The organism is Bartonella japonica, assembly GCF_040545385.1.
Taxonomy (GTDB): domain Bacteria; phylum Pseudomonadota; class Alphaproteobacteria; order Rhizobiales; family Rhizobiaceae; genus Bartonella; species Bartonella japonica.
The window spans coordinates 230,686-288,356 of the sequence record NZ_JBEPLT010000001.1 but is presented as its reverse complement, the minus strand read 5'-3'; the positions used below and the strand labels follow the sequence as shown (position 1 = coordinate 288,356).

The window sequence follows — 57,671 nt, the reverse complement described above, 5'->3', positions numbered from 1 at the left end:
TGTAATTCCGCCACAACAATCCCAATCAAGATAAGCAGTCCTCCCAATAAAGCTAAAGGAGATAAACGTTCACCAGCCAAACGCCCAACAATTCCCGCCCATACCGGTTCACCCGCGTAAATGAGTGTTGCTCGCGTAGGAGAAATAGACTTTTGTGCCCAATTCATTGCCAATTGAATGATAGCGCTCATGAGTGCTAATCCAATACCAACACTTAGCCATATCCATGAAAATTCAGGAATACCCTCACCCATCAAAGGCATACAAAAAAATGAAAAAAGACCACCAAACAATAACTGTATAATTGTTATACGCCGACTATCAACTTTGCTGGCAAAAATTCCAATCAATATAACTTCTCCAGCAATTGCTAAAGCTCCCAACAAAGTCAAAATTTCACCTTTGGAAAAATCAAACTCTCCTACCTTTTGTCCAGAAATAAGAATAAGCCCAATAAAAGCAAAAATAATACCAATACAACAAGCTAAACGCGGTGGTTTTTTAAAAACAATCCATTGCAATATAGGTACCATCGGAACATAAAGCGCTGTGATAAAAGCGGACTGACTGCTCATAACCGTTTGAAGCCCTGCAGCTTGCAAAGAATATCCCAAAAACATTGATAAACCAATGGTCATCCCAGCAAAAATTTCATAAAAAGTTATACCTTTCATAGAACGCCAAAAAATTGTTCCACATATCAACGATGCAACAATGAAACGAAATCCAACAAAAAAAAGAGGACCACTATAATGTACTGCGATATGAATCACTAAAAATGTAATGCCCCACAATATTGTTGCAAAAAATAATGCCAATTCAGGCTTGTTTGATAAAGGATGTTTCAACCGTTTTATCATAAAAGGTCTTCCCTCAAATTTATCCACACATCTTACGAAACAATAAGCGTTCCTGCTCTCTGTTCAGTAAACAGTTCTAGCAAAACAGAATGAGGTGTTTTGCCGTTTAAAATAACAACACCTTCCACACCATTTTGAAGAGCCTTTATACAAGTCTCTACTTTTGGAATCATACCGCCTGAAATTGTTCCATCCTTGATAAGAGTTTCAACTTCAGAAATTGCTAATTCCTTTAAAAATTTACCATTTTTATCTAATACCCCCGGAACATCAGTTAAAAACAAAAGCCGTTTGGCTTTTAATGCTCCAGCAATGGCTCCAGCAAAAATATCAGCATTAATATTATAAGTTTTGCCATCACGACCTGGAGCGATAGGAGCAAGAACTGGAATTATTTCAGAATATGCTAGAAGGTCCAATAATGTACGGTCAACTTCAACAGGTTCACCAACAAATCCTAAGTCTAAAACACGCTCAATATGCGAATCAGGATCCATGACAGTTTTATAAACCTTCTTGGCAAAAACCATATTACCATCCTTGCCGCATAACCCCACTGCCCACTTACCCTCAGCGTTTATGAGAGCAACAATTTCTTTATTTATGGAACCAACCAAAACCATTTCAACCACTTCAACAATTCGTTCATCGGTTACGCGTAAACCTTTCTCAAATCGTGACTCAATCCCCATTTTCATCAAAACTTCAGCAATTTTAGGCCCCCCACCATGAACAACAATAGGATTAATTCCTGACTGCTTCAGCAAAGCAATATCACGCGCAAACGCACGCCCCACAGCAGCATCACCCATCGCATGACCGCCATATTTTACAACGACCGTTTCGTTTTCATATTTTTGCATATAAGGTAAAGCAGACGATAAAAATGCTGCTTGTTTTTCAAAAATATCTGCGGCACCATTTTTAGCATCATCCATAAAAAGGTCTCCTCATCACTTTTTACCATCTCTTAATAGAATTTAAGAAATGTGAAAACAAATTTTACTCTATCCGTCCTTCTGAAAATCGCCAATCTTTTTAAAATCACGACAAAAATAACAACAAGATAAAAAATGCAGCTTTCTTAAAAAAGACTAACCAGTGAAAAATTGAATAAAATAGATTTATAATAATTATTTTCTTATGGCTTTATGTATACAATTTAGAAAAGTTTTTAAGCTACACTTCACATTCAACGCGTTCATCACCCTTAAAAGTAAAATCATTAACAATGAATATGAGGATGTACAACTATTGATTTTATAAAATGAAAACAAAATTTTAATCATGAAATAAACTACTATATTGCCAATACAAGAAATGACTAAACCGTAAATATCTTTTATTTAAGCTAAAGCTTTGACTTTAAAACACGCCTTTTTCACATTTTTCCATTCGCTATTTAGCTTAAATCGCTCTATAAGATCTATTTTTATTTTATAATGTCTGTTGATTAACACTCATGAGGCAAGAGGGTGTAAAATACTTTTTCAACCTAATAACTCGGATAACAAATAAGTTACATTACGCTCTTTGTTACAATCTCATCGTAAAAATGCAATTCATTCCACGATCTGAGAATGCTTTTTGAAAATCTGGTAATAGCTATCTTACTAACTCTCCTCTTCAAAAACAGCCCTATGAAAAAGTTCAAACCTATTGTGATTTAAATTTAAAAATACAATACCTTATTCAAAGCCTTTATCGTCCTTTTGCAAAACAATAGCTTTATTATAATTGCGCCTTTAATGAGAGAAATTTTCAAATGCCGCGTATATTTCCGATGGAGAAAGCCGTTGAAAATAGAGTAATGCAAATTACAAAAGTAAGAGAAAGAATTTGCTTTTCTGTATCGATGACTAAGAATTTACCTAATCTCCACGCAATAGATACAAATCAGTGCTTTCTAAAATATATTTACGAAAATGTTAAATCTAAAAAAAATAATCACCAATCCTATTTATTTATACATTCTACAAAAAAGCAAAAATACCAGTTTACAGGAATGTGATGCCATTACAGATGGTGGATTAACACATTTAAAACGGGCTTATCCGAATGATAACTATCACTAAAGATGATTGGTTTTATCATATTTATAAAATTGTGCATTCGGAAGATTATCGTATCCGTTAAGCTGATAATCTCACTAAAGAGTTATCTCGCATTTCTTGTATAAAAACTGCTGAAAATTTTTGGAAATTCGTTAATGCAGGACATAAATTGGATCTCTTGCATGTCAATTATGAAATCGTAGAACCTTATCCAGTTCCTTTGAGAAAGGTAGTACAAAGCTTACTAATATCCCTGATCCTGAGAAATTCTATTATGTTACTGAAATGAAATTCGCAAAAACGGGTAAAGAAAGAAACAAGTCTACAGTTATTTTACAACAGCAATATTCATCATGACAGACCTCCTTCTTGAAACCATAAAGATAATATCGTTAATGAGAAAACCACCCTTGAATGGGTTATAAGGCATTAATGCGTTAAGACAGATAAAACGAGTGGGATACAGTTAATTGGAATACTGTTAATATAATAATGCCAATCTGCTATGCTGTTGAAATATTGGCAACCCTGCTTATCCATTGGAATTGTTTCAAAGAGTTATTATGGTAAGTTTAGAAACAATAAAAATCATTAAGAGCCTACCAAAATTGGAAATTAAAAAAAACTGAATAGACCTATAAAGCATGCTCACATGGTGAGCATACTCACTTACAAAGTTTTTTGACTAATGCTTTAAATTTGCAATCTATAGAAAATGTGCAAACCCCCTGCTTAACAGAATACGAATTAAGGCACTATAAAACTACTCTTTTAAAATTTTTATATGATGCAAACGGCACCTTTTGTTTAACTATCTCCTACAAATAAGCAAACTTAAATTATACTTCTCAAACCAAACCCAAACTGATTTATAAAGCTCATTTCAACATTGTTGTTCACAAATCATGTTTTTTCATCAATCTTGACAGCTAATCACTAATTTTGACCGGAAATATTCTCAAAAAACTCTTTCATACGTGAAAAAAAACCGTGAGACTGTGGTGAATTTTCATGATTTGAAAGCTTCTCAAATTTTTGTAACAATTCACGTTGCTCTTGCGTTAATTTCTGCGGTGTTTCAATGGTTATATGGATATAAAGATCACCCCTTGCTTGCTGACGCCGTAATATAGACATGCCTTTGCCCTTCAGACGGAATTGACGTCCATTTTGTGTACCTTCTGGAATCCTAATACGTGCTTTGACACCATCAAGGTCAGAAACCTCAAACTCTCCTCCTAAAGCAGCCGTAACCATCGAAATAGGGACACGACAATGAAGATCTGCTCCCTCTCGTTGAAAAAACTGATGCGGTTTAATGGAAAGAAAAATATAAAGATCGCCGTTTGGACCACCACGAATGCCTGCATCTCCCTCACCAGAAAGACGAATACGTGTACCATCTTCAATACCAGCTGGAATATTGACGCTCAATGAGCGGTTTTTCTCTACCCGCCTTGTTCCCTGACATTTTGGACATGGATCCGTAATAATTTCGCCACATCCATGACATAAAGGGCATGTTCGCTCAATGGAAAAGAAACCTTGTGCAGCACGCACACGACCAACACCATGACACGTTCCACAAACTTGTGGTTTAGAACCTTTTTTCGCACCTGATCCTTCACAAGCATCACAAGAAACAGAACCCATAATATTAATTTGTGCAGTTTTTCCTGAAAATGCCTCTTCCAAAGTCACTTCCATATTATAACTCAGATCAGCACCACGCTCGCGTCCATCATTGCGCTTACGATGGCTCCCTCCCATCATTTCACCAAAAAAGTCTTCAAAAATATCGGCAAATCCACCACTTGCAGCAAAACCACTAAAGGGATTTCCCTCTCGGCCATTATTTTCAAAAGCCGCATGACCAAATCGATCATAAGCAGCACGCTTTTGAGGATCTTTAAGAACCTCATAAGCTTCGCCAATTTCTTTAAATTTTCGCTCTGCTTCTTTATCCCCCGCGTTGCGATCAGGATGATACTGCATTGCCAACTTACGAAAAGCAGACTTCAACTTCTTATCATCACATTCGCGAGTTACGCCAAGAATTTCATAATAATCAACCTTCATCATGTATTCCTGATATTTTTATCATCCATTTTAATGGATAAAATTTACTTTCAATTTATATTTTTAGTAACAAAGTTGCAACTCATCTCAAATAACAAAGCCCAGCCTTATATTTCAAAGGCCGGGTTTGTTTATTAATCAATACATCTGTCTACACTATTTTTTCTTATCATCAATTTCTTCAAAATCAGCATCAACAACATCATCGGTCTTTGTGTCTGTTTCAGAATCAGCTGATGTTGCCTGCGAAGCTTCATACATAGCCTGCCCAAGCTTCATACTGGCTTCTGCTAGTTTCTGCATTTTAGCTGTTACTTCTTCAGTATCGGTACCATCAAGTGCAGTTTTCAAATCAGATATTGCAGTTTCAATCTGTTCTTTCTCTTCAGAAGAAACCTTATCACCATATTCTGCAAGCGACTTTTCCGTTGAGTGAATAAGAGCTTCTGCTTGGTTTTTAGCTTCAATACCTTCGCGGCGTTTTTTGTCTTCAGCTGCGTGCTCTTCGGCATCTTTTACCATTTTTTCAATGTCGGCATCACTCAAACCACCTGATGCTTGAATACGAATTTGATGTTCTTTACCAGTTCCCTTATCCTTTGCCGAAACATTTACAATACCATTCGCATCAATATCAAAAGTTACTTCAATCTGAGGTATACCACGCGGTGCCGGTGGAATACCGACAAGATCAAACTGAGCTAATAACTTATTATCATTAGCCATTTCGCGTTCACCTTGGAAAACACGAATAGTCACAGCACTCTGATTATCATCAGCAGTCGAAAAAACCTGCGATTTTTTGGTCGGTATAGTGGTATTGCGTTCAATGAGACGTGTAAAAACTCCACCCAATGTTTCAATACCCAAAGAGAGAGGTGTTACATCTAAAAGCAATACATCTTTTACATCGCCTTGTAATACCCCCCCTTGAATGGCTGCACCCATTGCCACAACTTCATCAGGATTAACGCCTTTGTGTGGATCCTTACCAAAGAAGCTTTGCACAACTTCTTGTATCTTGGGCATACGCGTCATGCCACCCACTAAAACAACTTCGTCAATCTCACCAGCTTTCAGTCCTGCATCCTTCAATGCTGCTTTACAAGGCTCTATCGTGCGTTGAACCAAATCATCAACTAGAGATTCAAATTTTGCCCGAGTTAACTTCATTGTTAAGTGCTTGGGACCAGATTGATCCGCTGTGATAAATGGTAAATTGATTTCAGTCTGTTGTGAAGAAGAAAGTTCAATCTTTGCCTTTTCCGCTGCTTCTTTTAAACGCTGCAACGCTAGTTTATCATTTTTCAGGTCAATCCCTTGCTCTTTTTTGAACTCATCAGCAAAATAACCGACCAAGCGCATATCAAAATCTTCACCACCTAAAAAAGTATCTCCATTGGTCGACTTAACTTCAAAAACGCCATCGCCAATTTCAAGAACAGAAATATCAAATGTACCACCACCAAGGTCGTAAACAGCAATCGTTTTTCCATCTTTTTTGTCTAAACCATACGCTAAAGCAGCAGCTGTTGGTTCATTGATAATCCGTAAAACCTCAAGCCCAGCAATTTTACCCGCATCTTTGGTAGCTTGACGTTGTGCATCATTGAAATAAGCAGGAACAGTAATAACCGCTTGCTCAACCTTTTCACCAAGATAAGATTCAGCAGTTTCTTTCATTTTTTGCAAAATCATAGCTGATATTTGTGAAGGAGAATATTTCTTACCCGCTTCTTCAACCCACGCATCACCATTATCACCCTTAATAATTTTGTAAGGTACAAGTGCTTTATCTTTTTCAACCATAGGGTCATCAAAACGGCGCCCTATCAGACGTTTAACTGCAAAAACCGTTCCTTCAGGATTCGTAACTGCTTGCCGTTTAGCAGGCTGCCCAACAAGCCGCTCTCCCCCATCAGTAAAGGCAACAACAGAAGGTGTCGTCCGTGCTCCTTCTGAATTTTCAATAACCTTTGCATTTTTGCCATCCATAACAGCAACACAAGAGTTAGTTGTCCCCAAATCAATACCAATTACTTTTGCCATATTATAATCTCCATTCAGCAAGCTACCTCAACCTTCATCAAGCATCTTTCTAAGACAGCTCCTTTATAACACATAAAGCCTGCATACCACTTCAAGTTACACAAATAATAAACTACAAGTCACAACAAGCCCTTCTGCTTCGTATATAAGAACAGGCTCTTATTGCTACAAGAGAATAATGAGAGAAACATCTCAAAATAAAATTTTTCTTTAAAAATGAGACATCTTACTTATACGTAAATACCATATCTATCAAAGATACTAACCCTATAGTATCTTTTTTACGATTCTCATAAATATATTAATTATAAAATTGAAAAAATAAGGATAATAATTGCGCACTTCTCCTTCATTTCTCAAATCTTTAATTTCTCAGAATCACCCGAAATTCTCGTTTAAAATATCGCTCAGACACACATCACCTAATTAAAATGAATATAACAGCCTTTCTTAAATTTAACCTCTTATAATGACTAGCATAAGCTTTATGCAATCAATAGTCATGTTTCTTATATCACCTAACTTATGTAGTTAAACCTTATAGTGCCATATGCTCACATTTGTAAGAACATTCTATGTTCATCAATTCTCAACAGTTTTTCTTCCAGCCATCTGCTCACTCACTACTGTTTAAAAGCCACGCTTAAAATACACCTGAACATGATATTCTCAATGACTTGAAAATTTTTTAAATTCACAAATAGATTAAGGATACCCTCTTTATTTTTACATGCACTATCACTTTGAATCTTATCGCTTTTCTCCAAAAATTATGAAACCCATGATTTTTGTGCTCACATTTAAATTCATGATGACTCTTAAACTCATGATGACTCTAAAATTCTCTCTTTTATTTTAAACAAAAACTCTGTTAAAAGTGAGAAAATATATTCATAAAGTGAAATATAAAGAAGGAGGGTAAATCAATGATAATATTTATCACAGAAAAGATAAAAAAGCTCGTATCTAACTACACAGCTCATATACAATATCCATTTAAAAAGATTATCTTAAATGTCGTATGGACTCTTCTTTTCGCTTTTATAGCCCTGCCCTCAGCCGCTCACCAATATAAAGTCGGAGATATAGAAATTCTTCATCCTTGGACGCGTGCAACACCTACAGGTATAAAAGTTGGCAGCGGTTATCTTTACATCATTAATCACGGTAATACTCCAGATCGTTTGGTGTCTGTCTCAGCAAAAGGAGTAAAAACAACAGAAATCCACTCTATGGCAGTCGTTAATGATATTATGAAGATGGAACACATGCGCCATGGCATTGAAATTCCAGGGAATGGTGAAATCACCCTTAAGCCCGGTAGCCACCATATTATGTTCATGGGGCTTTCAAAACCATTCAAAGCAGGTGACAAAGTCACCGCAAAATTAACATTTGAAAAAGCAGGAACTATTGATGTTGATTTCTCTATAAACGCTATGGTGGAAAAATCACCTTCCAACCCATCTTCTGCTCACTAAGTTCTTTTCTTACTGTTTAGTGCATAATAGCAAAAAGTGTGGAAAAACTTTTCCACACTTTTCATTTTTGTTTAACACCGCAAAAAATACCGTAAAAAATTTAATCTTTTGTCCAAATCAAGTGTGGTTAATTTCAGGAATACGCAATACCTGTCCAGGATAGATTTTGTCGGGAGATTTTAGCATCGGTTTGTTGGCTTCAAAAATGAGTGTATTTTTATCGCCTTGTCCTTTTCCATACATTTCTTCAGCAATTTTCCAAAGATTGTCACCAGATTTAACCTCATAAAAGCGAGAAGCTTTTGTAGGAACGGTGTCTGTAATTTTTAATTGATCAATATCAACGGAAGAAATCCCCTGCGAATTGCCAACAACTAAAAGCGCTTTTTCAAGTGTCTCTCTATCCGGAACTTCACCACTTAAAACAGCTTTACCATTTTCAACCCGAATATTTACTTTTTCAGTACCAAGTTGAAAGTTATCAAATGCAGCCTTAAAATCTTTTTCTTCTGGTGTATGATCCCCAATACCAAGCTTTTCACCAACCGTTTTCATAAAACTAAAAAATCCCATTATGACCTCCTTTTATGCAGCGAGAGCAATTTTTCTTGCGTATATGTCACTACACCCTTTATCTTTGCTCTTAAAACAGATAGGCGAATTTTCTAAACTTCAACAATCAAAAATCAATCTGTTCAATTCTGAAACAAAAACAACAAGAAACTTTGACAAAAAATATGTTTATAAAAGTTTTCTCTTAAGTGAATGGATCTTAATGCGCACAAAAACATTATTAAATTGCAAAGATAAAACAAGCTTTTACCGTAAAGATAAAAAGGTTTTTTCTTTGCTACAATTTGTATCATATTTGTTTTGCAAAAAAAATGCGAACTCCCATATAAATAGAGTGGGTAATTTGCTACCATGGCAATAGAAAGGTCTGAGAAACCATGAAAGATACTCCAACAATCACACAAACGATTGTACTTGTCGATGATGACCGTAATATTTTGACATCTTTATCTTTTGCACTTGAAACAGAAGGGTATCGAGTTGAAAGTTATACAGATGGAGCATCTGCACTCAAAGGTCTAACACTCCATCCTCCACACTTAGCTATTTTCGATATTAAAATGCCCAGAATGGATGGGATGGAACTTTTACGCAGACTGCGTCAAAAGTCTGATATTCCTGTTATTTTTCTTACCTCTAAAGATGACGAAATTGATGAACTGTTTGGTCTCAAAATGGGAGCTGATGATTTTATTACAAAACCTTTCTCTCAGCGTCTCCTCATCGAACGTGTAAAAGCTATCTTGCGCCGTTCCAATGCGCGTAACCAACCTCTTGCAACAGGAACCTCTCCCACTTCTTCTTTCAAACGTGGAGATCTTGTTATGGATCAAGAGCGTCACACCTGTACATGGAAAGATAAACCTGTTATTTTAACTGTTACAGAGTTTTTGATTCTACAAACTCTAGCCCAAAGACCGGGAGTCGTAAAAAGTCGTGATGCTTTGATGGATGCTGCTTATAGTGATCAAGTCTATGTAGATGACCGCACCATTGATAGTCACATTAAACGTTTGTGTAAAAAGTTTAAACAAGTGGATGATGATTTTGCAATGATTGAAACACTTTATGGTGTAGGTTATCGTTTCCATGAGGTATGAAACTAGTTTGTCGCGACAATTTGAACGGCGATCAAATCAATGACAAAAAACACTCAACTGGAAACTCTACAAGAAGCAGCACAAAATGGTATCACTCCCACATCATTTCCTATGCTTTCTCGTTCACGTCTTCGGATACAGCGTCTTTTCAGGCAATTGCTTTTTTCCAGTCTTACACGTCGTATTGTCATATTAAATGTTGCTGCTCTTGCTATTTTAGTAACAGGTATTTTATACCTTAACCAATTTCGTGATGGGTTGATTGAAGCAAAAATTAAAAGTTTATGCACTCAAGGAAAAATTATTGCTGGAGCCATTGCTGCTTCCGCGACTGTGGATACGAATTCTATTCTTATTGATCCCCAAAAACTTCTAGAATTACAAGCTGGAGAAAGCGTTACACCTGCACCTCAATCAACAGATTCTTGGGATTTTCCTATTAATCCTGAACAGGTTGCTCCTCTTTTACGTCGGCTTATCACACCCAAAACAACAAGAGCACGTATTTATGATCGCGATGCAACTTTACTTCTTGATTCGCGGGTTCTTTATTCTAGCGGTGAAGTTTTTAGCTATAATTTACCCCCACTAAAAACTGAACAAACCATGTGGGAACGTTTTACTTCATGGTTTTCAAGCATATTTTATGGTGGTGGTCTTGCTATTGATAGAGAACAAGCAAAAAACAGTAATATTGCTTACCCAGAAGTGTACAGAGCATTAAATGGATCTCTTGCAACTGCCAAACGACGCAATAGACAAGGACAATTAATCGTTTCTGTTGCTGTGCCCGTTCAACGTTATCGTGCAGTGGTGGGAGCACTCCTTCTTTCAACGACTGGTTCAGATATTGATGACATTGTAAAAGGTGAAAGACTGGTCATTTTTAAAGTTTTTGCCGTGGTTGGAACTGTACTTTTAGTGCTTTCCATATTTTTAGCCCACACAATTGCTCATCCTTTGAGCAAATTGTCTGCCTCTGCCAACCGTGTACGCAATGGAAATAATAAGCGCGTAGAAATTCCTGATTTTTCAATGCGTGAAGATGAAATTGGTCATCTTTCGACCTCTATTCGTGATATGACCAATGCACTTTATATGCGCATTGAAGCCATTGAACGTTTTGCTGCTGATGTAAGTCACGAATTAAAAAATCCTCTAACCTCACTGCGAAGTGCTGTTGAAACACTTCCACTCGCTAAAAATGAAGAAGCTCAGGAACAATTGTATGAAATTATTCAACATGATGTCCGTCGTCTTGACCGATTGATTACCGATATTTCTGATGCCTCACGGCTCGATGCAGAGCTTGCCCGTGAAACTGCACAAATCGTTGATATGACACCACTTTTGGAAAGTCTTGTTCATGCCGCTCAAGAAGTATACCGTAATACGCAAGCCATTGATATAAGTCTTCATATCATTCCACGGCCCCATGGAAAAGCCTATCTTGTATTGGGACATGAGCTTCGTTTGGGACAAGTTATTTCCAATCTTATTGAAAATGCACGCTCCTTCATCCCCCATGATAATGGAAAAATTCATATCACTATGAAAAGTCATGCTTCAACTCTGATCTTAACCGTTGAAGACAATGGTCCTGGTATTCGTTCAGAAAATATTGAACACATTTTTGAACGCTTCTATACTGATCGACCAAACGAAGATGCTTTTGGACAAAATTCAGGACTCGGACTTTCTATTAGTCGGCAGATCATCGAAGCTCATAATGGAACAATTACTGCCGAAAATATTATTGACCCTGAACTTGAAAACAGTAAAACTGGTGCGCGTTTTATTATTATGCTTCCCTTCGCTAAATAAACCTTTTACCCAAAGCAAAAGGCATGAAAACAAAAAATAAAATATTACACGCAAATTGCCTTCAAATAGGGGGGAAGGGACTGTTGATTATAGGCCCTTCTGGTTCAGGAAAATCAACCCTTACCCTTGCTTTACTTGACCGTGCCGAGTGGTCAAAACGTGAAGCAAAACTTATTAGTGACGATTATACAATGCTCTGTATAGAAAATGGAAAACTTCACGGATATACTCCAGAAGGTTTAGATGGAGGTATCGAGATTCGCGGTGTGGGACTATATATGATAGGGTTTGAAAAACATACAATCATCGATTGCGTTATTACACTTGGCTCTGAATATGAACGTTTTTCCACAGGACAAACTTTTCAGTTTGCAGATATACACATCCCTCTTTTAAAACTCCCTAGCCTTCGTGAAGCCGATTGTACAGCCATTTGTCAGGCTATTGAAGCATTCTTTTTTAGAAAAATATGGCGCAAATCTGTTTAATTTTTTTCTAAAGATAAAAAAATCATTATTTTTGCTTTTTTTTTGCAAATTTTTCTTGGCAGCAAGACAAAGCTTTGTAAAATATACTTTCTACCGATATGGTCAGATATTGAGTTAACAGGAGTTTGTGTAATGATTGGACTCGTGCTTGTAACGCACGGTGAGTTAGCTGTCGAATTTTTACATGCTGTAGAACATGTTGTTGGAACGCAAGAAAAATTTGAAACAATATGTATCTACCCCGATGATGATATGGATCAGCGACGAGGTGATATTATGTCCGCTGTCTCCTCTACAGATACAAATAATGGTGTCATTATATTAACAGATGTGTTCGGTGGAACTCCGTCAAATATAGCCGTCCCTGCTATTGAAAAAGGACGGGTCGAAATGATTGCAGGTGTCAACCTACCTATGCTCATTAAATTGATTTCTATTCGCCAGTGCCCTGATATTTCATTAACAGAAGCTTTAAGAATAGCACAAGAAGCAGGACGTAAATATATTAATGTGCCAATATGATTATATAGCGGATAATTAACACTCATGCTTTCCAAGTCCCCTCTTCCCTCTATACTAAGTCGTCATTTCAATATTTCTAATAAGCGTGGGTTGCATGCGCGCGCTTCTGCAAAATTTGTCCAAATTGTTGACAATTTTGACGCCATTGTTGAAGTTGAAAAAGATGGAAAAATCGTTGGTGGATCATCAATCATGGGGCTTATGATGTTAGCGGCTTCACCTGGGTGCAATCTTACTATTCGCGTTTCAGGACCAGAAGCAACTGACGCACTCGATGCTCTTGAAAAACTCATTAATAATAAATTTGGAGAGGAGAACTAAAGTTTCTTACTTTCAAAAAGCTATGATTACTCTTAAAATAAGGAAGAATTTCTTGCCATTATTATTTTGACTGGCTATTTTTCGGAGCAACATGCTAGTATCATTATCATATCTTCCAGCTCATGCTAGTGTAATAACCCCTTGAATTTAGACGATCCATAAGAAGTCTTTTAGTCATTTTTTAAACAGTTTTTACCCACGATATAGCCATACTTACAACGTATAAGCGAATAGTTTTTGATTCAATATAAACAGACTTGAAACGAAACAAACTTACAATATTCGCAGCTAAAACTCAATATAAAAACAATAAATTACCATTATAAATCAATGATTTGCTATTAAACTTATCAATTCTCATATCTATTATGGATTGGCATTCTAGTTATTAGTTAAATGTAAGTGCTCATAGAAATTGTATCATGCATAATATTTGTGTTTGCTTTTATTACCAGCTGTGTGCAACAAATTTGAATATTTTCTGCTGTGTGTTGTTGTTATCGCACTGAACATATGTGAATAATATTTACAAAAAAGAGAAAAATTTATCCCTTGATTATATATGTTCGCCTTTAAGCTCATTTAGAAAAAGTAAAAAGACCTCACAATGAGAAATTCATCAACTTTCTTCATCTTAAACTGTATTTATGATGTTTATAGATAAAATTATAATCAACCTTTTCTGCATATTCTTGTGAAGTAACACCTAAAAATACAACTTTTAGTGCATCATAACTATTTTTTTAAGATTCATAAGCTTTGTGAATTCAATTCATCATTATAGAGCAAAATATTTTTTAGATATTATTTTTCTGCATGATTGCCTTACCTGTAATGGTACACTGCATTTTCAACTCGTTCACCATTATGTTTGCGTTAGCATCTTTTCACTCTAAGGAGATATCATGTATCGTTTGTTTAGTGCTCTTCAAACTCCTCAACAAATAACAGAAGCGCTCACATCGCTACAAAATGGTTTACCAAATGCACAATGGATTAATCCGAAAAATTTTCATGTCACTTTATCTTTTTTTGGTGAAGTTGAAAGCGCTGTAGCTGATAAACTTATATGTGCCTTTGATACGATAAAACTCCCTCCTTTTGTATTACGAACAAAAGGTTTTGAAGTTTTTAGTTCAAAAAATATTCCATATTCTCTTGTTGTCCGCATTGAACCTTGTGAAAGCCTCAATCTTTTACACGAAAAAATGCAATATATTCGAAACAGCTTAGGGTTACCCCCTGATAAAAAACAATTTATTCCGCATATTACTCTTGCACGACTGCTTAATATTAAGCCTGATGATCTTTCTTCTTATCTCTTTTCTCGAGGTAATTTTTTATTTCCTCCTTTTGAGATTGATCATTTTGTTTTATTATTATCGCCATCTCCCTTAAGTTATGCCTCATATATTGTAAAAGGGAACTGGAAACTTCAAAGATAAAAGGGTGCCGTAACAACCCTTTATAATTCCCTTTAGTCAAATAGCTCATAAAATTGAGTTGTTGTGATGTTATATTTTTGCGTTCGTATCGCTATTGTATATTTCAAGCAGAATCAGACGCGACAGAAGATTCTTTCATTCCCCCTTTGGCGACACCAACTATAGCGGGACGCAAAACACGTTCACCGATAATATAACCCGCCTGAACAACTTGCTGAACGGTATTATCTGGTACCTCGGAATTAGGGATTTCAAACATTGCTTGATGAAAATGAGGATCAAATTTTTGCCCTTCTGGGTAAATTTTTTGCACTCCATGGCGCTCTAGAGCTGCCATCATTGCACGCTCCGTCATTTCCACACCCTCAGCTAATGTTTTCAAGCCAGAATCATTCTCTTTTTCCTCTTCTGGAATAGCTTCCAAAGCACGATTAAGATTATCAGAAACAGATAACATATCCCGTGCAAAATTAGCGATTGAATAGGTCTTCGCATCCGCCACATCACGCGCAGTACGACGTCGAAGATTTTCCATATCTGCAGCAAGACGTAAAAGTTGATCTTTTAATTCTTTATTTTCAGCCTGCAAAGCAGTTAAAGGATCAATAGACTCATTGCCTTCTTCTTCAACTTCTGCACGTGCCTCTGCTTCACGTGTTTTTAAAAATTCATCAGCAGCCTGTTTAAGCGCATCACGATCAGCTGGATTTTTCAAATCGCAATTTTCAAATGAAGCGTCAGTAAATTTGTTTTTTTCATCAGACATAAAAATTCTATTCCTTCATAAGATTTGTTATTCTCGATATTGAAATTTTAGATACAAAAATCAAGGGGGCTTTACGTATTTTAATAGAATGCATATCTATAGGATAAATATCTACCTTATCATTTTAACGCAAGAGTTGTGACACAAGTTGAGCGGTGTAATCAACCATGGGAACAATTCTCGCATAATTAAGGCGTGTAGGACCAATAACTCCTAAAGCACCAATGACTCTTTGCTTTGAATCACGATAAGGCGCAACCACTAAAGAAGAACCAGAAAGTGAAAATAACTTATTTTCCGAACCAATAAAAATACGAACTCCAGACCCTTCATCTGCTAAATCAAGTAACTGCGCCATACTTTCACGTGTTTCTAAATCATCAAACAAGTGTCGTAGACGCTCTAAATCCTCTTCTACCTTCACATCTTCAAGTAAATTACTTCGCCCACGTACAATAAGGTGTATTTTATGATCAGCATCTTCTCCACCCCAAAGAGCTAATCCTGTTTCAACAAGATGATGAGACAAATGATCGAGTGCAGCGCGTGTTTCTGAGCATAAACGTGCAATTTCTTCTTTAGCTTCACTCAACGTACGCCCCTGAATATGGGCATTGAGAAAATTCGTTGCCTCTGTCAATTGTGCATGGGTAACCCCTTCTGGTAAATGAATAATACGGTTTTCAACCTCACCTTGTTGAGTCACTAAGACAGCAAGAGCATGTTCTCCATCAAGGCGTACAAATTCAATATGCTTCAATGTTCCTTCGTGTTTTGCTGCTAAAACAAGCCCTGCCCCACGTGAAAGATCTGAAAGAACTCGGCTTGCCTGAATGAAAAAATGTTCTACTGACTGCGCATGGCCAGCTTCCTTGACTTGTATTGCAATATTTTCGCGTTCTTCATTTGGCAATTCACCGGCTTCCATAAATGCATCAACAAAAAATCGTAAGCCTGATTGTGTAGGCATACGCCCAGCAGATACATGAGGAGCATAAATCAAACCGAGATGTTCGAGATCACTCATGACATTACGAATTGTCGCAGGTGATAATGTCTGTTGCAAAAGCCGTGAAAGATTTCGTGAACCCACAGGTTCACCATCATTAAGATAAGCCTCAACAATATGGCGAAAAATATCACGTGAACGTTTATCAAGATATTTTAGTGCATCGTCAATAGGTCTATACTTCATTATAATTATTTCACTACTTTAAAAATACTCTCTTCTTATATAAGTTCTGCCAAGGTACGGTCAAATAATCTAAAGCAGTGCGAAAGCATATTATGTATTTATCATAAAAAATGCTATCATCAAAGACAAAGAACCACGTATATATCTTTTCAATTATTTTCCTTACAAAATATGAAAGGTTTCATTTAAGTGAAATATCAATCAATATCCAAAAAAATTGCAAAGATTGTATTACATAAAATCTGGCAAAACCCGTATTGAATGTTTAAGCTGGTTTTTTAGTATAGACCCCCTTTCATTTCTGGAGAAATGTATATGAGAAGCATAACAGACAAAAAACTCGTCATTGCTACACATAACACCGGTAAATTGCATGAAATTACCACTTTGGTCTCTCCTTTCGGTTTAACAATCCAATCAGCAAAAGAGCTCGGATTGCCAGAACCACAAGAAACAGGAATAACATTTGAAGAAAATGCCTACATAAAAGCTTTTTCAGCAGCAAAAAATACAGGAATTCCTGCTCTTTCTGATGATTCAGGCTTGGAAGTAGATGCGTTGAATGGAGCGCCAGGCGTTTATACAGCTGATTGGGCAGTTCAACCCGATGGAACACGTGACTTTCCAAAAGCAATGCAAAAAATAGAAGATGAACTCCAAAAAATTGGAGCTCATGAAAAAAGCCAACGAAAATGCCGTTTTATATCAGTCATCTGTATTGCATGGCCCGATGCTCATGCAGATTATTTCCACGGCAGCGTTGAAGGTATATTCGTTTGGCCTCCACGTGGAAACAAAGGTTTTGGTTTTGATCCAATTTTTTTACCAGATGGATATGTCAACACCTTTGGCGAAATGTCGACAGAGCAAAAACATGGATGGAAACTCAATGATAAAACACCTCTTTCACATCGTGCACGTGCTTTCAAACTTTTAGCAGAAAACCTTTTGACACTGTCATGAATGAACCTTTTGGTATTTACATTCATTGGCCCTTTTGCGCTGCAAAATGTCCTTATTGTGATTTTAACTCACATGTTCGTGTCCATGGCGTTGATCAACCACGTTTTGTAACCGCCTTTAAACGCGAAATAGAAACACAGTATCATAAAATAGGTCCACGCCATATTACGAGTATTTTTATTGGTGGAGGAACACCTTCTCTTATGACACCTCAGACTGTTGATGCCTTGTTGCAAACACTTGCAAAAAAGTGGACAGTTGATAATAAAGTTGAAATTACGCTGGAAGCAAACCCATCAAGTGTGGAAGCAGAACGCTTTCGTGGATATCGTGCAGCAGGCGTTAACCGTTTGTCCCTCGGTGTACAAGCACTCAATGATAAAGCACTGCGACAACTTGGCCGTCTCCACGATGTAAAACAAGCTCTTCACGCTATTGCTTTAGCGCGGGAGATTTTTCCCCGTTTATCTTTTGACTTAATCTATGCCCGTCCCGAACAAACACTCGAACAATGGAAATACGAACTTTTTCAAGCAATTGAATTGGCTGCAGACCACCTTTCTCTTTACCAACTGACTATCGAAGAAGGAACAGCTTTTAAACGGCTTTATGCCGCAGGAAGGCTTATCCTTCCCACTTCAGAACTCGCAGCAGACATGTATCATCTTACTCAAGAAATAACTGCACAGCATGGACTTCCCGCTTATGAAATCTCAAATCATGCAATTCCTGGTGCTGAATCAGCACACAATCTTCTCTATTGGCGTTATCATGAATATGCGGGTTTTGGTCCAGGAGCCCACGGTCGCTTTATTGAGCACTCACCGAATCATTCCTCTGTTTCTTCAAAATCATCCTCTTCTCCGATCGAACACCGTGAACGTTATGTCACAATAAATGAAAAATATCCCGAACATTGGCTCGAATTGGTAGAAACTATAGGACATGGCTGTGTTGAAACAGAACAATTAACCACTAAGCAACAAGCAAATGAAATGCTCCTCATGGGCTTGCGTCTTTGCGAAGGTTTAGATCTTTCGCGTTATGAAATCTTAAACCCCAAAAGATTACCAATAGAAAAACTTATTAACTTACAAAAACAAGGACTCTTGAAAATGTCAGGAAACCAGCGCTTAAAAGCAACAAGCAAAGGACGAATTCTGCTTGATCACATCATCAGCCAATTGGCAAACTAAAATCTCTATGATTCTTATCTACCACCATATCAATTGTAATGTAATCTTTACGGTTTTTAATTTGCCGTAAAGGTGTTTTTGCAAAAATAATCACTTCCTCTTGAAAAAACATCTCTCAAAAAATTTATTTTTATACAGAAACTTTAGAATATAATATCCTGTCCATTATACACTACCCTTGGCATTTGTTGAGATACAAGCTGTACATCGCCATTATATCATCCTCTATTCTAAACAACTCATGATCTCATACAACAATCAAGGTATTACTATATTTAACAAGAAAATATTTTCAACATAGCAAAAACAACATTTTCATCGCCTTAATTTAGTCTTTTAAGACAAAAAACTGAAATAATTCTCTTTCAACTTATATTAAAAACGTTTTATTTCAATTTTAAAAAACGTAAAAAAATACTATAACTTACTGAACTTAATAATTTCGCAAATCTATATTACTGTAACTTCCTTAAAATTTTTAAGATTTTTGTATTCCCTCTAATAGAGATAGAATCTTTAGCTAATGAGCTGGTGACACCATTTTTAAAGGATTATCAAGCGTTATTATTTGTATGTGAGAAGGAGAGAATTTTGCTTCTTGGGACAAGAAAAGCCTCCCTTAGAAGCAACCAAATATGAAAGCTAGCTCCACAATTAACTGCTTCTATTGTTATACTTCATAAATAATTTTCATCTACTTGGTTCACTCTCGTAATATTAATATTCGTAGACAACCCTAAAGAAATAGCATAGTGACAAAATACAAATGTAGACTCGATATCATTTTATTGAGGCATAATCGTAAGAGTGTAACCCCTAAATTCTTTAATTCCCAGATATCCGACCGATTAATATTATGTGGATGTGCAATAAGAAAAAGCTTAGCATCCGGCACAACGCACATACACATAATAGCTGAACCATAATCATTAGAGGCACAACGCCATTCAACCCACATTGTCCACGGGGTTAAACGAACCCTTCCGATAATCAATCTCAATATATTCTACTCGATATTCTACTCGAGCATCTGTCAGATTTTTAATATGCTCAATGATGTATAACGTACTCGAGGAAAAAATGAATTTGATTCTGATATCCGCTATCGAGCAAAGTAACATCAATATTTTTAAGCATAACTTCCCCCCTAATCTGATTATTTAACTTGATTTTTTTCCAAGATCATAAAATAATTTGCTTTTCGAATATAAATTATAAAACCCACGATACAGCATGTCGCCAATAAAATAGCGACACCCCATGGGTTGTGTCCGGATATTTTCCCGATAACTGCAGAACTTAGCGCAGCACTTCCTAATTGCAAAGCTCCCATAACACCAGATACTGCTCCAGCAGCTTGTGGATGTGAAGAAATAGCCAATGCTGTTCCTAATGGTAATAAAAAACCATTGCCAAAAGTAAGAAGAGAAATAGCACTTAAACTCGTTACAAGCGGCCACGGACTTACATAAATTTGTAGAGCAAACAATATTCCCCCCATAACAAAAATAACATATCCACGCCGAATAGTACGTTCCATAGATTCTCGTTTAAGAAATCTTCGCGCTACTAGGTTACCTAGAACATAAGTTAAAGAAACACCAATGTAACTATAACCAATATAGAAAGTTGATATGCCCAAAGCTGTGAGAAAAAAAGGTGACTCTACAATGTAAGCAAAATAAGTTGCATATGCAAAACAGGGAATCAGAGCATAAAAGATAAACTGTTTGTTTCTAAAAACACCTAAACTGCTCTTCATGATTCCTACAGGAGTAAAAGATTGACGTTTTATGGGAGGAAGAGTTTCCGTTAATACAAAATAACAGAGAAAAATAGTGAAAAGTATAAAAAGGCTTAGAAAAATAAAAGTGGCTTGCCAATTAAAAGCTTGTAATAAGATCCCCCCAATGAATGGAGCGATTGCTGGTGATGTACCAACAAAGGGAAAAATAACCAAATAAAGCTTTCCTGCAGCCTTTTTATCCATCAAATCGTTGATAATAGCACGACTTAAAACAATACCCGAACAGGCTCCAAGACCTTGTAAAAAGCGTAGTGCAAAAAAAGCTTGAAGATTGACTGTGTAAATTATACCCACTGTAGTACAAAGCCATAAAAACAAGCCAAATAGAAGCGTTTTTTTACGTCCAAAATTGTCACTGAGCGGCCCATAAACGAGTTGTCCAATAGCTAATGCCAATAAAAAAATTGCCACTGCATTTTGAATCTGGGATTCCGTCACTTGATAGTATTGGCGCATCTCTCCAAGCGCCGGTAGAAAAATATCAGTAGAAATCAAACCTCCCACTGATAAACAAACAATAAGTAGCGTAAATAATAGCGTAGGCTTATAACACATAAAAAAAACCTTTCATAGAATTTCGTTTTTTATAATTACAAACCCTTACTATTTTAAAAACATAATTCCTTTATATTTTGTCTTTACCTACAAATATCAGTATTTCTATTATTTAATGATAATGTAACGCTTCAATCTCCTCAAAATTATTTAAGCAAGAATTTTAAAATTCATATTCTAAGCTATATATGATTTTTAAATATACTATATAAATCTGTATGCATTTCCGTACATTCAAATCATAATTGATTGCCGCTAATTTTTTAAGTTAAAAGCCAATTTGGCTCAATATGTAGCTTCCTACAGCCCCGCCAATTTGATTCAAGTGGGTGACACGTAAAGGCAATGGCTTTCTTTGCTCTAATAAACATTTTAATGTGATTTGTTATTTTAAATGATGTCGTGTTATCATCTTTTTAGTTTATTCATATAGCTATTAACACAGTTTTAGTTATACCTTCTCGACTTATTTCATAATGTGCTAAAATGTCCAATTGGCTTCCATTACAAATTGGTTCATCTGGTATTCCTAATGATATAAATCTACATGCAATACCGTATTCCATAAGTAATCTTGCAATCGCTTCTCCCAGCCCTCCATTTATGCTGTGTTCTTCACAAACAATGACAGATCGGTGGGATTTGCAAAATTCTAATATAGATGCGCTATCTAAAGGGCGGATTGTTGGTACACTGACAACTGTTGGTATAATTTTATATTTTTGAAGTTCTTCAGCTGCATCAAGACAAATCTGAACGGTTTCCCCAGTTGCAAGCAAGAGAATATCTTTTCCCTTTTTTATAACAGAAGCTTTGCTGATATCGATTTTTGCAGCGTTACTATGAATATTTGTAATAGCACGCTTTCCTAAACGTATATAAGCAGGCATAGGACTGCTTAACGTCGAGAGAATTGCAGCCTCCGTTTCTTTATTATCCGCAGGAGCAATAATGCGTATGTTAGGAATGGCACGAAGCGAAGCAAAATCAGAAATGGCATGATGAGTAGCCCAAGTGGCCCATAACTAATCCCAGCACTAATACCAATTAACCGAACAGGATTTTCACAAATAAGCAACATCTACCTTTATTTGTTCAAGTGCACGCGTTGTCAAAAAGCAAGCCTGCGAAACAACAAAGGGCTTTTTTCCACATGAAGCAAGACCAGCAGCAACACCTACCAAATTTTGTTCAGCAATTCCAACTTCTACAATACACTCTGGATAGCGCTTTGCGAATTGGTCAATCTTCCCAGATATTCGTGAATCAGCCGTTAAAACAACGATATCCCTATCAAATTGCGCTATTTTTATAAGGGTCTTATTGACAATTTCGAGGTTGGAAAATTTCACAGCAGTTTGTGTCTGTTGATGAGGATTATCCATATTCATGCTCCCATTAATTGAATTTTTGTCTCAATTTCATTGACAGCAAGATTATATTCTTCATCTGTTGGAACTTTATGGTGCCAAGTTATGTCATTTTCCATGTAGGAAATTCCACTCCCTTTTATTGTGTTCATAATGATTGCTGTTGGTTTGTCTTTATGGAATGGAGATGATGTTAAAGATGTTTTCAGTTGCGTTATATCGTGATCATCGATTTCTACAACATGCCAGCCAAAACTTGTAAATTTATCTGCTAAAGGCTCTGTTCTCATTAAAACATCTGTTGTACCTGTAATTTGTAGTCGATTTCTATCGACTACTGCTATGAGATTGCTGAGTTTATAATGTGCTGAAAAAAGTGCAGCCTCCCAAACAGAGCCCTCCGCCATTTCGCCATCGCCAAGAAGTACAAAAACACGATAGGATTGAGAATTCATCCGTCCAGAAAGAGCCATTCCTGCACCAAGAGACAAACCATGTCCAAGAGAACCTGTACTTTGTTCTATACCAGGAACTTTTTTGGTGACATGACCAATAAAATTTGATCCAAAACTCAAATAAGTATCAAGAAGTTGAGGATCAAAATATTCCATTTCTGATAATACAATATACAACGCTTCAACCGCATGTCCTTTACTTTGAACATATCGATCACGATTAGGATCATAAACACATGTTGGATTTATTTTGAGGATATATCTGTATAAGATATAAATAAAATCAATACAGGAAAGACTCCCAGCTGTATGACCGGATTTTGCTTTTCTAATGAGATCAAGTATTCTAAGGCGTAGACGGAGAGCATAAATCGCATCATCAATATCTGTTTTGTTGCTCGCATAAGCCACTTCTTATCCCCCCCTTAGCAGATTCACGACCATAATAAATTTCTAATTCTCTATATTAGAATTATTAATGTATATTAATATTTATTAAAATGAAATAATCAATAACATCACCGTTAACCAATAACCACAGCAGCTTGTTTTGTTCCCTCATTTGGCTCCAAAATCATGATTAAAATTTAGATTGAGGCATTTTCAAAAATTGACTAACTTGTTTTTGTATTAGGTTCTTTTCTTTAAGAATTGGACTCATTTTGCTAGAAAACTGCCCTTTAATAGGCATTTCTCTAAAATCTGCAAAACTAAGACCTATATCAATATTAGAACTGCCGCGAAAAACATTTATCATTTTAACTCTTTCTCATTATTCTGCTAATTATTGGAAAAGCATAAGATCATTATCAGGAGGAGCTAAGCGTAATAGAAGCGTATCATATCCCCAACGGGCAGCGACACTTAGAAAAAATATGATGATAGAACCAATGACTATTGCTGTTTCACTCTCTTCAGGTGGTATTAGTGGTGTGCTACCTAACATATATCCCACAAAAATTAATAATAAAAATATGAAAGACGCTATTGTCATAAACTTTGTTAACAGAATAACTGGTTTACGAATAAACAAAAGAAAAAGGAATATTTTCAATATTTTTGCTAATATTCTACCAACTATGGAAAACACTTTACGTATTATAGCTATCAGAATTGGTCGTTTGGAAACTGGATTTTTCTCTTCTTTTATATTTAGTTTGCTCGTCGATAGAGTGTCCATTACCCCTTCCATATTTGTATCTATAGAATGCTTTAAACTATATGATACGTTTTTATTTTTAAAAGAAGGCGTCCCCGCGTCTGTTATTTATGCTACTGTAGCAACCTTGTAGACAATATTATCACTTTCATAAACATCACTATTTATTCCCCCCCCCCCCATACTTCATCTTATGATTTTTGCATTATCATAAACTTTTGCGTTCATACCAACAATATCATTACCATAAATCTCACCAGAAATTTTTGCAAAACCATTCATCCTTGCATTACCATAAACTTTTCCTCTTGGTTTAATACAGGAAGAGTCGCAAATTTTGGCATCTTCGAAAACATGAGTATCATCACTAACTTGTGTGGTTTCATTTATAAATTTATACTTTTTGAGATACTATTCATAACGAACTCCTCTAGGTTTAAAATTTCGAATTAACATCCTATTAAAGATGTCTAGTGCTCAAAAACCAGTCTAAAATCTATTGTTACGCTTTTCCTGTGAAGAATATGATATGATATAATTACATCCGATAAAATCACTATATATGCTTTTTGTAGTATAAAAAATAATCAGTTTTAAAATCTTTGGAAAGATTGTTTGATAATTTGTCCGTTTTAAGTTTGTGTTGTGATCACTTGAGTATTTATATCATAATATTTCTTATTAACTTTTCTGTTTAGTCTCACCTATAAACTCTACCTTTTAATCATGATTTTGAAGCCGCGTGATGAGACAAAATAAACCACTATGATTTATTGGGATCTAGGACACCATCATACACTCTGTAAGGATTTCTTTGACCCTAAAACCTAAAGCTTTTTAACTTTCTCAATAAACGCAGATCTGATCTCATGACTTTAGTGAACAAACAGAGAGTTTGAGAGACGGTAGCCTCTCATTAAAAAACAAAGTTTGTAAGTAAAAAATTACTTTTATACCAATTTCCTGAAATTACTTTATTATTTAAAAAGCATTTTTGGTCGTATACGCAACGATCAATAGGAAAATAAAGCCTTAAGTTTGATAGTAAAATTAGCCTCTACGTGGTCGCATCGCTAATATACTAGATGTTTATATCTCTTTTTTTATACTGAGGATTTCTAAAAAAGGGATATTTTATATCCTTGTGATAAAGGAATTTCCATTAACGAAGAACCCTTCCTTTTAAAAAATTTTAGAGAACTCAACGCTAAAAAACAGAAAGCAACTTTATAGTTGATTTTCGAATAAAATAAAAACTTTTTAAATTATAGTGCATAACATTATATTCTCTATTAAAAAATATCATTATACAACCTTAAGTATTTGATAAATAAGATTTTAATTACAAAATAATTTAAATATTTATTACATATTTTGTACGTAAACAATAAATAATTATTATTTATTTTGTATGTAATTATTATTTATGTAATTCTTAATAAGACGATCAAGAAAATCACCACCATCTTCATTAAGATCATCAGCTAAAGACCAAAAATTATCTCTTACTGTCGGTTCAAGTGCGAGCGTTAATCGTGCGGTTTTTAAACTACGCCGCCTACGTCCACTCCCACTAGCACATTTTTTTTCTATGCTATGACGCGTCGTAAAACCATTTTTTTGACCTATCTCGTCTAACTCTTGTTCATTTACTTTTTGTGCCTTTGTAAATGGTTGTAAATTTTCAAAATTTGGCAATGAAATTTCAGCCCTCTTTGTCATGCTACTTTACCCTTTAATAAATTCTCATTATCCAATATTTTCACAACAGCATTAGCGAAAACCATTGCATTTTCTTGTGCTGCTTGAGGATTATTTACATCCGTAGGCGATAAATCAAAGAGAGAACCTCCTATTTGAAAAAGAGCACTATAAGCTGCTCTTTCAGTTAAAGAAGCGGATAAAATAGGAATATTAGATTTTTCTAATATCTTTTCTATATGCTGTGCTTCACGACTATTTAAGGTATTTGTCATTGAAAATACAATGCGAAAAGGTATTTTTCTTCTAAAAAATTGACTCTGTTGTGTTATCAAAGTGATAATTTTTCCTACTTGATCTCCGTCAAGTTGTTTTTTTCTCATAGGAACCAAAACTAAATCTGATCTCCCTATAGCAAAAGAAGCCGCGAGATTAGCAGAACCTTCAAGATCAACGATAACAAATGGAAACCGTTCTACAGCATCATCAATGCAAGAAACAATATTCTGTTCTGTAATATTTCCAGAAACTTCTATATTTTTCAGCACTGTATCTACAGATCTTTTCATCCATGTCACAAGTGGTTGATTTGGATCCGCGTCAATTAATTTTACTTTAGATCCAGCTTTAGCAAAAACGTTAGCTAATACTAATGCCATTGTTGATTTTCCAACACCACCTTTTGTTGAACACATAGTAATGACAGGCATTAAAATAATCCTTATGCATTGAATAAACATTAAATAAATAATATGTACTTATTACCTATTTATTAATTATTGAAACTTATTGCTACCCCAAAAGATGAAGTTTTCCACCATAATAAACAAAACTTAAATACGTAATAAATATTTATTACGTATTTTATATGTAATTATTGACAATTAAGTATATAGTCCAGCATGTAAAAAATATGCTCCAACTTACAAATAACCATCAACGTGACATATTTCTCCTTAATTTTCTTATGCTTACGCTTAATGTAATTAATTTTTACATTACTGTTACATACACTCGATAGCTCTATATTGATAACTAAGAGGATTTTTCTACGCCTTCATTAGCTGTTACAGCAAAAAAACAAATTACGCTGAAGCAGAATTTACTACAGCACCTTGGTGTTAAACTAAGTGAAAAGATTAACCGTGATAAATTATCGGTGGTGAACTTCATATGGCATCACAGCCTACAAGTACAATTAAGAGCTTTATTGGGCAATCTTCTGGAAAACTAAAAAACCACTAACTATTGAAGAAATGAACGAAATTACCGCTTTTAGTTGAGCAGGAAAAAATAAAGATTTATGTAGATACAAATGTTCTAGACCGCACTGTTTTACAAGATAATAAAAAGCAAGATGAAGCAGAAAATAAGATTTTAAGAGAAGCTCTCTCATAGCTATTTTTTTTTACCTTCTCTATGCGAACTTATTTGAATACTTCTCCGAGGTGCAAAATGATCAAAAGAAGATGTAGCTGGGATGTTACGTGATCCGCTAGCAATCAGTAACATAGTAATGAATCGACCAACTGTTGAAGCAAGACTTGCTATTCTCGGAGCTAGTGGAAATTTTACTGATGGAATTATATCTTATAAGGGTAATTGGCTAGACTGTAAAAACCTTTGTTTCATTCGGTAAATTGGCAATATAATATTTATATCATACTTCATGATATGATATCTCATCTAGTGAGAAATGAAATACCTGTTATACTCATAAGACACACCGCAAACGGAAGCGTCACGAATTCTTGTTGAAATATTCTCTATATAGGATACCATGTCAGAAAACCGCTACTGAATCACGGAGAATTTGTGAGTAATATCCCTACTTATCCTGTTACTCCAAACCTACTGTTGATATACGTATCAAACGTAGAGCGTTCTACCACTTTTTACAAATTCATCTTCAAGAAAGAGCCTGTATTCATCTCACCACGCTATGTTGCATTTGCTTCTTCAGGTGATGCACTTTTTGCACTCTGGTCTGGGGGCGATGTGCCTGAGGAAAATGTGCCTCGTTTTTCAGAAATCGGCATTATGTTGCCTACTGGAGAAGACGTAGATAAACTCTATGCGGAATGGCAAGAGCAAACCACCGTTGAGATAAATGTCTTAAAGAAACCGTATACTGATGTATTTGGACGTACCTTCCTCATCAAAGATCCCGATGGACATATTATTCGTGTTTGTCCACTGGATTAAAAAGCCTTAGGCCTGATCTTTAATAGCCTGAATTATAATAAGTGTCCGTTTCCAAAACCTATAAGCTATACACGCTAGAGGTTTATTTACGATGCGTGGTTATTCGTTTGGAGCAACCCATTTAGCCCACTATTCTAGCAGAGAAGCTGGGCGTGGTGCTCTTGCCGCTAGTCGTTCTGATATTGGAGGTCTAAAAAGTTTAGCATCAAAATTGAGAGGAGAATAATTTCAAAATACGGAGTTTTTAAAGGATTTCATCAATTTTTGTTTAAGTTCCTGATACAGAGCAACAAGAATACGTAAATCAATACCGCAAACCGTTATAATTCCATGACTACGGCTTCGCGCTAAATAGCGTTTAAAGTTGCCATAATCCCGCATAACAATGAAACCACCATATTATTATATTTGCCAGCCCCCCACAATATTGCTACACCCCTTGCATTGAGACAGTTCATTATAAGTATTTTACTCATTGTCTTGTACAGTTTTTATCCATACAGCAATCCCACTTTTGCTGCGCAAAGGGATGATTTTGATTGATTCAAGATAAACAAATCTGGAATGAGAGAAGCTTACAATTTTCAGGACTCTCATTTAACATGCAAAACAATAAATTATCTTTATAAATCAGTATATTGCTTATTATAGCTGGTAGCGTTATTCTCTTTGCTAACTTCCAATTTTGCTAATAGCTTTTACATCGCAATGGTTCATAAGAACTATTCTTAGTATTTTCCCAAGTAATTTTTATAACGATCCTATTTTCAACGTATAAAGAAATGATTCTGATTATTCTATTATGAAAAAGACTTAAAACTAAGAGAAAATATTCACGATTCTCATGCAGCACACAAAAAGATAGATTATCTCTTATAAATCAATATCTCGCCTTCTTACCCAAAAAAATCAACAATAAAACGTTCATAAATAACAGTAAGAGTTTCCATTGCTTCAAGGGACACACATTCATCAACCGTATGCATGGTTTGCCCTAGTAAACCAAATTCAACTACAGGACAATAATCTTTAATAAATCGTGCATCCGAAGTTCCTCCCGAAGTTGAACATTCTGGTCTATTTCCTGTCACAGTTTTAATGGTATTTGATAACATGTTAACGAGTTTATCGTTTTTCGTCAAAAAAACATCTCCCAAACTTGGAATCCATTCTAGCTGATAATAGGGAAATTGATCACACTTATTTTTTGGTTGCACCAAAGCAAGACGCTTTTCAATTTCTGACATGAGTGTTTCTTTTGTCCAAAGATCGTTATAGCGTATATTAAAACGAATGATCGTCTGCTCTGGAATAACGTTCACAGCAGAATTCCCCGTATCAATAGTTGTTAATTCTAAATTACTTGGTTGAAAATTTTCTGTGCCTTGATCTAAAGTAGTTTGTGTCAACGCCTGAATAAGTTTACTGACTAAAGGTAATGGATTAGCTGCACGCTCGGGAAAAGCAACATGCCCTTGACAACCTTGAACTGTGATAATACCAGAAAGCGATCCTCGACGACCAATTTTGATTACATCACCAACATATTTTACACTTGTTGGTTCTCCCACAAGAGCTGCAGTCCATTTTTCGCCTTTTTGTTCTGCCCATTTGAGAAGCTTAACCGTACCATTAAGAGCGGGACCTTCTTCGTCACCGGTAATCAGAAGACTTACTGTTCCTTTAATAGGTTGTTTTTCAAGAATCCGAGCAAGTGCTGCAACAAAACAAGCTATCCCGCCCTTCATATCAACAGCCCCTCGCCCATATAATTTTCCCTGATCTATTACGGCTTCAAAAGGAGGATAAGTCCAGCTTTCCAGTGCTCCTGGTGGCACAACATCCGTATGACCTGCAAACATAAGATGCGGACCTTCTCTCCCCATCTTGGCATAAAGATTTTCAACATCTTCTGTATTTTTATCTGAAAAAACAGGACGCTCAACGTGGAATCCTATCTTTGTTAGAAATTGTTCCAAAATTGATAAGACACCCGCCTCATGAGGTGTAACAGAAGGACAACGGATAAGCGCCTGTAAGAGTTGGACAGGATCTGTAAAGACAGGCATAAGCACTCTTCCAATCTGAATTTAATAATTATTGAAGATTATTAAGCTGAATTACAAAAAAGATAAAGAAAAAACATTGAAGACACTCAGCAAATCAAGCAGGGGAAGACAATATTGCTGAGGCTTCAATGAGTTCCTCATCACATGATGAAGCACATACATTAATGGGGTGCTTTATAAAAAGTTCCGAAAAATATTATTTTTTCGCGCGTTTTTTATGTTTCTAGCTTATATGAATTAAAATTGATCATTTGCAGCATATGACCATTTTTCTTCAGCCAAGCGCGATAAGTTTGACTTTCAGGACAAAGCTTTTCACAAAGAGCCCAAAATTTTGGGCCATGATTCATTTCGATAAGGTGAGCTACTTCATGCGCAACAACATATTCAACAATCTCTTTTGGCGCCATAACAAGGCGCCAAGAAAAAGAGAGACATCCTCTTATTGAACAGGAACCCCAACGACTTTTTGTATCTTTATAAGAAATCGATTTTACTTTACGCTCTACTTTATCTGCATAATATCCCACCAATGGCGTTATAATGAGTGCAGCCTGTTTTTTTAAAACATCAGCAACACGTCTTGGCAAATATTCTAATGAACCATAAACGATAATTTGAGGCCCTTGTTCTCCATTCCCTGTCGTAATTTCTGTTATTCCACGCCCTGCTTTATGCCTTATAGTATGCATAACACCTAATATAGGAATTTTTGTACCATCTTTGAGATCAGAACTTTCACAAAAATTTTGTACACAAGCAAAACGTGCCTCAATCCAAGATCGGTGCTTCTCAACAAAATTTTGAACCGAACAAAGACTGATCGCTGGCGGTGTTGTCACGCATATTTCTTGATACCTCGCATCAATCCGTAATGTTAGACGGCGCGCGCACCTATGTTCCCGTATTCGCAGAGGAACAGTACGATTAGAAATAACAAAAAGCTGATCATAAATGGTCATACATTATGTCTTTATCATTAATAAATTTGACCTTTATTCTGCATTAATTCTGTCAATTAATGACTTCAATGCTGTTCCGAGGCACTCCAAATCTTGCGGCCGTGAAAATCTATGGTCTGCATCACGAACAAGCGTCAACGTTACATCATGTAACGGCAAATGGTTAAGTAAAGTCAATGTATGCTTATAGGGTATCTCCACATCTTCCATTCCTTGTAGAATATGGATTGGGCACCCAACATCAATGCATCCCTTCATAACGCAGTTGTCTCTGCCATCTTCAATAAATGCTTTTGTAAAAGGAACCGGCTCCGTATAACTAATAGAAGATCGTTCAATATGCTCCGTGTCTTCTAAAATTTTCCACGCCTTCACACCTAACCCTGATTCTATCAATGTTTTTGTAAAATCAGCAGCAGGTGCAATCAAAATCATGCCAGCAAGCTTCTTATTTTTCTGCGCTAGCAACATAGCAAGCCTTAAGGCAATCCACCCCCCCATAGAGGTACCAATCAAAATTTGTGGCCCCTCACAATAGCTCTCAAAAACCGCTAAACTTTCCTGAATCCAACGTGAAATCGTTCCTTGAAAAAAATCACCCCCCGATTCTCCATTACCAGAATAATCAAAACGTAAGCAGGACAAATCATTCTTCTGAGCGAACTTATCAACAAATATCGCTTTATCCCCTAACATATCAGATAGATAACCAGGAAGCCAAACTAAACCAGGAGAACAACGCCCTTTGCGATGGCGGACTGCAAGAGCAGTGTTTTCAAACGAAAAAAACTGACAAGGAATATTTTGATCCATTATATTTTTCCTTCATAAAACATCCTTACTATAAAAGGAAAATTCTATCTTTCAAATTAAACTTAAAAGTTATAAATTAAATATGAAAAAAGCACGAAACCTAGTTGTTTTTTTGTGCATAATTGTATATTAAATTACGTTGTAGATGAATCAAAATTAAGGAGCATTAACCATTCGCAAACCGTTTAAAATAACACCTACCCAGAAAGATGGACCGCGTTCAAATCAGGAGATTCGAGTTCCTCGCGTTCAGCTTATTAATGATGAAGGGCAGCATCAGGGGATTATTACAATACAAGAAGCGCTTGCTATGGCTGCAGATGCAGGGCTTGATTTAGTTGAAATTGTACCAAATGCAGAGCCGCCCGTTTGTAAAATCGTCGATTTGGGTAAACTGAAATATCAGACCCAAAAAAAAGCAGCAGAAACGCGTAAAAAACAAAAAGTCATCGAGATTAAAGAAATTAAGATGCGTCCAAATGTGGATGTTCATGACTATTGTGTAAAGCTCAAAGCTATTCATCGCTTCATTGGTAATGGTGATAAGGTAAAAATTACTTTGCGTTTCCGTGGTCGTGAAATGGCACACCAAGATCTTGGACTAAAGCTTCTTCAGCGGGTTAAAGAAGATACAAGTGAGATAGCTAAAATCGAATCTGAACCAAAACTTGAAGGCCGTCAAATGATGATGGTAATAGCAGCTAAATAATTTTTCCATTGGGAGTAATCTATAAAATACAACCCATATACGATTGAGTGTATAAATGCGATTAATAACACCGCATAGGATTGAAGCGGTGTTGTTAAGTTGAAAAAATGTATGCTAACTTCTCTATTTAAGAAACTTTTTTATCAAAAAGATTAAATGTCTTTAATTAAGAATGCTTCGATCTTGCATAAAACAACGATAAAATATAGAAGCACTTCATGATCAAAAAACAAATTTCCGCTTTTGATAAACAGCTTATCATACGTCTTTTGCGAGAAAATTTTCACAAACATGCGCGCTGGTACAGTGCAGCTATTTTTTCAATGGTCATTATTTCCTGCACAACAGCAGCCAGCGCGTGGATTATGCGTGATGTTGTCAATTATATTGTTGATGCAAAAAATTTTAGTATGATTGTTTTGATCTCTAGCATCGTTGCTTTCATTTTTATTCTCAAAGGAATTGCAACTTTTGCTCAAACTTACTTTTTGAGCAAAGCAGGTAACAGTATCGTTGCTGAACAACAGCGTAGAATTTATGCTCGCCTTATGGAACAAGGCGTTTCTTTTTATCACAATCATACTTCGTCTGATCTTCTTGTTCGTGTAACTCACAACGCTACAGAAGCACGTAATGTCATTGATACAATTATAACAACTTTTGTGCGTGATTTGCTTTCCGTTAGCGGTTTATTGCTTGTTATGTCTATTCAAAATTTTACGTTAATCGCTATTACTTTAATAGTAGGACCATTGGCTTTTTTAGGGGTCAGAATGGCTTTAAAACGTGTTCGCAAACTCGTAGAAAAAGAACTTCTTTCACTTAGTGAAATTATCAAAATTGTACAAGAAACTTCTATTGGTATTCGCGTTATTAAGGCTTTTTCGTTAGAAGAATTAATGAAAAAACGTATGAATAAAGCCATTTTCCATGTCGAAAAACAAGCAAACACTATTGCAATACTTCAAGCCATTACAAACCCTATTATGGAAACACTCACGGGTGTTGTAATTGCGGGTATAATCTGTTTTTCCGGCTATCTTGCAACTCAGCGTACAGGTGTTCAAGGTGAATTTATGTCTTTTATTGTCGCTTTGCTTCTTGCTTATGAACCTGCAAAAAGACTCGCCAATGTACGTGTGAAAATTGAAGCTGGTTTGGTTAATATTCGTACGATGTTTGAAATTCTTGATCATCCTCTTACGGTTATAGAACATGAAAAAGCTAAAGATCTGGATCAAACACAAGGATCTATCCGTTTCGAACATGTTTCCTTTGCATATACGGATAATCAAATGGTGTTGAAGGACATCAATCTAGAAATAGAACCTAGAAAAATGACAGCGTTGGTAGGACCATCTGGTTCAGGAAAATCAACTCTTATTAATCTTATTATGCGCCTTTATGACCCTACAAAGGGACGCATATATATTAATGATCAAGATATTCGCTATGCTACATTTCGCTCCCTGAGAAATCTGATAGCCTATGTAGGACAGGATATTTTTCTCTTTCAAGAAACTGTCAAATATAATATTGGGCTTGGAAAAGAAGGAGCCAGCGACGATGACATTATCAAAGTAGCAAAAGCAGCCAATGCTCACGACTTTATTATGGATCTCCCAAATGGCTATGATACACAGATAGGTGATAATGGCTGTACTCTTTCAGGCGGACAAAAACAACGACTCGCGATCGCTAGAGCAATGCTTCATGATAGTGAAATCCTCATTCTTGATGAAGCAACAAGTGCTTTAGATTCCCACACTGAAGCGCAAATTAATGAAGCCCTCCATCATCTCACAAAAGGACGCACAACTATCGTCATTGCTCATCGCTTTTCAACAATTGTTCATGCTCATAAGATTGTTGTCATACAAAATGGACAGCTGATTGAACAAGGTACCCAAAAAGAATTACTCGCAAAAACAAACGGTTTTTACAAAAAACTTCATAACATCCAATTCAAAAAGAGCATATCCTAGTTTCTAGATATTTCAATAAAGTTTGAGAGAGAGAAGCAAGACAGAGAGTTATGTTCTTTTAAAAAAAACAGGGTAATATTATGTAGAAGCATTACATTAAGTGCAGCAATCAGAAAAAATCATTTTCCTACACATCCCAAAAAAAATTAGCGCATATAGATATCATTTAAGAAAAAAATAAATCTGTCTCTCAGGATCATTTCAATTTAAAAGTAATTGGCAAACATTGAAAACTAGAAAAATAGCATGACGATGCCATTTTGTATCTTACATAAGCAAGATAGAGTGTGCGCAATGAATTTATATTATACTCAATTTATGAACAATTTTACGTTACATTATTCATGGAGAGTTTTGCATTATACTCTTCACGGAAAGAGCTCGTATCACACCCCATTTATAGGCGTCGCCATAAAATGAATGAAGGCAATGAGAAATATTAAACACAAATATATAAATGAAAAGTATAACAACATACAGTTTTTCATAAAGAAATATGATTTTATGAGAAATCGTGACAGACAAAAAATAAGATATTTTAGATCTACCTTTCCAAGACTCAATAAAAAGACTTTTTCTTTTATGGGATTTCTAATATATGCTTCAATTTTCTGATAATTTAAATTTTCTGATAATTTAGAAAATTAAAAACATAAAATCTGAGAAATTAGAACTGCAGTCTTTAATAGTCTTTTTCATAAAAGACACCAATACTAGAATTCTTTTCATTCCCTATAGAACCTTTAGCTTTGAGATGATGAGAAATATCCAAATTAATCGTTCCTTTCGTTGTTCCATTCGACCCTGCTTCAAGACCTAAATAAATGTTATTGTGTATATAGCGGCCAATACGTAAGCCTGTATTCCCTTTTTCATCAATGATAACATCGAGATCATCAAGACCAATTTTAGCACGTAGAGTATTCAATAAAGATGTATTAGAGGGACTGACAAGATCAGCTGCCGCTGCCGCAAGCTGGGCAAGCTGAAATGGTGATAACTCATTAAGAGAGCGATTAAAAATCAAACGCGCTAAAATCTCATCTTGTGGCAAATTCGGTTGTGACGAAAAATGAATATCAAGATTATCAATTGTTCCACTTACAGTCACAGTAACGCGAATATCATCACTATTATGGTTTGTTACAAAATCAACTGTAGGATTCAGGTTACCACTAAAACTCGCTTGTCCTTGATCAAAGTTAAGACGTTGTGAAAGAATATCAAAACGTCCACGTATCATCCTAAATTCACCAACTGGATGCACGTCATCTAATGGACCCGTTAGATTAATACGCCCTCCCAGTTCCGCATCTAACCCTCGTCCCCGTACAAAAAATTGATTCTGTGCAGTAACCCGCATATTTAACTTTACAGTAGATGAAGATTCTTGAGAGACAGGAGCACTTTTATTGGTGTTCTTAATATCAGCACGTTCAAGTGTTTTTTGAATTGGCTTGGTTAAATTCTCATTTTTAATATCAAGAAATTTTGTGTTTTGAAAACGATCAGGAACCAAAACTTCAGCTTTTTCAACTGTAACATCACCATCAATAACAAAATCATTCAGAAAATAACCTGTCATTGTCATCTTGCCTGACAATGTTGCAAGAATCATAGAACCATCATTATAATTAGCGTGGTCAAGGTGAATGATCAAATCTGAGTGTAGATCATTAAAGATACGACCTGAGGCAGAAACTAACCCTCCCTCTGACGAAATAGCTGAAGCTTTTTCTATCAGCATATGATCGCCATTCAATTTTCCTTCAATTGTTATATTGTTCAATCCCGAATTTATTTTTGAATCAAAAAAACTGCCATTGTCTATAGAAAGATGTCCTACTATCTGTGGCTGAGATAAACGACCTTTTAGTATCGTATCAATTTTTGCTGTGCCCGTGACATATGCACCACGCTTCGCTAACAACGAGTCAGCAAAAGCAAGAGGCATCGTTCCTTTAATATTCAATGTCGTCTCTAAATCATTGAGAGAAATAGGGCCATTTATAGAGAGATTTAATCCTTTATCTCCTGTTGCTACTATATTCTCGATATGAAAAGTTGATTTTTTGTAAGAACCACGGGCATTCGCATCTATTGAGATAGCTCCTTTATGGGTCATAGCAGTCAAGCTTTGGCTGGAAAGATCAAAATGAACAGATGGATCTTTCACTGTTCCTCCAATATCAATTTTGCCTACCACCGTTCCTCCAAGTGCTTGCTTTTCAATAAAACTATTGATCAAATGGGCAGGCAAATTTTGTAAATCAACATGAAGATCGAGTTTGCTTCTATCCAAAGATACACTGCCATGTGCTTGTGCTTGTGCTCCTTCTCCTGCTAAATGTGCATTTAAAGTAAGATTTTGGTCTATTGTCTTACCTGTAACAGAGAGCATAAAAGGCGTTATTTTTTTATCTTGAAGAACAATAGTTGTAAGCTCTTCTCCTTTTATATCATAAATCACCTCAGGTTTTTTGAAACTACCACGAACCATAACCTGACCTGTTATCATACCAGTGGCTCCAAGATCTGATTTCCATAAATTAACTAAAGCAGCAGGAAGGGCATTCATTGTAAAATTCAGATCAATAGTCTCTTGCACATTTCCCGCAAGCGCAACTCTACCCCCATTAATGGCAATTTCTAATTCATCTATTGTCATTCCATCGTTATTAAAAACAATCATAGCTGGTTTAGGCAATGTCGCATGGAAATTAGATTGTTTAATATCTATGGTTTCAATTTTCACTTCTCGTTTTATGCCTTTTGGAATTTCTACCATAATCATATGACCAGAAAACTGTGCATTTGTATTATTAGGCAACATCGCTTGAACAGTAAAATCTGTTTGTCCGTTATTGTTATGAGCATGGACATTGAAATGATTAACAACCATCAAAGGTGTTTGCATACGCTCTCCATCAATAAAACCCTCAAACTGTGTCATGCCAAAAGGATCAAAAACATCCGCCTCTATTGCTAATTTTTTAATTTTATTTTCTGCAAAATCTAAATGGTCAACGCGCGCCTTTAGATGAGCCTTTTGTCTGCCATTTTCTTCGTCAAAAATGAAATCTCCTTTTATTTTTCCGCTACCTTCCTGCAAAAATAATGCGGCAAGAGGTGAAATATCATCAGCATCAATATGCAAAGCACCTTTCACAAAACCTCCAACTTCTTGAAAAAAATCACCGGTTATTTTTGCGTTTCCTCCTCTAATCTCGATATTTTCAAATTTTCGAATCCGATTGGAGTCTTTAAAAGACGAAGATAAATGCAAAGGTTTCTTGGCAAAAATTCCTTCACCTTTTATAGAACCAGATAAAGAAGTCGTCAGTGATGTATTATCCACCACTGTTTTCATTGTAAGTGTTGTGTTTTGTAGTTTCTTTCCTACTAAAAATGCTTCAGCAACATGAGCCCGCGTGTCAAGTTTTATAAGACTATTGTGCCCTCTAGCAGTACTTTGAACGGTAAGTGTCCCTTTTATTCTCGGATCCAATCTGGCAAGATCAGATAATTGAGCATAAAAATCCATTTTAGCGCTCTCACTTGAAACATACCCATCGGCATTTATGTTTGCATATTGGCTTTTCAAATCCAGACGACGCAAAATGAAATTTGTCGCATCATAAGCAGCGCCACCTGAAAGAATAAAATTGCCTTTGAAGAAACGGTCGAAAGATTCTATACCTATCTTCATATTGTCAGCCATTCCTGATAATTCAAGATTAAAAACGCCACTCATTAAACCGATTGTTCCTTTGGCTTTAACATCTGCGCTACCAGAAAGTGCCTGTTTACTCAATAAACTAAAAGGTGCTAGTGTTTGGGTTTTTAAACCAAGATCACCTTTAAAAATAAAGTGATCCACTTTGCCTTTTAACCAAGCAGAAAAACTCTGCCCTGTAAGACTAAAATCATGAATTAAAATGGGTTTTTTAGAAAAAACATCCGTATCTAAATGCATATGAACTGTTTCGTCTAGCTCTTCTACCGATGCACCTTTACGTTTTTCAATTCCTTTGAGTATCCCTTTAATCTGAATACCAACATGGCGAGAAACTGCATCATCAAGGTTTTCGCTCACCCCTCCCATATCAAAAATTGCATCACGAATATGAATATTTTTATTTCTCATATGATGTACAACAAGACGTCCATTCCAAGATTGTTTTCCTTCGCGACCATAATCAATATTTAAAGCAAGCTTATCCGCACGCATTGGTACTTCTGATGCTGATAAATGCGCAGATCCACTCTCCTTATTAAGAGCTATTTTACCATCAACAAAAAGCCGCCGCAAAAATCCATCTGCTGTTATTTTGGCATTGGCTATGACATTCATTGCTTTACTCTGAAGCGCCATATGATCAAGGTGTGTCACTCCTTCTTTTGTCATTCGCGCCTGTGCATTCAACGTGACATCAGATTCGAAAAGATTACGATATTCAGGAGGCATTAAAGAACCAAGCGCACCCACTAATTTAGTGGAAAAACTATGTCCTTCTGCCACATTTGCAACAATAATATTACCATCTAAAATAGGAGAATGATCAGCTTCCAAACAAAGTTTAACAACCAAATCATCGAAAGTACCATCGCCTTTAATGGCAAGATTTAGGGCAGGATGCTTTTCAATATGCAAAATATTCGCCAAAATACCATTTTGCGGTTCATCTGCAGAAATATCAATCTGAGCCGTACGACTGCTATTGGATATTTTTGTTAAAACAGAAAAAGATCCCGGTGCATCTAAACGATGTGCTGCTATATCAACATCAAAGTTACCATTCGCTAAAGCAAAATTTCCTTTTAAAGATACATCAGCAGAAAAACCAAAAACATCCTCCTTAAACATTGCATGCTCAGCTGTAAGCGTTTTGATAGAAATGGCAAGTGGTAATTTAGGTAAAGAAAGCTTCTCCGACGCAAGAGAAGAAACAAGCGAAGAGCTACTTCGTGGTCTGCGCAAAAATGTAATCTGTTCCACTGAAAGCTGATTGATATCTATGCGCCCTCTCAGCAACGCTAGACGATTCCAATTCATTTGAGCATTGGTAATTTTGAACCAGACCCCTTTTTTATCACTGACAGTAATAGCATCAATTGATACTTGGGAAGACAGCGTCCCTTGTACATTATGTAAACGAACGCGATGATTAGGTGCTGAAAGTTTGCGCTCAATCAAAGAAACAAGCCATGAAGAGTCATCTGTATGCGTCTCATTAGAAGATGAACTACCTATCTGCGTAAAAACAAAAGTACTCACCAAAAAAAATAAGAATCCAAATAAGAAAACTGATAAACGCACCTTTTTTTTCATTAAAACGCTTGCCCTATACCCACATAAAAACCAACGCGAGGATCACCTTTTTCCCGCTTCAAAGGAAAGGCTAAATCAACACGTAAAGGCCCAAGACCCGTCATATAGCGCCCTCCAACACCCGCTCCCCATTTCACTTTTTGAGGAAAATCAAAATGTGCCTTTCCCCCTACAAAACCTCCATCAAGAAAACTGACTAATCCTATATTATCACTTAAAGAAAAACGTAATTCTGCTGCCCCTTCAACAAGTGTTCGGCCCCCAATAACAGCATCATTGTTTGTTTTAATACCAATATTGCGGTAAGCATAACCACGAACAGATCCGCCCCCACCAGCAAAAAAGAGTATATCTGAAGGTACTCGTTCTGCATCGCTTCCAAGAATTGTGCCAAGCTTTGTTCGCGCCGCAAAAACAATACTATCCTTTTCATCCAACGCCCAGTAAGAACGACCTTCCATGGTCATTTTTGCTACAAAATCATTAGAGAATACTTCATAAAAAGGTTCAATAATCACCTCACCATATAAACCTTTTGTTGCGTTAAACTTATTATTACGGCTATCGTAAATAAAACCACTGGGTAACCCAATAGTTTTAAAATGACGATTTCCAAAATAGATATCACGTGAATAACTATTAGAAATTTCTATAGCAACCTGTCCCGATAGACTATTATTAAAGATATGCGTTATACCAAACTTTCCTCTGATGGCTTTTATCATATAATTATCTAAGATATCTTGCTGTATTTTCAGTTCTGTCCTAAAGTCGGTATCAGGAGTAAGTATACCAGGCTTGATAAATATGCCACCGAGCAGATAATCAAAATTTTTCAAATTGTATAATTTATTTTTATTGCCTCCAATACTGCTTATTTTCGTCTCAATTTTAAGATGCTCTGCATAGCCAAAGAGGTTATTATGCATCCAATAAGCTTCAAGACCAGCGCCATCTAGCGTTGAATAGCTACCACCTGCTCCAAAACGGCGTGGTTTACGTTCTTCTAAAACAAGCGTCAGCGGTAAGCTACCATCAGGATTAATTGTATCAGCTTCATGTATATTTATAGCACGAAAAACATTAAGTCGTGTAAGTCGTTCACTTGCTTTTACTAACGCATCAGAATTATATTTTTCCCCTGACTTTAACCCTGTCATCCACGAAATAAAGGCTGAATCAACACGTGGTTTCTTACTAACATTACGTACGTTTAAAGAACCGTAATAAGCTTCTCGTCCAGGATCAACAGCAATACGCGCATCAATAAGACGTGTAGCATGATCAGCAACGATCTCACTTTTCATAATTTTTGCTTTAGCATAACCTTGTTGACGCCATCCTTCAACCGCCCACCTTTCAGCTTTCAGAATGGTTTCAGATTTGGCAACAGTTCCAACTTTATAGCCTAACTCTTCAATTGTAGGTATTTTATAGAATTTAGATTTTGCAGTTGGAGCAACTTTATTGATACCCGCCACGCTTAAAACATATTGTGGACCTGCATCAATTGTAATAACGATATTGGATTGTGCTGGAAGCTGAGTTACCGGACTCACATCAGCAACTTCTAAACCATTAATTTTAATACTAATCACACCGCCATAACGTCCATCAGCATAAAGAGCAGAAAGAATAACGCGATAATCTGAACGGGCTTTAGCTAACAAACCAGAAGAACTAGATGATGCTTTATCTTTATCAGCAAAAAGAGAAGACACTGCCTTCACTATTTTAATACCTTCTGATGGTGCACCAGGTGGAGTTACAACATCAATTTTATAAAATTTCTCTGTACTATTGACATTATATGGAGAAGAATTTGTTTTCTTTTGTCCAAAAAGAGGAATACCAAGAAATTCGAATGCTGCAAGTGGCTGCGAAAAAGCAAAAACGAAGCATAGACCTATAATTATACTGCGCATAGTTTCTGATTTTAATAAAAATACCTTATGATATACCATAAAATCAGATACCTTCAATACAGTTTTACTCTAAATAAAATCAAACAAGAAAAATAAATATATATACCGCAGATATTTTGCATATTTTAGCACATTAAATAACACCTTTTCTCGCACAACAGCTTGCAAAATATAATGTCACCATTCCCTTATATCTACAATATTCTATACTTCTATGTAACACAAATCATCTTGCTCTTTTTTTCCTAACATATTCATTTGGTTTATTATAAATGTTTTATTCAACTGCCTATAATCATAGTTAAATTTGTGCAAATAACTCTCTATGATTGCACAACAAAATCCTGCACGTTTATATAGATCTCTCTATTCTAAAAACCATAGAAACACTCCTTGATTTTTTTGTACAGATATGATTGTCTTTTTTAAGTCAGACAGGGGGGAGAAATAAACCGATGATAGCGCGTGTAACAACTGTTGTTTTTCGCGGTTTAGAGGCAATACCTGTCGATGTACAGGTGATGATTTCTTCTGGTAAAATAGGAATGGCTATTGTTGGATTAGCCGATAAAGCAATAGCAGAAAGCCGTGAACGCGTGCAAGCAGCTCTTCATGCTTGTGGGCTTTCTATGCCCAATAAACGTATTACCATTAATCTTGCTCCTGCTGATTTACCTAAAGAAGGATCACATTATGATTTACCAATTGCTGTAGGCTTAATGCTTACTATGGGCATTCTTCCTCCAGAAGTAGCGCAAGACTATGTCATTTTAGGCGAATTATCACTTGATGGTTCTATTACAGCTGTTAATGGTGTTCTACCAACTGCAATAACAGCTTTATCTCTCGATAAAGGACTTATTTGTCCCCACCCATGCGGACCTGAAGCAGCATGGGCAAATGCAGAAATGAATATTCTCGCTCCTGAATCTCTTCTCACCATAGTGAATCATTTTAAAGGAACTCAAATTCAAAAACGCCCACAACCACGCCAATATACTATTCAAACTGAACTTCCAGACCTTTGCGAAATTAAAGGACAAAAAACTGCCAAACGTGCATTAGAAGTTTGCGCAGCTGGACGACATAACCTTTTGTTTGTAGGTCCTCCTGGTGCAGGAAAATCTATGTTAGCCCAACGCTTACCTTCTATTTTACCACCTCTTGATAGCCGAGAACTTTTAGATGTTTCTCTGATTGCTTCTATTACAGGAAAAACAATTCATAAGGGTATTTCACTCCATTGCCCATTTCGTGCTCCACATCATTCTGCTTCCATGGCAGCAATGATCGGTGGTGGGCTTAAAGGGCAACCAGGAGAAGTCTCACTTGCACATAATGGCGTTCTATTTCTTGATGAATTACCTGAATTTTCTCCACAGGTTCTTGATTCTCTTCGTCAACCGTTAGAGAGTGGTGAATGTGTGATTGCCCGTGCAAACCACCATATCAGCTATCCTGCTCGCATCCTACTTATTGCCGCTATGAATCCTTGTCGATGCGGCATGGCAGGAGAAAAAGATTATGTTTGCTCTAAGGGAACACGCTGTCAAACCGATTATCAATCCCGTATTTCTGGTCCTCTACTCGATAGAATTGACTTACGAATCGACGTTCCTGCTTTAACAGCTATGGATCTTATGCAATCAGAACAATCAGAAAAAAGCTGCTATGTCGCAAAACGCGTTGCACGATGTCGTGCCATTCAAGCCAAACGTTTTAAAACTCTCGATCTTGACCACATTCGTACCAACGGTGATTGCCCTGCTAAAATTATTGAACAAATTGCCACTCTTGACAAAAGCGCTGCTAAACTCTTACGGAATGTAAGTGAAAAAATGCACCTTTCTGCACGCGCATATCACCGAATTCTCAAAGTTGCACGCACCATTGCTGATCTCGATGAAGCAGACTATATTGCTCGCCATCATCTCGCGGAAGCTATTTCCTATAGACTGGGCACTGAAAGACTAACTGCTCTTACCTAAAAACTTATCAATAAAACCCTATCGGAAAATAACGCAGATAAAGCTCTGCAAGTTTGCCATCATCTTCTAAAGATTTCAGAGCATAATTGAGTAGATCAATTAATTTTTCGTTCTTTTTTGCGACAGCAAGCCGCATTCCTTGTCCCAATAACTGTGGAGCCATATACGCCCCTCCAATAAAATGATAGTAATCAACGTTTTTTTGATTATTTAACCATAAGGATAAAGCAAATCCATCATCAAAAATCAGATCAATTTTGCGATCCTGTAGCGCTTGATAGAGCTCTTTCCTGTCTTTAAATCCTTGCCATTTAGCTTCAGGAAAATAATTATGAAATAGCTTTTCATGAGCGCTCTTCAATAATAATCCAGTACTTAAATGTATCAGTTTCTCGTTTATTGGCTCATCGAGTTTCACAAATTGAGATGCAACAAATCGAGCCGGAAAACGTAAATAGGATCTTGTAAAAACAACATCTTGATGTGTTTTAATTGTTTCTTTTAAACCAGCAACAATTACTTCTGCTTTACCATCTTTGACATGGTTTACAAGCTCTTCCCAAGGAACAACTTCTACTTCACAGAGTTTTTCAAGGCTTAATTTTGAGCAAATAGCGCGTAATAAATCAATATTGTAGCCCGTAAGATGCCCCGTTTGATCAAGAAAATTAAAAGGAGGAAAATCAAAAGTTGTGACAAAACGCAAACGAATTATACCTGTTGTACTGGGTTTTACCAAATGTTCACGTAAATTAAAAAAAGAAGGCAGATTTCCAGCTGTTTCAGCTTCTGTAAAAGAGGAAAGCAAAAATCCCCATGCTAAAAATAAAGCTCTAATAAGAATACTAAATCCATTTATCGGTTTCCTTACTGTCAAAATCTTTCCCCCCATTTTTTAAAGATAAAATGCAATTCTTCTCCGTCATAATATCTAACGCACTTAACTGAAATATCTGGTACTCGAATAAATTAAATTTCTACTACTCTCTGAAATTGCCAAAAAATTTGACAGTTTCTACATGGTTTTCAAAATATATTGGGGATGTTAGGATTTTTACGTAAAATTCCTCACATAAATACACAAAAAATTGTCTATGAGAAAAGCGATTACTTTAGCGTAAATTATAAATGAAATTTTCTATTATTATTTTTTCTCAGGATCTTTGCTCTATCAATAACATTTCTCGTATTTTTTCTAAACCAAGTATAAAGTTTTGTTTTAAAGAAAATATATCCTGATTTTTCTAGAAAGAATAAATTATATACAGATTTAATATCCCTATACAATTTTATAAAAACTATTCGTAATCTCAAAAATTATAATGCAAAATTCATATCTCTGGTTTTAAAGCATTACGACAAAAGTAAATAAAACAAATATCATATATCCTACAAAAATGTTCATAAAAGCATAAAAATAGATTCTTCATTATCATGAAAAACTCATAATATGTCGTGCTTTACATAATTAAGCTTAAAGAACTCTCATACTTCCTCAAATATTGTCAAATTGCAAAAATAAAAATTTAGCAGACTTATTTTAGTGTTTCTCCGTATATAAAACGCGGATGTGACAGCATCATATCATTTACATGTATCAAAACCATCTCTGTAATTGTGTAATCCAGTTACCTTCTGTCGATTATATATCAACAGATGTTGAATATATATCTGATATACGGTAAATGTTTAGTATGGTTATTCCATAAATAACTGGTTAAAATGTTAAGTTCCAAAAAGATTGATGAAATATCGCAAATTGAATACAGAAATGGATTAACTTATGAGTGATGAAATAACTTCACCAACACAGAATGATGTCTATGGCGCCGCTTCCATCAAAGTTCTTAAAGGTCTTGATGCCGTGCGCAAACGTCCTGGTATGTATATCGGCGATACAGATGATGGTTCAGGTTTGCACCATATGGTTTATGAGGTTGTAGACAATGCTATTGATGAAGCTTTAGCTGGTCATGCTACTCTTGTAAACGTTACACTCCATGCTGATGGTTCTTGCTCGGTTCGAGATAATGGACGTGGAATTCCAACAGATATCCATCCAACAGAAGGTATTTCAGCAGCTGAAGTTATTATGACTCAGCTTCATGCAGGTGGAAAATTTGATCAAAATTCTTATAAAATTTCAGGCGGATTACATGGCGTTGGTGTTTCCGTTGTTAATGCATTATCGGTTTGGCTAAAACTGAAAATTAAACGCAATGGTAAAATTCATGAAACATCGTTCACCCACGGGGTCGCTGATTTTCCTTTAAAAGTTGTTGGTGATTGCGATACAGAAAGTGGAACAGAAATCAGATTTTTGCCAAGTCCAGAAACCTTTACTATGGTTGAGTTTGATTTTGAAACTTTAGAACGCCGTTTGCGAGAACTCGCTTTTTTAAATTCTGGTATACATATTCTCCTTGTTGATGAACGTCATGCTGATGTTCAATCCGTCAAATTACATTATGAAGGTGGTCTCGTTGAATTTGTTAAATACATTGACCAAACGAAAAAAGCACTCCTTGATAGTCCTATTTATATTACAAGTGAAAAGGATAATATGAGTGTTGATGTTGCCCTGTGGTGGAATGATTCCTATCATGAGAAGGTCTTGTGTTTTACCAATAATATTCCTCAGCGTGATGGTGGAACCCACCTAATAGGTTTTCGCAGTGCTTTAACACGTCAGATCAATGGTTATGCTGAATCTTCGGGAATTGCCAAAAAAGAAAAAGTTAATTTAACTGGTGATGACTGCCGTGAAGGACTCACAGCTATTCTCTCTGTCAAAGTTCCAGATCCCAAATTTTCTTCACAAACAAAGGATAAATTGGTTTCTTCTGAGGTGCGCCCTATTGTTGAAAATTTAGTCAATGAAGGTCTTTCAGCATGGCTAGAAGAACATCCCAATGAAGCAAAGCTTCTTATTAGTAAAGTAGTAGAAGCTGCGACAGCACGTGAAGCAGCACGCAAAGCACGTGAGCTTACGCGCAGGAAAGGTGCTCTTGATATCACTTCTCTTCCTGGAAAACTTGCCGATTGCCAAGAGCGTGATCCAGCAAAATCAGAAATCTTTATTGTTGAGGGAGATTCAGCTGGTGGTTCAGCAAAAAGTGGGCGTTCACGTCAAAACCAAGCGATATTGCCCCTACGCGGTAAAATTCTCAATGTCGAACGAGCACGGTTTGATCGTATGCTCTCCTCCGATATGATTGGGACACTTATTACTGCTCTTGGAACTTCCATTGGTAAAGATGAGTTTTCACCCGATAAATTGCGTTATCATAAAATTATCATTATGACAGATGCAGACGTTGATGGTGCACACATTCGTACCCTGCTTCTTACTTTCTTTTTTAGACAAATGCCTGAACTAATTGAACGCGGACATCTCTATATTGCTCAACCACCCCTTTACAAGGTAACGCGTGGTAAGTCTTCTCAGTACATTAAAAATGAAGCTGCATTTGAAGAATTTTTGATTGATGCTGGACTGGAAGAAACAAGGCTAGAACTCTCGACAGGTGAAATTCGTGCAGGTGCTGATTTACGTCAGCTCACCGAAGATGCTCGTATGTTGCGCCAACTTTTAAATGGTCTTCATACACGCTATGACCGCACGGTTGTTGAACAAGCAGCAATTGCCGGTATTTTTAATTCTGAAGCACTTTCAACACAAGAAAAGGCTCAAGAAACCGCGGAGAAAGTAGCAAGCCGTCTTGATTTAATTGCTGATGATATAGAGCGTGGATGGAACGGTCAGTACACTTCAGATGGAAGTTTACGTTTTGAACGTATTTTACGTGGAGTGAAAGATGTTATTACCCTAGATGCAGGGCTTATCAATTCAGTTGATGCCCGCCAAATTGATCGTATTTCTAAAAGTTTCATAGAAATATATAGCCCTCCACCACTTCTACACCGTAAAGATAAATCAGAGCGCATTTTTGGACCTATGAGTCTCTTAGAAAGCATTTTTACAAATGGTAAAAAAGGCATTACTCTCCAACGTTATAAAGGTCTTGGAGAAATGAATGCTGAACAGCTTTGGGAAACAACTCTTAATCCTGATGCACGTGCTCTTTTACAAGTTAAAATCAATGACGCAACCGATGCAGATTCACTCTTTTCTCGTTTAATGGGTGATGAAGTAGAACCTCGGCGAATTTTTATTCAAGACAATGCCTTAAGCGTTGCTAATCTTGATATCTAAAGGTACTCTTTTTGTTTTCGGCTGTATAAACGTCATGGTTTTATACGTTGTTTTTTCGTATTTGAACATTCTTTCCATATTTCATTTACGATAAAAAATAAGGAAGGTCATACACATGACATCTGAAACAGAGCGTATCGGAACCAAAGGTGGTATGGAGCGCTCCTTTGGCTTTAGAAAAATTGATGAAGCACAAAAACAATCTATGGTTGATGGTGTGTTTCATTCTGTCGCTGAAAACTATGATAAAATGAATGATATTTTATCATTCGGATTACATCGTGTGTGGAAAAATTCTATGGTTGCATGGCTTTCTCCACCAGCGCTTCCTAATTGGAAAGTCCTTGATGTTGCTGGAGGTACTGGTGATATCGCTTTCCGCATTCTTAATGCTTCACATCGAAAAGCTCATGCCACAGTCCTCGATATTAATGGCTCAATGCTCGGTGTCGGTAAAAAACGTGCACAAAAAAATGGTCTTGCTCCTCTGATCGATTTTATTGAAGCCAATGCAGAAAATCTACCTTTTGAAGACCAAAGCTTTGACGCTTATACGATTGCTTTTGGAATCCGCAATGTGCCTCATATCAACAAAGCCCTTAGCGAAGCTTTTCGCGTTTTAAAGCCGGGGGGACGTTTCTTATGTTTAGAATTTTCAAATGTTGAAATGCCTTTGCTTGACAAACTTTATGACCTCTGGTCTTTCCATGCCATACCCACACTTGGACAAATTATTGCAAATGATGGTGATGCTTATCGTTATTTAGTTGAATCTATTCGTAAATTTCCTAAGCAAAATGATTTTGCCCATATGATCAATCACGCAGGTTTTTCACGAGTATCGTACCGAAATCTCACGGGTGCGATCGCAGCATTGCATTCAGGTTGGAAAATTTAAAAATGGTGCAAATTTCCCCTTATTTTCAATTGATGCGTGCGGGATGGGTTCTTGCACGTGAAGGTGTGTTAAGTGCTCTCCCTCACAATGATCTTCAAGGATTTCCAGAATTATGCTATCGTCTAGCAGGTATGTTAGCGCGGCGCAAAGCGAAAAAAAAACAGCGATTTGAAAATATTTCTTATGCCATCAATAAACTTGGACCCTCTTACATAAAGCTTGGTCAGTTTCTTGCTACAAGGCCCGATATTGTTGGACGTGATATTGCGGATGATTTGGCACTTTTACAAGACCGAGTCCAAACATTTTCCTGTATCAATGCTATTGCACAGATTGAAAATTCGCTAGGACGCTCTGTCAATGATTTATTCATAAACTTTTACCCACCTATTGCTGCCGCTTCTATTGCCCAAGTTCATCCAGCTGAATACGATGATGGAACCGGTCATATAAAAAAATGTGCTGTTAAGGTTATCCGCCCTAATATCAGAACACGTTTTGCTAAAGATCTCAGAAGCTTCTATCTCCTTGCCCATTTACAAGAACGTTATATACCCGCTTCTCGACGACTGCGCCCCGTTTGTGTGGTTGATACCTTGGCACAAACCACACGTATTGAAATGGATTTACGGTTAGAAGCAGCTGCTATATCAGAAATGGCTGAAAATATTCAACATGACGCAGGGTTTCGGGTTCCACAAATTGATTGGGAAAGAACAGGACGCAATGTTTTAACGATGGAATGGATCGATGGTATAAGAATATCAGAAATTTCTGCCCTCAAAGAAGCTGGTTTTGATTTGAAAGTGCTTGCAATTACGCTTATCCAATCCTTCCTTCGTCATACATTGCGTGATGGTTTCTTTCATGCCGATATGCATCCTGGTAATTTATTTGTAGACAAAGAAGGCTGTATTGTTGCTGTTGATTTAGGAATTACAGGACGACTCGGCAAAAAAGAAAAACATTTTCTTGCTGAAATCCTTTATGGCTTTATTACACGCGATTACCATCGGGTGGCACGTGCTCATTTTGATGCAGGATATGTCCCTTCACACCACAATATTGAAAGCTTTGCTCAAGCCAATCGCGCCATTGGTGAACCAATTCACGGACAATCAGCGCAAAGTATCTCTATGGCTAAATTGCTGACGCTGTTGTTTGAAGTCACTGAATTGTTTGATATGCAAACACGACCTGAGCTCTTATTACTCCAAAAAACCATGGTTGTTGTCGAAGGCGTAGCCCGCACATTGGATCCTCATTTTAACATGTGGAAAGCTTCTGAACCTGTTGTAAGAGAATGGATTAGCAAAAATTTAGGCCCTGCAGGATTAGCAAAAGATTTTAGTGAAGGAGCACAAGCTCTCCTTTCGCTAGCTCGCAAGACACCGCAATTGATACAAAATTTTCAACGTATAGAAGAAGATTTCAACCAAATGAGGGAAACAGGATTTAATCTTTCTCCCGCTACTCTTAAACAACTCGCTGCCGAACAAAGTCGCAACAATTGTTATGGTCGTTATAGTCTCTTTGTTATCGCTCTTTGTTGTCTTTCTCTTACTTTTTTCTTTTTTTATCTTTTCTAATTTTCTTAATATGTTAAAAAAACACCAATAATGAAATCATTGCAATCAATTCATATATTGGATATTTTTTATGGCTAGTATTACCATTCGTAATCTTTCTCCTGAAGTTAAAGAAGCTTTGCGCATACGCGCTGCGCAAAATGGTGTTTCTATGGAAGAAGAAGCCCGCCGCCTTTTAAGCAACCCCATGAATCCTATCGTACAATCTTTTCAAGCAAGCACCATAGAAATGCAATCATTGAAATCAAAGTCTCTTCTTCTTATTATTGGAGGCAGTATTGCAGCCTATAAAGCACTTGATCTGATACGCCGTTTGCAAGAACGAGGAGCACACTTAGACATTATTATGACAAAATCAGCGGAAAAATTTATTTCGCCTTTAGCAGCGGAAGCTTTGAGTGGTCGTACTGTATATAGTGATTTATTTTCGCGTGAAGAAGAACATGATATCGGACATATTCGGTTAGCACGGAATGCCGACCTTATTATTTTAGCTCCCGCTACAGCTAATCGCATTGCAAAAATAGCCAACGGCATAGGAGATGATCTGGCTGATTGTGTACTTTTAGCAGCACGCTGTCCACTTTTGATCGCACCTGCCATGAATCCTGCTATGTGGACGCATCCAGCAACTGTTCGCAATATAGCACAATTACGCACAGATGGTGTACATATCGTAGGTCCAGAAACAGGCAAAATGGCCGAGCGCGATGAAACAGGTTGTGGACGTATGAGTGAACCCTTAACCATTATAGCTGCAGCAGAAACTCTTTTAGGTACGCAAGAAAAACCACTTTCTGATCGTCATTTCATTGTGACTTCTGGTCCTACTCATGAACCTATTGATCCTGTGCGCTATATTGCTAATCGTTCTTCAGGCAAACAAGGTCACGCCATTGCAACAGCTCTTGCTCATTTGGGTGCAAAAGTAACACTTATTTGTGGACCCGTTGAGCTTCCCGATCCACAAGAGATGAAAATTGTTCATGTTGAAACAGCATGTCAAATGTTACAAGCTGTTCAAGCTGCATTGCCCGCAGATGGTGCAATTTTTGTCGCTGCCGTTTGTGATTGGCGTAGCAAAACACAATCTTTATACAAAATAAAAAAGAGCGTTCATGAAACACCTCCATCTTTGCATATGATCGAAAATCCTGACATTTTGGCAACAATTGGACATGCTCAAAACCGCCCGCCATTGGTGATTGGTTTTGCTGCTGAAACCTGTGATATCACTGTAAATGCGCAAAAAAAATGTATAGAAAAAGGAGCAGATTTTATTCTTGCTAATAATGTCTCTCTTCTTTCTGATGGTACAAGTGTTATGGGTGCTGATACAAATCAAGTTTATTTTGTCAGCAAAGAAAATGTTGAACAGTGGCCACACATGAGTAAACAACAAGTCGCGCAAAAATTAGCAAAAGTTGTCGTATCATTTTTTGATACTCATCCTTCTACCCATGCATAAGCAAAAAACTTTTTATTTCAAATAAAACAAACATTTTTCAGATGATTTCATATCGATAAAAATTACACTATAAAATGAAAAACAGATTTCTTTTGCTAAAATAAAAAATATCTGCGTTTACAAAATTATTTATTACCCATCTTATTTAGTTTATTAACTTAGCAAGAAAAATATATCACAGTCTTAATGATAGATAAAAATGGGAAGGCTGTTTCGTTTACAAATATATTACCAATTTCCCCTTTTACATAAATAGATCTGCTATTATACACTCGTGATTCTATAAATATAGAATGTATTCTTTAAATCTGTCTCTTGTTTTTTATTCTTATTTTCTTATTTACAATTTATGATTTTTACTGCTGCCTACCGCGCTTTACAACGTCTTATAACTCCACAATATCGCACTATGATATTGAAAGCATTGGGTATTACCTTTATTATACTCGCCATTCTGTGGTTATGTGTGCGTCAACTTTTTATTTCCTATTTTTGGCCTTGGGTTTCTTATTTTCTTCCCGGATTACCTAGTTGGTTAGGATGGTTTGGACTGGGAATGTTTATTGTTTTTAATCTTGGCTTAGCTTTGTTGATGGCTTTTTTTATTGCACCTATCACGGCTATGATTGGTAGTTTTTTTATTGATTCTGCTGCTGAAATTATCGAAAAAGAAGATTATTCAAACGAACCTATTGGACATGCTCTACCTTTTGGACGTTCTCTTATTCTCTCCTTGAAATTTGTTATTTTAAGTCTTTTAGGCAATGGAATCGCTTTTATTTTGTTTTTTGTACCAGGCATTAATTTGATTGCCTTTTATGCTATTAATGGCTACTTGCTTGGTCGTGAATATTTTGTGTTTTCTGCCTACCGTTTTCGACCTGAAAAAGAAGCGCATGCTTTTTTATATACTCATTACACAACGGTTTTTGGTGCAGGATTGTTGATTGCAATTTTCGTTTCAATTCCCATTCTTAATTTAGCTACACCGCTTTTCGCAGCTGCCTTTATGACACACTTACACAAGATGCTTTCACAAAACACCACCGCACGTATTCCACACAACCAATCATAACACCAGACTCAACCTGAAAATATTGCCAATTATGGTTTAGAAAGCCATAAAAACCCACTAGTGATCGGTTTTTTAGAAACAACAATAGGAGATATTTTACTCCTTTTAAAAGACCATTTTTCTTTCTTTCATCAGAAATTACCCTTGAAAAAAATCTTGATCTAACACCAAAAAATCTTGCTCTAACACTAGCATTTCGCTAACATAACGCTACTGCATCTATTGTTTTGTAGACTGTTATAGCCTTGTTGAGGTTTACGGTTGTGTTTTTTTATGCTTAAAGCTCGCATAATTGTCATTAATAGTTCAATGTTCGTTTTTTATCAAAAGCAGATGAAGTGTTTACCAATCAACACGAGAGATAGATTTTGATATCATAGATAACGTGAATTATTAAAATCACTAAAAGATTTAATGATACGAAATACTTCTAAATATAGATAACTACTATGATATTTGGAAAAATAAAAAATGAAAGAATAATGGAATGATAGCTATACGTATAATAGCAAAAGTATTAAATAAATTCGTTTATTTAGCCAGCAAAGTGAGTCTGACCATTTAAGTCTATATTCTTTCGAAACGTACAAAAAGTGTATAATATTTTAAAGAGAGGCTATAAAGATGAACTGGATTACTAATTATGTTCGTCCTAAAATTAACTCTATATTGAGGCGACAAGAAATTCCAGATAATCTGTGGGTCAAGGATCCCATCAATGGTGAAATGATTTTCCATAAAGATCTGGAAATGAACCAATATGTGAGCCCTAGTTCTGGTCACCACATGCGTATCAGTGCCAAAAATCGTCTCATGCATTTTTTTGACGATGGTATTTATACACCTCTTGAAAATCCAAAAGTTGTTATTGATCCTTTAAAATTTCGCGATGAAAAACGCTATATTGATCGACTAAAAGATTATCGTTCCAGACTTGGGGTTGATGATAATATTTTAAGTGCACACGGTACTATCGAAGGCTTACCAATTATAGCCACCGTTCAAGACTTCGCCTTTATGGGAGGATCACTTGGTATGGCTTCAGGAGAAGCAATCATCAAAGCTTTTAATACTGCCATTGCTGAAAAATGTCCTCTGGTTCTTTTTGCTGCTTCTGGTGGCGCGCGCATGCAAGAAGGAACACTTTCACTAATGCAAATGCCCCGTACAACAGTAGCAATTGAAATGCTAAAAGAAGCAAAACTTCCCTATATCGTTGTTCTTACGAATCCGACCACTGGTGGTGTCACTGCTTCTTATGCTATGCTCGGCGATATCCATATTGCTGAACCCGGTGCTATGATTGGTTTTGCAGGACCACGTGTAATTCAACAAACAATACGCGAAACTTTACCAGAAGGCTTTCAAAGTAGTGAATATCTGCTCGAACATGGCATGATTGATATGGTTGTATCACGTTTAGAAATGAAAGCTACCATTGCACGGCTTTTACGCTTAATGATGAAATATCCTGCTGCTACTCATCCTTCCAATCCATCTCCAACAGGTTCTCAAACGTCGCATTCTGCAACAAAAGCAGCTTAATTTCATGGAAAAAAACCAAATACAAAGGATAATGGATGATTTACTGAAAAGCTATCCAAAGAAATTTGATCTTTCTTTAAAACGTATTCTTCGTCTCCTAGAACGTCTTGGTAATCCACATTTAAAGCTTGCACCCGTTATTCATATTTCTGGGACAAATGGCAAAGGATCAGCTTCAGCTATTTGTCGTTCTCTTTTGGAAAGTGCAGGATACCGTGTTCATGTATACAGCTCACCTCACTTGGTCAATTGGAATGAACGTTGTCGACTAGGGCAAACAGGAAATGGCCAATTTGTTACAGAAAGCCAATTAGCAGAGATCATTCGTAAAGTTATAAAAGTAAACCGTCAAGAACCAATTACTATTTTTGAAATTTTTACAGCTGCTGCCTTTATGCTGTTTAGTATGTATCCAGCTGATGTCGTGATTTTAGAAGTTGGATTGGGGGGACTTTTTGATGCTACCAACGTGATTGATAAGACAGCTGTATCACTTATTATGCCCATCGACTATGATCATGAATCTTTTCTTGGAAATACAATTGCACAAATAGCTTTTCAAAAAGGAGGCATTATAAAACCAACTTCTCCAGTGGTTATCGGTAAGCAAATTCATGATGAAACTCTTTCTATTTTAACAGCTCTCGCGGATAAAAATAAAGCACCTTATTTCCTGTTCGATCAAGATTATCAAAGCTATATAGAACATGGACGTATGGTGTTTCAAAATAGTCAAGGTCTTATGGATCTGCCACTTCCTAATCTTGTTGGAACACACCAAATTGCCAATGCTGGAGCTGCCCTTGAAGCAGTGTATCAAGCAGGTTTTCGACTTTCAGAACAAACAATAAGTTATGCTTTGCGAAATATTTACTGGCCAGCACGGATGCAGCACCTTACCCATGGCCATCTGGTTAATCAGCTGTCTCCTAATATTGATTTATGGTTAGATGGTGGTCATAATCCGGCTGCTGGAAAAATTGTTGCGGCAGAACTTACTCAATGGAGAAAAAAATCAAACCGTCCTCTTATTATGATCGTTGGTATGCTCAATACTAAAGATGCTGTTGGTTATTTTCGTCCTTTAGCAAACCTCATAGATAAAGTCTACACAATCCCATTAACCGACAACACTGCTGGTATTTGTCCAACAATTTTAGCTGAATCTGCCAAAACAATAGGGCTTTTTGCCTCCCCACAAGCACATCTACAAGATGCTTTACATAAAATTAACATAGAGCATAAAGATGCTATTGTTCTTATTGGTGGTTCCCTTTATCTTGCCGGAGATATTTTACGTGACAATAAAACACCACCATGTTAAAAATTGACTATCTGTGGAGCTTTGAAAGATAGACTTTTTAATCATGCAGCTTGATTGTGCACTTTATCAACATCCTAAACTTATTACTGTTTTCGGCGGCTCTGGTTTTGTGGGCAGACATGTCGTTGAAACGTTAACTAAGCGGGGTTATCGTGTTCGCATCGCCGTTCGTTATCCGCAAAAAGCTTATTACATGCTCCAAATAGGAGAAGTGGGACAAACTCAAATGCTTGAAACCAATGTAAAGCATCGTGCCTCTATTGCACGTGCATTACTTGGAGCAGATGGCGCTGTTTTTCTTCCTGGCAGCCTAACACAAGCAAACCAATCAAGTTTTAAAAAAATACAAATTGATGGTACACAAAATATCTCTGAATTGACAGCGGAAGCTCGCATTCCACTTATTTATATGTCAACACTTGTTGCCAATCAAAACGCTTCTTTTCTCTATGCACACGTTAAATATCTGTGTGAACAAATTGTTCAGAACACACATCCTCAAGCAATTATTATGCGCCCATCCGTTATCTTTGGACCAGAGGATTGTTTCTTTAACACTTTAGCAAACTTGTCCTGTTTTTTACCGATCATGCCCCTTTTTGGAGGTGGACAAAATAAATTGCAGCCCGTCTACGTTGGTGATATCGCTAAATTTGTTTTACGCGCTTTAGAAGGACAAGTTATTTCTGGGAAAAGCTATGATCTTGGTGGTCCTCAAATCATTACATTCCAAAATGCCCTTGAAAATATCTTTAAAATCATCCACCGTAAAAAAACAACTCTATCTATGCCCCTTTTTATTGGACTCTTGATGGGAAGTTTTTTTGGAACAATCGGTAAATTACCTCTCGTACCAACATTCGTAACCTCTAATCAAATACGCTTTCTGCAAGTGGATAATGTTGTTTCTCAAGAAGCTATAAAAAATAGATATACTTTAGAAGGAGTAGGTATCACTCCTAGAGCAATGGCAGCAATCTTGCCAAATTATCTTTGGCGATTTCGTCCACAAGGTCAATTTTCCAAAAAATTGCTTGTCTAATGCATAAAATCGCTTGTCTTGCGCATATAAGACATTGATTTATAATCAACAAATTATCATTTTACATGTTGTAACATCATCAGATTCTCTCAGCTCTAATCCTTTTTATGATGAATCAATTCAAACATGTTCCCATGTATGTCACAAACAGAATCATTATATAGATAAAAATCGATTGAGAAGAAAATAAAATGATTCTCATAAATCATCTCAGTGCCAAAACTGTGAATAACTATTAAGGGCTAAGAAAATGATAATGCTAAATATAATGATGATTATGGCTTATCCTTTACGTAAAAAGATGGTATTTTCACAAGAAACATTATAAAATGTTTTTCTTGAGTAATAAAAGAAATCTCGTTGAAAAATGCAATATACAAAAGCGTGAGATAATCCATAATCTTCATTGTTTAATGAGATTTTTCTAGAGAATTTTGAAAATTGTAAAATCAAATGAGAAGAAAAACTAAAAATCCTAGAATCTATCCTATACTTTCATGTTTTTGCCAGATAAAGCTGTGTTCTCGTTTTAAAAATAAACCAAAAGATATTCACAATAGATT

The 57,671-nt window shown here is 36.3% G+C and carries 45 protein-coding genes and 3 pseudogenes (1 of these 48 running past the window's edge); 26 read left to right on the top strand and 22 right to left on the bottom strand.

The genetic code is table 11. From position 1 onward, the window contains the following. Nucleotides 1-860: the 5' portion of a DMT family transporter gene (locus ABID39_RS01250; protein ID WP_354185225.1), read on the bottom strand. 49 nt of this gene lie to the left of the window's left edge; 860 of the gene's 909 nt are visible here — the first part of the coding sequence; its start codon is at nt 858-860; its stop codon lies off the left edge, out of view. Between the two features lie 32 nt (nt 861-892). After that, nucleotides 893-1,798, bottom strand: a complete 906-nt coding sequence (gene argB, locus ABID39_RS01245) for an acetylglutamate kinase (protein ID WP_354185223.1) — start codon at nt 1,796-1,798, stop codon at nt 893-895. A gap of 749 nt (nt 1,799-2,547) precedes the next feature. Here argB and ABID39_RS01240 point away from each other — a divergent pair. Next, nucleotides 2,548-3,543 (top strand): annotated as a pseudogene (locus tag ABID39_RS01240) (type ISP restriction/modification enzyme); the annotation flags it as partial. Nucleotides 3,544-3,850: 307 nt separating this feature from the next. Here ABID39_RS01240 and dnaJ read toward each other — a convergent pair. Beyond that, a complete protein-coding gene (gene dnaJ / locus ABID39_RS01235) occupies nt 3,851-4,993 on the bottom strand; it encodes a molecular chaperone DnaJ (protein ID WP_354185381.1) in 1,143 nt (380 codons plus the stop codon). 156 nt (nt 4,994-5,149) lie between these two features. Beyond that, nucleotides 5,150-7,042, bottom strand: a complete 1,893-nt coding sequence (gene dnaK / locus ABID39_RS01230; protein ID WP_354185221.1) for a molecular chaperone DnaK — start codon at nt 7,040-7,042, stop codon at nt 5,150-5,152. A gap of 926 nt (nt 7,043-7,968) precedes the next feature. Between dnaK and ABID39_RS01225 the strand changes: the two genes are divergently transcribed. Next, nucleotides 7,969-8,523: a copper chaperone PCu(A)C gene (locus ABID39_RS01225; RefSeq protein ID WP_354185219.1), complete on the top strand. Its 555-nt coding sequence runs from the start codon at nt 7,969-7,971 to the stop codon at nt 8,521-8,523. A 117-nt stretch (nt 8,524-8,640) separates the two neighbouring features. Here ABID39_RS01225 and lysM read toward each other — a convergent pair whose 3' ends face one another. Further along, nucleotides 8,641-9,096, bottom strand: coding sequence for a peptidoglycan-binding protein LysM (gene lysM / locus ABID39_RS01220; RefSeq protein WP_354185217.1), 456 nt, complete (start codon nt 9,094-9,096; stop codon nt 8,641-8,643). A gap of 377 nt (nt 9,097-9,473) precedes the next feature. On the opposite strand from lysM, the gene ABID39_RS01215 reads away from it, so the two are divergent. The 6 genes from ABID39_RS01215 (at nt 9,474) to thpR (ending at nt 14,796) form a co-directional block, all read left to right on the top strand. After that, a complete protein-coding gene (locus ABID39_RS01215; RefSeq protein WP_354185215.1) occupies nt 9,474-10,196 on the top strand; it encodes a response regulator transcription factor in 723 nt (240 codons plus the stop codon). 39 nt (nt 10,197-10,235) lie between these two features. After that, a complete protein-coding gene (locus ABID39_RS01210) occupies nt 10,236-12,020 on the top strand; it encodes a sensor histidine kinase (RefSeq protein WP_354185213.1) in 1,785 nt (594 codons plus the stop codon). Between the two features lie 23 nt (nt 12,021-12,043). Continuing rightward, entirely contained in the window at nt 12,044-12,508 is a 465-nt protein-coding gene (locus ABID39_RS01205; protein WP_354185211.1) for an HPr kinase/phosphatase C-terminal domain-containing protein, read from the top strand. A 132-nt stretch (nt 12,509-12,640) separates the two neighbouring features. Next, entirely contained in the window at nt 12,641-13,030 is a 390-nt protein-coding gene (locus ABID39_RS01200; RefSeq protein ID WP_354185209.1) for a PTS sugar transporter subunit IIA, read from the top strand. A 24-nt stretch (nt 13,031-13,054) separates the two neighbouring features. Then, a complete protein-coding gene (locus ABID39_RS01195) occupies nt 13,055-13,351 on the top strand; it encodes an HPr family phosphocarrier protein (RefSeq protein ID WP_354185207.1) in 297 nt (98 codons plus the stop codon). A 905-nt stretch (nt 13,352-14,256) separates the two neighbouring features. Further along, the gene (gene thpR / locus ABID39_RS01190; protein ID WP_354185205.1) at nt 14,257-14,796 is read left to right on the top strand and encodes an RNA 2',3'-cyclic phosphodiesterase; all 540 of its coding nucleotides are present in this window, start codon (nt 14,257-14,259) and stop codon (nt 14,794-14,796) included. A gap of 103 nt (nt 14,797-14,899) precedes the next feature. On the opposite strand, the gene grpE is transcribed toward thpR, so the two are convergent. Beyond that, nucleotides 14,900-15,562, bottom strand: a complete 663-nt coding sequence (gene grpE, locus ABID39_RS01185; protein WP_354185203.1) for a nucleotide exchange factor GrpE — start codon at nt 15,560-15,562, stop codon at nt 14,900-14,902. Between the two features lie 124 nt (nt 15,563-15,686). Further along, a complete protein-coding gene (gene hrcA, locus ABID39_RS01180) occupies nt 15,687-16,757 on the bottom strand; it encodes a heat-inducible transcriptional repressor HrcA (RefSeq protein ID WP_354185201.1) in 1,071 nt (356 codons plus the stop codon). A gap of 315 nt (nt 16,758-17,072) precedes the next feature. Between hrcA and rdgB the strand changes: the two genes are divergently transcribed. Then, entirely contained in the window at nt 17,073-17,720 is a 648-nt protein-coding gene (gene rdgB, locus ABID39_RS01175; RefSeq protein ID WP_354185199.1) for an RdgB/HAM1 family non-canonical purine NTP pyrophosphatase, read from the top strand. Further along, entirely contained in the window at nt 17,717-18,916 is a 1,200-nt protein-coding gene (gene hemW / locus ABID39_RS01170) for a radical SAM family heme chaperone HemW (protein ID WP_354185197.1), read from the top strand. The genes rdgB and hemW overlap by 4 nt, the downstream gene beginning before the upstream one ends. A 736-nt stretch (nt 18,917-19,652) precedes the next feature. On the opposite strand, the gene ABID39_RS01165 is transcribed toward hemW, so the two are convergent. The 6 genes and pseudogenes from ABID39_RS01165 to ABID39_RS01140 all read right to left on the bottom strand — a co-directional run bounded on the left by ABID39_RS01165 (nt 19,653) and on the right by ABID39_RS01140 (nt 23,514). Next, nucleotides 19,653-19,916, bottom strand: coding sequence for a hypothetical protein (locus ABID39_RS01165; protein WP_354185195.1), 264 nt, complete (start codon nt 19,914-19,916; stop codon nt 19,653-19,655). Nucleotides 19,917-20,072: 156 nt separating this feature from the next. Further along, nucleotides 20,073-21,278 (bottom strand): multidrug effflux MFS transporter, encoded by a 1,206-nt coding sequence (locus ABID39_RS01160; RefSeq protein WP_354185193.1) that lies wholly within the window; start codon nt 21,276-21,278, stop codon nt 20,073-20,075. 263 nt (nt 21,279-21,541) lie between these two features. Further along, a complete protein-coding gene (locus ABID39_RS01155) occupies nt 21,542-21,649 on the bottom strand; it encodes a type II toxin-antitoxin system RelE/ParE family toxin (protein WP_354185191.1) in 108 nt (35 codons plus the stop codon). Nucleotides 21,650-21,703: 54 nt separating this feature from the next. After that, on the bottom strand, nt 21,704-22,168 hold the full coding sequence (locus ABID39_RS01150; RefSeq protein WP_354185379.1) for a transketolase C-terminal domain-containing protein: 465 nt from the start codon (nt 22,166-22,168) through the stop codon (nt 21,704-21,706). Beyond that, a pseudogene (locus ABID39_RS01145) lies at nt 22,148-22,663 on the bottom strand (transketolase family protein); the annotation flags it as partial. The gene ABID39_RS01150 and the pseudogene ABID39_RS01145, both read right to left, overlap by 21 nt. Before the next feature lie 2 nt (nt 22,664-22,665). Continuing rightward, a complete protein-coding gene (locus ABID39_RS01140; RefSeq protein WP_354185189.1) occupies nt 22,666-23,514 on the bottom strand; it encodes a transketolase in 849 nt (282 codons plus the stop codon). Nucleotides 23,515-23,765: 251 nt separating this feature from the next. Here ABID39_RS01140 and ABID39_RS01135 point away from each other — a divergent pair, with 251 nt between their 5' ends. Next, nucleotides 23,766-24,395: a hypothetical protein gene (locus tag ABID39_RS01135; RefSeq protein ID WP_354185187.1), complete on the top strand. Its 630-nt coding sequence runs from the start codon at nt 23,766-23,768 to the stop codon at nt 24,393-24,395. A 1,265-nt stretch (nt 24,396-25,660) separates the two neighbouring features. On the opposite strand, the gene ABID39_RS01130 is transcribed toward ABID39_RS01135, so the two are convergent. Continuing rightward, nucleotides 25,661-25,984, bottom strand: coding sequence for a hypothetical protein (locus ABID39_RS01130; protein ID WP_354185185.1), 324 nt, complete (start codon nt 25,982-25,984; stop codon nt 25,661-25,663). Then, the gene (locus ABID39_RS01125; RefSeq protein ID WP_354185183.1) at nt 25,981-26,673 is read right to left on the bottom strand and encodes a nucleotide-binding protein; all 693 of its coding nucleotides are present in this window, start codon (nt 26,671-26,673) and stop codon (nt 25,981-25,983) included. Before ABID39_RS01125 ends, ABID39_RS01130 begins: the two co-directional genes overlap by 4 nt. Before the next feature lie 374 nt (nt 26,674-27,047). On the opposite strand from ABID39_RS01125, the pseudogene ABID39_RS01120 reads away from it, so the two are divergent. The 4 genes and pseudogenes from ABID39_RS01120 to ABID39_RS01105 all read left to right on the top strand — a co-directional run bounded on the left by ABID39_RS01120 (nt 27,048) and on the right by ABID39_RS01105 (nt 28,394). After that, nucleotides 27,048-27,246: pseudogene (locus tag ABID39_RS01120) on the top strand (AbrB/MazE/SpoVT family DNA-binding domain-containing protein). Nucleotides 27,247-27,443: 197 nt separating this feature from the next. Next, on the top strand, nt 27,444-27,602 hold the full coding sequence (locus ABID39_RS07900) for a hypothetical protein (protein WP_435521293.1): 159 nt from the start codon (nt 27,444-27,446) through the stop codon (nt 27,600-27,602). Nucleotides 27,603-27,778: 176 nt separating this feature from the next. Continuing rightward, entirely contained in the window at nt 27,779-28,168 is a 390-nt protein-coding gene (locus ABID39_RS01110; protein ID WP_354185181.1) for a VOC family protein, read from the top strand. Between the two features lie 91 nt (nt 28,169-28,259). Next, a complete protein-coding gene (locus ABID39_RS01105) occupies nt 28,260-28,394 on the top strand; it encodes a hypothetical protein (RefSeq protein ID WP_354185179.1) in 135 nt (44 codons plus the stop codon). A 2-nt stretch (nt 28,395-28,396) separates the two neighbouring features. Here the strand turns inward: ABID39_RS01105 and ABID39_RS01100 are convergent, their stop codons facing one another. The 4 genes from ABID39_RS01100 to ABID39_RS01085 all read right to left on the bottom strand — a co-directional run bounded on the left by ABID39_RS01100 (nt 28,397) and on the right by ABID39_RS01085 (nt 32,012). Further along, nucleotides 28,397-28,549 (bottom strand): helix-turn-helix domain-containing protein, encoded by a 153-nt coding sequence (locus ABID39_RS01100; RefSeq protein WP_354185177.1) that lies wholly within the window; start codon nt 28,547-28,549, stop codon nt 28,397-28,399. A 515-nt stretch (nt 28,550-29,064) separates the two neighbouring features. After that, nucleotides 29,065-30,237 carry a succinyl-diaminopimelate desuccinylase gene (gene dapE, locus ABID39_RS01095; protein WP_354185175.1) on the bottom strand — a complete coding sequence of 391 codons (1,173 nt, stop codon included), beginning with the start codon at nt 30,235-30,237 and terminating at the stop codon, nt 29,065-29,067. Between the two features lie 215 nt (nt 30,238-30,452). Then, nucleotides 30,453-31,199 carry a M48 family metallopeptidase gene (locus tag ABID39_RS01090; protein ID WP_354185173.1) on the bottom strand — a complete coding sequence of 249 codons (747 nt, stop codon included), beginning with the start codon at nt 31,197-31,199 and terminating at the stop codon, nt 30,453-30,455. Between the two features lie 33 nt (nt 31,200-31,232). Continuing rightward, a complete protein-coding gene (locus ABID39_RS01085) occupies nt 31,233-32,012 on the bottom strand; it encodes an alpha/beta hydrolase (RefSeq protein ID WP_354185171.1) in 780 nt (259 codons plus the stop codon). A 190-nt stretch (nt 32,013-32,202) separates the two neighbouring features. Here ABID39_RS01085 and infC point away from each other — a divergent pair, with 190 nt between their 5' ends. Continuing rightward, entirely contained in the window at nt 32,203-32,721 is a 519-nt protein-coding gene (gene infC / locus ABID39_RS01080) for a translation initiation factor IF-3 (RefSeq protein WP_354185377.1), read from the top strand. Nucleotides 32,722-32,939: 218 nt separating this feature from the next. Then, a complete protein-coding gene (locus ABID39_RS01075; protein ID WP_354185169.1) occupies nt 32,940-34,706 on the top strand; it encodes an ABC transporter ATP-binding protein in 1,767 nt (588 codons plus the stop codon). A 682-nt stretch (nt 34,707-35,388) separates the two neighbouring features. Here the strand turns inward: ABID39_RS01075 and ABID39_RS01070 are convergent. Both ABID39_RS01070 and ABID39_RS01065 read right to left on the bottom strand, forming a co-directional pair. Continuing rightward, nucleotides 35,389-40,038, bottom strand: coding sequence for a translocation/assembly module TamB domain-containing protein (locus ABID39_RS01070; protein ID WP_354185167.1), 4,650 nt, complete (start codon nt 40,036-40,038; stop codon nt 35,389-35,391). Then, nucleotides 40,038-42,002, bottom strand: coding sequence for an autotransporter assembly complex protein TamA (locus ABID39_RS01065; protein WP_354185165.1), 1,965 nt, complete (start codon nt 42,000-42,002; stop codon nt 40,038-40,040). Before ABID39_RS01065 ends, ABID39_RS01070 begins: the two co-directional genes overlap by 1 nt. A gap of 416 nt (nt 42,003-42,418) precedes the next feature. Here ABID39_RS01065 and ABID39_RS01060 point away from each other — a divergent pair, with 416 nt between their 5' ends. Continuing rightward, a complete protein-coding gene (locus tag ABID39_RS01060) occupies nt 42,419-43,951 on the top strand; it encodes a YifB family Mg chelatase-like AAA ATPase (RefSeq protein ID WP_354185163.1) in 1,533 nt (510 codons plus the stop codon). A 7-nt stretch (nt 43,952-43,958) separates the two neighbouring features. Here the strand turns inward: ABID39_RS01060 and ABID39_RS01055 are convergent, their stop codons facing one another. Beyond that, complete coding sequence (locus ABID39_RS01055) at nt 43,959-44,828, bottom strand: transporter substrate-binding domain-containing protein (protein ID WP_354185160.1); 870 nt, start codon at nt 44,826-44,828, stop codon at nt 43,959-43,961. Nucleotides 44,829-45,734: 906 nt separating this feature from the next. On the opposite strand from ABID39_RS01055, the gene gyrB reads away from it, so the two are divergent. From gyrB to ABID39_RS01015, 8 genes are all read left to right on the top strand, one after another. Beyond that, the gene (gene gyrB / locus ABID39_RS01050) at nt 45,735-48,167 is read left to right on the top strand and encodes a DNA topoisomerase (ATP-hydrolyzing) subunit B (protein ID WP_354185158.1); all 2,433 of its coding nucleotides are present in this window, start codon (nt 45,735-45,737) and stop codon (nt 48,165-48,167) included. 115 nt (nt 48,168-48,282) lie between these two features. After that, a complete protein-coding gene (gene ubiE / locus ABID39_RS01045; protein WP_354185156.1) occupies nt 48,283-49,065 on the top strand; it encodes a bifunctional demethylmenaquinone methyltransferase/2-methoxy-6-polyprenyl-1,4-benzoquinol methylase UbiE in 783 nt (260 codons plus the stop codon). 2 nt (nt 49,066-49,067) lie between these two features. Further along, a complete protein-coding gene (ubiB, locus tag ABID39_RS01040; RefSeq protein WP_354185154.1) occupies nt 49,068-50,654 on the top strand; it encodes a 2-polyprenylphenol 6-hydroxylase in 1,587 nt (528 codons plus the stop codon). 70 nt (nt 50,655-50,724) lie between these two features. Then, the gene (gene coaBC / locus ABID39_RS01035; protein ID WP_354185152.1) at nt 50,725-52,122 is read left to right on the top strand and encodes a bifunctional phosphopantothenoylcysteine decarboxylase/phosphopantothenate--cysteine ligase CoaBC; all 1,398 of its coding nucleotides are present in this window, start codon (nt 50,725-50,727) and stop codon (nt 52,120-52,122) included. A gap of 349 nt (nt 52,123-52,471) precedes the next feature. Further along, complete coding sequence (locus tag ABID39_RS01030; protein WP_354185150.1) at nt 52,472-53,197, top strand: sulfate transporter family protein; 726 nt, start codon at nt 52,472-52,474, stop codon at nt 53,195-53,197. A gap of 624 nt (nt 53,198-53,821) precedes the next feature. Beyond that, nucleotides 53,822-54,742, top strand: a complete 921-nt coding sequence (gene accD, locus ABID39_RS01025) for an acetyl-CoA carboxylase, carboxyltransferase subunit beta (RefSeq protein WP_354185148.1) — start codon at nt 53,822-53,824, stop codon at nt 54,740-54,742. Between the two features lie 4 nt (nt 54,743-54,746). Continuing rightward, the gene (locus ABID39_RS01020; protein WP_354185146.1) at nt 54,747-56,066 is read left to right on the top strand and encodes a bifunctional folylpolyglutamate synthase/dihydrofolate synthase; all 1,320 of its coding nucleotides are present in this window, start codon (nt 54,747-54,749) and stop codon (nt 56,064-56,066) included. A 43-nt stretch (nt 56,067-56,109) separates the two neighbouring features. After that, the gene (locus ABID39_RS01015; protein WP_354185144.1) at nt 56,110-57,108 is read left to right on the top strand and encodes a complex I NDUFA9 subunit family protein; all 999 of its coding nucleotides are present in this window, start codon (nt 56,110-56,112) and stop codon (nt 57,106-57,108) included. Nucleotides 57,109-57,671 lie beyond the last annotated feature (563 nt).

Coding starts and splice junctions, on each gene's coding strand:
- argB (WP_354185223.1), bottom strand. CDS start 1,798: ATGGATGATGCTAAAAATGGTGCCGCAGATATTTTTGAAAAACAAGCA.
- dnaJ (WP_354185381.1), bottom strand. CDS start 4,993: ATGAAGGTTGATTATTATGAAATTCTTGGCGTAACTCGCGAATGTGAT.
- dnaK (WP_354185221.1), bottom strand. CDS start 7,042: ATGGCAAAAGTAATTGGTATTGATTTGGGGACAACTAACTCTTGTGTT.
- ABID39_RS01225 (WP_354185219.1), top strand. CDS start 7,969: ATGATAATATTTATCACAGAAAAGATAAAAAAGCTCGTATCTAACTAC.
- lysM (WP_354185217.1), bottom strand. CDS start 9,096: ATGGGATTTTTTAGTTTTATGAAAACGGTTGGTGAAAAGCTTGGTATT.
- ABID39_RS01215 (WP_354185215.1), top strand. CDS start 9,474: ATGAAAGATACTCCAACAATCACACAAACGATTGTACTTGTCGATGAT.
- ABID39_RS01210 (WP_354185213.1), top strand. CDS start 10,236: ATGACAAAAAACACTCAACTGGAAACTCTACAAGAAGCAGCACAAAAT.
- ABID39_RS01205 (WP_354185211.1), top strand. CDS start 12,044: ATGAAAACAAAAAATAAAATATTACACGCAAATTGCCTTCAAATAGGG.
- ABID39_RS01200 (WP_354185209.1), top strand. CDS start 12,641: ATGATTGGACTCGTGCTTGTAACGCACGGTGAGTTAGCTGTCGAATTT.
- ABID39_RS01195 (WP_354185207.1), top strand. CDS start 13,055: ATGCTTTCCAAGTCCCCTCTTCCCTCTATACTAAGTCGTCATTTCAAT.
- thpR (WP_354185205.1), top strand. CDS start 14,257: ATGTATCGTTTGTTTAGTGCTCTTCAAACTCCTCAACAAATAACAGAA.
- grpE (WP_354185203.1), bottom strand. CDS start 15,562: ATGTCTGATGAAAAAAACAAATTTACTGACGCTTCATTTGAAAATTGC.
- hrcA (WP_354185201.1), bottom strand. CDS start 16,757: ATGAAGTATAGACCTATTGACGATGCACTAAAATATCTTGATAAACGT.
- rdgB (WP_354185199.1), top strand. CDS start 17,073: ATGAGAAGCATAACAGACAAAAAACTCGTCATTGCTACACATAACACC.
- hemW (WP_354185197.1), top strand. CDS start 17,717: ATGAATGAACCTTTTGGTATTTACATTCATTGGCCCTTTTGCGCTGCA.
- ABID39_RS01160 (WP_354185193.1), bottom strand. CDS start 21,278: ATGTGTTATAAGCCTACGCTATTATTTACGCTACTTATTGTTTGTTTA.
- ABID39_RS01155 (WP_354185191.1), bottom strand. CDS start 21,649: ATGTTTATTAGAGCAAAGAAAGCCATTGCCTTTACGTGTCACCCACTT.
- ABID39_RS01150 (WP_354185379.1), bottom strand. CDS start 22,168: ATGCCTGCTTATATACGTTTAGGAAAGCGTGCTATTACAAATATTCAT.
- ABID39_RS01130 (WP_354185185.1), bottom strand. CDS start 25,984: ATGACAAAGAGGGCTGAAATTTCATTGCCAAATTTTGAAAATTTACAA.
- ABID39_RS01125 (WP_354185183.1), bottom strand. CDS start 26,673: ATGCCTGTCATTACTATGTGTTCAACAAAAGGTGGTGTTGGAAAATCA.
- ABID39_RS07900 (WP_435521293.1), top strand. CDS start 27,444: ATGTTACGTGATCCGCTAGCAATCAGTAACATAGTAATGAATCGACCA.
- ABID39_RS01105 (WP_354185179.1), top strand. CDS start 28,260: ATGCGTGGTTATTCGTTTGGAGCAACCCATTTAGCCCACTATTCTAGC.
- ABID39_RS01100 (WP_354185177.1), bottom strand. CDS start 28,549: ATGCGGGATTATGGCAACTTTAAACGCTATTTAGCGCGAAGCCGTAGT.
- dapE (WP_354185175.1), bottom strand. CDS start 30,237: ATGCCTGTCTTTACAGATCCTGTCCAACTCTTACAGGCGCTTATCCGT.
- ABID39_RS01090 (WP_354185173.1), bottom strand. CDS start 31,199: ATGACCATTTATGATCAGCTTTTTGTTATTTCTAATCGTACTGTTCCT.
- ABID39_RS01085 (WP_354185171.1), bottom strand. CDS start 32,012: ATGGATCAAAATATTCCTTGTCAGTTTTTTTCGTTTGAAAACACTGCT.
- ABID39_RS01075 (WP_354185169.1), top strand. CDS start 32,940: ATGATCAAAAAACAAATTTCCGCTTTTGATAAACAGCTTATCATACGT.
- ABID39_RS01070 (WP_354185167.1), bottom strand. CDS start 40,038: ATGAAAAAAAAGGTGCGTTTATCAGTTTTCTTATTTGGATTCTTATTT.
- ABID39_RS01065 (WP_354185165.1), bottom strand. CDS start 42,002: ATGGTATATCATAAGGTATTTTTATTAAAATCAGAAACTATGCGCAGT.
- ABID39_RS01060 (WP_354185163.1), top strand. CDS start 42,419: ATGATAGCGCGTGTAACAACTGTTGTTTTTCGCGGTTTAGAGGCAATA.
- gyrB (WP_354185158.1), top strand. CDS start 45,735: ATGAGTGATGAAATAACTTCACCAACACAGAATGATGTCTATGGCGCC.
- ubiE (WP_354185156.1), top strand. CDS start 48,283: ATGACATCTGAAACAGAGCGTATCGGAACCAAAGGTGGTATGGAGCGC.
- ubiB (WP_354185154.1), top strand. CDS start 49,068: ATGGTGCAAATTTCCCCTTATTTTCAATTGATGCGTGCGGGATGGGTT.
- coaBC (WP_354185152.1), top strand. CDS start 50,725: ATGGCTAGTATTACCATTCGTAATCTTTCTCCTGAAGTTAAAGAAGCT.
- ABID39_RS01030 (WP_354185150.1), top strand. CDS start 52,472: ATGATTTTTACTGCTGCCTACCGCGCTTTACAACGTCTTATAACTCCA.
- accD (WP_354185148.1), top strand. CDS start 53,822: ATGAACTGGATTACTAATTATGTTCGTCCTAAAATTAACTCTATATTG.
- ABID39_RS01020 (WP_354185146.1), top strand. CDS start 54,747: ATGGAAAAAAACCAAATACAAAGGATAATGGATGATTTACTGAAAAGC.
- ABID39_RS01015 (WP_354185144.1), top strand. CDS start 56,110: ATGCAGCTTGATTGTGCACTTTATCAACATCCTAAACTTATTACTGTT.